This is a genomic window from Pseudonocardia sp. ICBG601 (assembly GCF_020496245.1).
This window is the reverse complement of record NZ_JAHLJA010000163.1, coordinates 1-57,107: the sequence shown is the minus strand read 5'-3', so window position 1 is coordinate 57,107 and position 57,107 is coordinate 1. Positions and strand designations below refer to the sequence as shown.

General features: G+C 67.9%; 53 protein-coding genes, 11 pseudogenes and 1 riboswitch (1 of these 65 running past the window's edge). Of the genes and pseudogenes, 32 read left to right on the top strand and 32 right to left on the bottom strand.

The window, feature by feature from the left end; translation table 11 throughout:
• Positions 1-65: the beginning of an XRE family transcriptional regulator gene (locus KPL57_RS55210; RefSeq protein ID WP_226353658.1), read on the bottom strand. It extends 427 nt beyond the left edge of the window; 65 of the gene's 492 nt are visible here — the first part of the coding sequence; it begins with the start codon at positions 63-65; its stop codon lies beyond the left edge, outside the window.
• Between the two features lie 340 nt (positions 66-405).
• Between KPL57_RS55210 and KPL57_RS55205 the strand changes: the two genes are divergently transcribed.
• From KPL57_RS55205 to KPL57_RS55195, 3 genes are all read left to right on the top strand, one after another.
• Positions 406-645, top strand: coding sequence for a hypothetical protein (locus KPL57_RS55205; RefSeq protein WP_226353665.1), 240 nt, complete (start codon positions 406-408; stop codon positions 643-645).
• Positions 646-1,333: 688 nt separating this feature from the next.
• Positions 1,334-2,632, top strand: coding sequence for a hypothetical protein (locus KPL57_RS55200; protein WP_226353664.1), 1,299 nt, complete (start codon positions 1,334-1,336; stop codon positions 2,630-2,632).
• Positions 2,633-4,803: 2,171 nt separating this feature from the next.
• Positions 4,804-5,829, top strand: a complete 1,026-nt coding sequence (locus tag KPL57_RS55195; protein ID WP_226353663.1) for a hypothetical protein — start codon at positions 4,804-4,806, stop codon at positions 5,827-5,829.
• Here the strand turns inward: KPL57_RS55195 and KPL57_RS55190 are convergent.
• The 5 genes and pseudogenes from KPL57_RS55190 to KPL57_RS55170 all read right to left on the bottom strand — a co-directional run.
• Positions 5,743-6,652: pseudogene (locus KPL57_RS55190) on the bottom strand (IS5 family transposase); the annotation flags it as partial. The gene KPL57_RS55195 and the pseudogene KPL57_RS55190 sit on opposite strands and share 87 nt — an antisense overlap.
• Positions 6,653-7,208: 556 nt before the next feature.
• Positions 7,209-7,655, bottom strand: coding sequence for a hypothetical protein (locus KPL57_RS55185; protein ID WP_226358257.1), 447 nt, complete (start codon positions 7,653-7,655; stop codon positions 7,209-7,211).
• Positions 7,652-8,188 (bottom strand): hypothetical protein, encoded by a 537-nt coding sequence (locus KPL57_RS55180; protein ID WP_226358256.1) that lies wholly within the window; start codon positions 8,186-8,188, stop codon positions 7,652-7,654. Before KPL57_RS55180 ends, KPL57_RS55185 begins: the two co-directional genes overlap by 4 nt.
• Positions 8,185-8,352, bottom strand: a complete 168-nt coding sequence (locus KPL57_RS55175) for a hypothetical protein (RefSeq protein ID WP_226358255.1) — start codon at positions 8,350-8,352, stop codon at positions 8,185-8,187. Before KPL57_RS55175 ends, KPL57_RS55180 begins: the two co-directional genes overlap by 4 nt.
• Positions 8,353-8,486: 134 nt before the next feature.
• Positions 8,487-8,759 carry a hypothetical protein gene (locus tag KPL57_RS55170; protein WP_226358254.1) on the bottom strand — a complete coding sequence of 91 codons (273 nt, stop codon included), beginning with the start codon at positions 8,757-8,759 and terminating at the stop codon, positions 8,487-8,489.
• Between the two features lie 532 nt (positions 8,760-9,291).
• Here KPL57_RS55170 and KPL57_RS55165 point away from each other — a divergent pair.
• Entirely contained in the window at positions 9,292-10,065 is a 774-nt protein-coding gene (locus KPL57_RS55165; RefSeq protein WP_226358253.1) for an IS5 family transposase, read from the top strand.
• Here KPL57_RS55165 and KPL57_RS55160 read toward each other — a convergent pair.
• Entirely contained in the window at positions 10,062-11,738 is a 1,677-nt protein-coding gene (locus KPL57_RS55160; protein ID WP_226350710.1) for an IS1634 family transposase, read from the bottom strand. The genes KPL57_RS55165 and KPL57_RS55160 overlap by 4 nt on opposite strands.
• Before the next feature lie 341 nt (positions 11,739-12,079).
• Here KPL57_RS55160 and KPL57_RS55155 point away from each other — a divergent pair, with 341 nt between their 5' ends.
• Positions 12,080-12,415: a hypothetical protein gene (locus tag KPL57_RS55155; protein WP_226358252.1), complete on the top strand. Its 336-nt coding sequence runs from the start codon at positions 12,080-12,082 to the stop codon at positions 12,413-12,415.
• 100 nt (positions 12,416-12,515) lie between these two features.
• Here KPL57_RS55155 and KPL57_RS55150 read toward each other — a convergent pair whose 3' ends face one another.
• Both KPL57_RS55150 and KPL57_RS55145 read right to left on the bottom strand, forming a co-directional pair.
• Positions 12,516-13,388 carry a hypothetical protein gene (locus KPL57_RS55150; RefSeq protein WP_226358251.1) on the bottom strand — a complete coding sequence of 291 codons (873 nt, stop codon included), beginning with the start codon at positions 13,386-13,388 and terminating at the stop codon, positions 12,516-12,518.
• Positions 13,385-13,822 (bottom strand): hypothetical protein, encoded by a 438-nt coding sequence (locus KPL57_RS55145; RefSeq protein ID WP_226358250.1) that lies wholly within the window; start codon positions 13,820-13,822, stop codon positions 13,385-13,387. The genes KPL57_RS55150 and KPL57_RS55145 overlap by 4 nt, the downstream gene beginning before the upstream one ends.
• A gap of 322 nt (positions 13,823-14,144) precedes the next feature.
• Between KPL57_RS55145 and KPL57_RS55140 the strand changes: the two genes are divergently transcribed.
• Positions 14,145-14,456 (top strand): transposase, encoded by a 312-nt coding sequence (locus KPL57_RS55140; RefSeq protein WP_226358249.1) that lies wholly within the window; start codon positions 14,145-14,147, stop codon positions 14,454-14,456.
• Positions 14,457-14,650: 194 nt separating this feature from the next.
• Positions 14,651-14,971 (top strand): annotated as a pseudogene (locus KPL57_RS73110) (DDE-type integrase/transposase/recombinase); the annotation flags it as partial.
• Between the two features lie 64 nt (positions 14,972-15,035).
• On the opposite strand, the pseudogene KPL57_RS55130 reads toward KPL57_RS73110, so the two are convergent.
• Together KPL57_RS55130 and KPL57_RS55125 are read right to left on the bottom strand one after the other, a co-directional pair.
• Positions 15,036-16,084, bottom strand: a pseudogene (locus tag KPL57_RS55130) (IS3 family transposase); the annotation flags it as partial.
• Positions 16,085-16,144: 60 nt separating this feature from the next.
• Positions 16,145-16,297: a hypothetical protein gene (locus tag KPL57_RS55125; RefSeq protein WP_226358248.1), complete on the bottom strand. Its 153-nt coding sequence runs from the start codon at positions 16,295-16,297 to the stop codon at positions 16,145-16,147.
• Positions 16,298-16,959: 662 nt separating this feature from the next.
• Here KPL57_RS55125 and KPL57_RS55120 point away from each other — a divergent pair.
• Positions 16,960-18,183: an ISAs1 family transposase gene (locus KPL57_RS55120; protein WP_226351754.1), complete on the top strand. Its 1,224-nt coding sequence runs from the start codon at positions 16,960-16,962 to the stop codon at positions 18,181-18,183.
• Between the two features lie 31 nt (positions 18,184-18,214).
• Positions 18,215-18,739, top strand: coding sequence for a transposase family protein (locus KPL57_RS55115; protein ID WP_226358247.1), 525 nt, complete (start codon positions 18,215-18,217; stop codon positions 18,737-18,739).
• 122 nt (positions 18,740-18,861) lie between these two features.
• On the opposite strand, the gene KPL57_RS55110 is transcribed toward KPL57_RS55115, so the two are convergent.
• The 3 genes from KPL57_RS55110 to KPL57_RS55100 all read right to left on the bottom strand — a co-directional run bounded on the left by KPL57_RS55110 (position 18,862) and on the right by KPL57_RS55100 (position 21,837).
• The gene (locus KPL57_RS55110) at positions 18,862-19,872 is read right to left on the bottom strand and encodes an IS30 family transposase (RefSeq protein ID WP_226351167.1); all 1,011 of its coding nucleotides are present in this window, start codon (positions 19,870-19,872) and stop codon (positions 18,862-18,864) included.
• Between the two features lie 54 nt (positions 19,873-19,926).
• Positions 19,927-20,928, bottom strand: coding sequence for a tripartite tricarboxylate transporter substrate binding protein (locus tag KPL57_RS55105; protein WP_226358246.1), 1,002 nt, complete (start codon positions 20,926-20,928; stop codon positions 19,927-19,929).
• A 324-nt stretch (positions 20,929-21,252) separates the two neighbouring features.
• Positions 21,253-21,837, bottom strand: a complete 585-nt coding sequence (locus tag KPL57_RS55100) for an IS5 family transposase (protein ID WP_226358245.1) — start codon at positions 21,835-21,837, stop codon at positions 21,253-21,255.
• Positions 21,838-22,159: 322 nt separating this feature from the next.
• Here KPL57_RS55100 and KPL57_RS55095 point away from each other — a divergent pair.
• A pseudogene (locus KPL57_RS55095) lies at positions 22,160-22,639 on the top strand (transposase); the annotation flags it as partial.
• Positions 22,640-22,654: 15 nt separating this feature from the next.
• Here KPL57_RS55095 and KPL57_RS55090 read toward each other — a convergent pair.
• Both KPL57_RS55090 and KPL57_RS55085 read right to left on the bottom strand, forming a co-directional pair.
• Positions 22,655-22,900, bottom strand: a complete 246-nt coding sequence (locus KPL57_RS55090; protein WP_226358271.1) for a transposase family protein — start codon at positions 22,898-22,900, stop codon at positions 22,655-22,657.
• 34 nt (positions 22,901-22,934) lie between these two features.
• On the bottom strand, positions 22,935-24,158 hold the full coding sequence (locus tag KPL57_RS55085; protein WP_226350739.1) for an ISAs1 family transposase: 1,224 nt from the start codon (positions 24,156-24,158) through the stop codon (positions 22,935-22,937).
• A gap of 334 nt (positions 24,159-24,492) precedes the next feature.
• Between KPL57_RS55085 and KPL57_RS55080 the strand changes: the two are divergent.
• Together KPL57_RS55080 and KPL57_RS55075 are read left to right on the top strand one after the other, a co-directional pair.
• Positions 24,493-26,171, top strand: a pseudogene (locus KPL57_RS55080) (IS1634 family transposase).
• A gap of 70 nt (positions 26,172-26,241) precedes the next feature.
• Positions 26,242-27,006: pseudogene (locus KPL57_RS55075) on the top strand (IS3 family transposase); the annotation flags it as partial.
• Between the two features lie 10 nt (positions 27,007-27,016).
• On the opposite strand, the gene KPL57_RS55070 reads toward KPL57_RS55075, so the two are convergent.
• The 6 genes from KPL57_RS55070 to KPL57_RS55040 all read right to left on the bottom strand — a co-directional run bounded on the left by KPL57_RS55070 (position 27,017) and on the right by KPL57_RS55040 (position 33,884).
• A complete protein-coding gene (locus tag KPL57_RS55070) occupies positions 27,017-28,693 on the bottom strand; it encodes an IS1634 family transposase (RefSeq protein ID WP_226350710.1) in 1,677 nt (558 codons plus the stop codon).
• Between the two features lie 327 nt (positions 28,694-29,020).
• A complete protein-coding gene (locus KPL57_RS71025) occupies positions 29,021-29,800 on the bottom strand; it encodes a DDE-type integrase/transposase/recombinase (RefSeq protein WP_226358244.1) in 780 nt (259 codons plus the stop codon).
• A 94-nt stretch (positions 29,801-29,894) separates the two neighbouring features.
• Entirely contained in the window at positions 29,895-30,074 is a 180-nt protein-coding gene (locus tag KPL57_RS55055; protein WP_308187997.1) for a transposase, read from the bottom strand.
• A 115-nt stretch (positions 30,075-30,189) separates the two neighbouring features.
• On the bottom strand, positions 30,190-31,452 hold the full coding sequence (locus KPL57_RS55050) for a GNAT family N-acetyltransferase (protein WP_226358242.1): 1,263 nt from the start codon (positions 31,450-31,452) through the stop codon (positions 30,190-30,192).
• A gap of 289 nt (positions 31,453-31,741) precedes the next feature.
• Positions 31,742-32,212: a hypothetical protein gene (locus KPL57_RS55045; protein ID WP_226358241.1), complete on the bottom strand. Its 471-nt coding sequence runs from the start codon at positions 32,210-32,212 to the stop codon at positions 31,742-31,744.
• Entirely contained in the window at positions 32,199-33,884 is a 1,686-nt protein-coding gene (locus KPL57_RS55040; RefSeq protein WP_226358240.1) for a cytochrome bc complex cytochrome b subunit, read from the bottom strand. The genes KPL57_RS55045 and KPL57_RS55040 overlap by 14 nt, the downstream gene beginning before the upstream one ends.
• A 415-nt stretch (positions 33,885-34,299) precedes the next feature.
• Positions 34,300-34,400, bottom strand: a riboswitch (guanidine-I (ykkC/yxkD leader).
• Between the two features lie 325 nt (positions 34,401-34,725).
• Here KPL57_RS55040 and KPL57_RS55035 point away from each other — a divergent pair.
• The 10 genes and pseudogenes from KPL57_RS55035 (at position 34,726) to KPL57_RS54990 (ending at position 42,074) form a co-directional block, all read left to right on the top strand.
• Positions 34,726-35,040 (top strand): multidrug efflux SMR transporter, encoded by a 315-nt coding sequence (locus KPL57_RS55035; RefSeq protein ID WP_226358239.1) that lies wholly within the window; start codon positions 34,726-34,728, stop codon positions 35,038-35,040.
• Complete coding sequence (locus KPL57_RS55030; RefSeq protein WP_226358238.1) at positions 35,040-35,417, top strand: multidrug efflux SMR transporter; 378 nt, start codon at positions 35,040-35,042, stop codon at positions 35,415-35,417. Before KPL57_RS55035 ends, KPL57_RS55030 begins: the two co-directional genes overlap by 1 nt.
• A 404-nt stretch (positions 35,418-35,821) precedes the next feature.
• Positions 35,822-36,731: pseudogene (locus tag KPL57_RS55025) on the top strand (IS5 family transposase); the annotation flags it as partial.
• A complete protein-coding gene (locus tag KPL57_RS73105) occupies positions 36,625-37,083 on the top strand; it encodes a transposase family protein (protein WP_374203931.1) in 459 nt (152 codons plus the stop codon). The pseudogene KPL57_RS55025 and the gene KPL57_RS73105, both read left to right, overlap by 107 nt.
• Before the next feature lie 425 nt (positions 37,084-37,508).
• Positions 37,509-37,799 carry a hypothetical protein gene (locus tag KPL57_RS55015; RefSeq protein WP_226358237.1) on the top strand — a complete coding sequence of 97 codons (291 nt, stop codon included), beginning with the start codon at positions 37,509-37,511 and terminating at the stop codon, positions 37,797-37,799.
• 141 nt (positions 37,800-37,940) lie between these two features.
• The gene (locus KPL57_RS55010; RefSeq protein WP_226358236.1) at positions 37,941-39,668 is read left to right on the top strand and encodes a ParB/RepB/Spo0J family partition protein; all 1,728 of its coding nucleotides are present in this window, start codon (positions 37,941-37,943) and stop codon (positions 39,666-39,668) included.
• Entirely contained in the window at positions 39,665-40,480 is an 816-nt protein-coding gene (locus KPL57_RS55005; RefSeq protein WP_226358235.1) for a ParA family protein, read from the top strand. Before KPL57_RS55010 ends, KPL57_RS55005 begins: the two co-directional genes overlap by 4 nt.
• A gap of 18 nt (positions 40,481-40,498) precedes the next feature.
• Positions 40,499-40,705, top strand: a pseudogene (locus tag KPL57_RS55000) (IS3 family transposase); the annotation flags it as partial.
• A gap of 337 nt (positions 40,706-41,042) precedes the next feature.
• The gene (locus KPL57_RS54995; protein WP_226358234.1) at positions 41,043-41,411 is read left to right on the top strand and encodes a hypothetical protein; all 369 of its coding nucleotides are present in this window, start codon (positions 41,043-41,045) and stop codon (positions 41,409-41,411) included.
• A gap of 219 nt (positions 41,412-41,630) precedes the next feature.
• Positions 41,631-42,074 carry a hypothetical protein gene (locus KPL57_RS54990; protein WP_226358233.1) on the top strand — a complete coding sequence of 148 codons (444 nt, stop codon included), beginning with the start codon at positions 41,631-41,633 and terminating at the stop codon, positions 42,072-42,074.
• A 264-nt stretch (positions 42,075-42,338) separates the two neighbouring features.
• Here KPL57_RS54990 and KPL57_RS54985 read toward each other — a convergent pair.
• Positions 42,339-42,665, bottom strand: a pseudogene (locus KPL57_RS54985) (transposase); the annotation flags it as partial.
• Positions 42,662-42,907, bottom strand: a pseudogene (locus KPL57_RS54980) (integrase core domain-containing protein); the annotation flags it as partial. The pseudogenes KPL57_RS54985 and KPL57_RS54980, both read right to left, overlap by 4 nt.
• Positions 42,908-43,016: 109 nt before the next feature.
• On the opposite strand from KPL57_RS54980, the gene KPL57_RS54975 reads away from it, so the two are divergent.
• Positions 43,017-44,297 (top strand): IS256 family transposase, encoded by a 1,281-nt coding sequence (locus KPL57_RS54975; protein ID WP_226358232.1) that lies wholly within the window; start codon positions 43,017-43,019, stop codon positions 44,295-44,297.
• 52 nt (positions 44,298-44,349) lie between these two features.
• Here KPL57_RS54975 and KPL57_RS54970 read toward each other — a convergent pair whose 3' ends face one another.
• Positions 44,350-45,036, bottom strand: a complete 687-nt coding sequence (locus KPL57_RS54970; RefSeq protein WP_226358231.1) for a hypothetical protein — start codon at positions 45,034-45,036, stop codon at positions 44,350-44,352.
• A 364-nt stretch (positions 45,037-45,400) separates the two neighbouring features.
• On the opposite strand from KPL57_RS54970, the gene KPL57_RS54965 reads away from it, so the two are divergent.
• The 3 genes from KPL57_RS54965 (at position 45,401) to KPL57_RS54955 (ending at position 47,774) form a co-directional block, all read left to right on the top strand.
• Positions 45,401-45,550: a hypothetical protein gene (locus tag KPL57_RS54965; protein WP_226358227.1), complete on the top strand. Its 150-nt coding sequence runs from the start codon at positions 45,401-45,403 to the stop codon at positions 45,548-45,550.
• A 366-nt stretch (positions 45,551-45,916) separates the two neighbouring features.
• Positions 45,917-46,129, top strand: coding sequence for a MarR family transcriptional regulator (locus KPL57_RS54960; protein ID WP_226358226.1), 213 nt, complete (start codon positions 45,917-45,919; stop codon positions 46,127-46,129).
• Between the two features lie 169 nt (positions 46,130-46,298).
• Positions 46,299-47,774: a CitMHS family transporter gene (locus KPL57_RS54955; RefSeq protein ID WP_226358225.1), complete on the top strand. Its 1,476-nt coding sequence runs from the start codon at positions 46,299-46,301 to the stop codon at positions 47,772-47,774.
• 102 nt (positions 47,775-47,876) lie between these two features.
• Here KPL57_RS54955 and KPL57_RS54950 read toward each other — a convergent pair whose 3' ends face one another.
• Both KPL57_RS54950 and KPL57_RS54945 read right to left on the bottom strand, forming a co-directional pair.
• Entirely contained in the window at positions 47,877-48,329 is a 453-nt protein-coding gene (locus tag KPL57_RS54950) for a hypothetical protein (protein ID WP_226358224.1), read from the bottom strand.
• 132 nt (positions 48,330-48,461) lie between these two features.
• A complete protein-coding gene (locus KPL57_RS54945) occupies positions 48,462-48,983 on the bottom strand; it encodes a hypothetical protein (protein WP_226358223.1) in 522 nt (173 codons plus the stop codon).
• A 138-nt stretch (positions 48,984-49,121) separates the two neighbouring features.
• On the opposite strand from KPL57_RS54945, the gene KPL57_RS73100 reads away from it, so the two are divergent.
• Both KPL57_RS73100 and KPL57_RS68265 read left to right on the top strand, forming a co-directional pair.
• Positions 49,122-50,516: a histone-like nucleoid-structuring protein Lsr2 gene (locus KPL57_RS73100; protein WP_374203927.1), complete on the top strand. Its 1,395-nt coding sequence runs from the start codon at positions 49,122-49,124 to the stop codon at positions 50,514-50,516.
• Between the two features lie 10 nt (positions 50,517-50,526).
• Entirely contained in the window at positions 50,527-51,441 is a 915-nt protein-coding gene (locus KPL57_RS68265) for an Lsr2 family protein (protein ID WP_264199793.1), read from the top strand.
• Between the two features lie 6 nt (positions 51,442-51,447).
• Here KPL57_RS68265 and KPL57_RS54930 read toward each other — a convergent pair whose 3' ends face one another.
• The 4 genes from KPL57_RS54930 to KPL57_RS68260 all read right to left on the bottom strand — a co-directional run bounded on the left by KPL57_RS54930 (position 51,448) and on the right by KPL57_RS68260 (position 53,906).
• The gene (locus KPL57_RS54930) at positions 51,448-51,891 is read right to left on the bottom strand and encodes a hypothetical protein (RefSeq protein WP_226358222.1); all 444 of its coding nucleotides are present in this window, start codon (positions 51,889-51,891) and stop codon (positions 51,448-51,450) included.
• A gap of 178 nt (positions 51,892-52,069) precedes the next feature.
• The gene (locus KPL57_RS54925; RefSeq protein WP_226358221.1) at positions 52,070-52,447 is read right to left on the bottom strand and encodes a hypothetical protein; all 378 of its coding nucleotides are present in this window, start codon (positions 52,445-52,447) and stop codon (positions 52,070-52,072) included.
• A 301-nt stretch (positions 52,448-52,748) separates the two neighbouring features.
• Positions 52,749-53,246, bottom strand: a complete 498-nt coding sequence (locus tag KPL57_RS54920) for a DUF1440 domain-containing protein (protein WP_226358230.1) — start codon at positions 53,244-53,246, stop codon at positions 52,749-52,751.
• A 33-nt stretch (positions 53,247-53,279) separates the two neighbouring features.
• Entirely contained in the window at positions 53,280-53,906 is a 627-nt protein-coding gene (locus tag KPL57_RS68260; protein WP_264199794.1) for an META domain-containing protein, read from the bottom strand.
• Between the two features lie 330 nt (positions 53,907-54,236).
• Here KPL57_RS68260 and KPL57_RS54910 point away from each other — a divergent pair, with 330 nt between their 5' ends.
• Positions 54,237-54,656 carry a transposase family protein gene (locus KPL57_RS54910; RefSeq protein WP_226358213.1) on the top strand — a complete coding sequence of 140 codons (420 nt, stop codon included), beginning with the start codon at positions 54,237-54,239 and terminating at the stop codon, positions 54,654-54,656.
• Between the two features lie 183 nt (positions 54,657-54,839).
• Here KPL57_RS54910 and KPL57_RS54905 read toward each other — a convergent pair.
• A pseudogene (locus KPL57_RS54905) lies at positions 54,840-55,088 on the bottom strand (transposase family protein); the annotation flags it as partial.
• Between the two features lie 493 nt (positions 55,089-55,581).
• On the opposite strand from KPL57_RS54905, the gene KPL57_RS54900 reads away from it, so the two are divergent.
• The 3 genes from KPL57_RS54900 to KPL57_RS73095 all read left to right on the top strand — a co-directional run.
• Positions 55,582-55,866, top strand: coding sequence for a transposase family protein (locus KPL57_RS54900; protein ID WP_226358211.1), 285 nt, complete (start codon positions 55,582-55,584; stop codon positions 55,864-55,866).
• 39 nt (positions 55,867-55,905) lie between these two features.
• Positions 55,906-56,703: a transposase family protein gene (locus tag KPL57_RS54895; protein WP_226350737.1), complete on the top strand. Its 798-nt coding sequence runs from the start codon at positions 55,906-55,908 to the stop codon at positions 56,701-56,703.
• 168 nt (positions 56,704-56,871) lie between these two features.
• A partial coding sequence (locus KPL57_RS73095; protein WP_374203930.1) for a transposase family protein occupies positions 56,872-57,107 on the top strand: 236 nt, incomplete at its 3' end.

Here is a 57,107-nt window from a genome sequence, read left to right as displayed (position 1 = left end):
AATGCTTGATTGAGCCTCTCCGCAAGAGTCGGTCGCGGACCCCGCTCGCCCAATTCATTACTCACAGGCACAACAACTCCTTACGCCGACGCCGACGCCGACGCCGACGCCGACGCCGACGACTTTACCCCCATAGCGTGCTGACCGAAACCATCAGCGCAGGCCGGTTGACGAACCGCGAGCTGCGTGCCAGTCTCCTGGACACGTCCTGTGACGACACGATCACTTGCTACCGCCGGGCGGGTTGCCCGACGGCGTGGTCGGCAATGCGTCGCGTGCTGGTGCTTCGTCTCCCCCGGAGGTCTCCATGCTCGACTCGCCCCCGACGAGCCTGATCCCGGGCGGCAGTGGATGCCGCCGGGGCTCGTCCCGCCGCGACCGGTCCGTCGTTCGGGGCGTGACGGGGTGGACCAGGAGAACTGGTTGCGGGACAGGATCCTCACCGCCACCCGGGAGCTGACGCTCGCCGCAGAAAAGGTCCGCAACCCCTACGGGGCGACCCTGGAGGACCAGGCGCCGGCGGCGTGGCATGTCCGGACCACCCAGGCGATCCTCGATGACTGCGTCGAGCACCTGGATGACCTCGATGACTGCGACAGACACCACGGGCCCGGCGGGCCGCCCCCGCAGCCGACACGCCCGTAAGAGCAGCCGCCGACCGGGCCGGTGGCTGGGTCTGGCAGGATCGGATAGTGAGCTGGGCTCTTCTGGCTCTTCTGGCTCTTCTGGCTCTTCTGGCTCTTCTGGCTCTTCTGGCTCTTCTGGCTCTTCTGGCTCTTCTGGCTCTTCTGGCTCTTCTGGCTCTTCTGGCTACCGGGACCCCGGACAGCCGCCCCCCCGACTCGGATGAAGGATCGCCGACGATGACCACCTAGACCCCCTGGGGCGGCCGCCACATGCTGGTCGTCCTTGGATCCCAATTCGATATGGCGGGCTGAAGCAGCATCAGCAGCAGTATGTGCTTCAGAACGAAGTAGGGCCCGACCTCTCGGCCGGGCCCTACAACGGAAGTACAACGGAGTATCCAGCTCCGCTCCTTCAGCCCCCCACTCTCACCTGAAGGGGCGAACACGCCTTGCCAGCGCAGAACAACAATAGCTCGACCCGTCAAGACCCGGCAACGCCCCCGGTCGAGGGCGCCCGGGATGTCTGTGGATGTCCGGTCCGGGCCGGGCTCGACACCGGACTCTGGCCCCTGACCGCGGGCGACCCGGGCGAGCTAGCCGCGACCGCAGCGGCGATGATCACTGCGGGCTGGTCGCCCGCCGCTGAGCTGTCCGCCGGGCCGCCGCCTGCGGCGCGGATGTGTACGCACTGCCTCCGCCGATCCGGTGTGGAGCGGGACACCGTCCTCGGTACGGTCCTGTGCGACCCGTGCTGGGTCGAGCTGGGCGAGGACACGACCCCTGATCCCGGTGCGGGTTTCCCCCGGGGGCTGCCGCGCACGGCTCGGGACTGGTACGAGGCGATCCGTGCGTCGACCTGGTACCGGCGGCTGCGCCGCGACGCCCGACGACGCCTCGACGCACTGCTCACCGAGCTCGCCCGCCGCGCGGACTGGACCGATCACCTGACCTGGCCGACCTGGAAACGTCTGCAGGAGGCTACCGGGTGGGCGCGGTCCTCGGTCGCGTCCTGGCTGGCGAAGCTCCAAGAGTCCGACTGGCTCGTCCTGATCGAGCCCGGCTCGACCCCGCAGTACCGAGGCCCGCTCCAGGCCATGATCCACGGCCGCCGCGGCAACCGGGCGGCGGTCTATCAACTCCACCTGCCCGACCACGCGATCACCGACACGAACACCGCCGAACACCGCGACACCGCACGGCCGCTCACCGAGACCGGCACCATCCCCTCCCCAACCCCAGTCGGAGGCTCCCTCGGTTCGTTGCGTGGTGAAAGTTGGACCCCAACGGGGTTTACTCTTACCGAAGGTAAGAGTTCTGTTCACACGCGCGCGAGAACGATCATCCACAACCGGGTCAGGGCCGGGGCCGAGCCGCCCCGCCAGGGCCGCCGGTGGGGGGACTGGTTCGATGACCGAGTGCCCACCAGCCGCGGGGAGAAGCTCGCCGCAGCACGACAGCTCCGCGACGACCCCCTGCTCTCCCGGCTCTCACCCCGAGCGATCCGCGCTCAGGTGAAGGCGTTCTGGCGGGCCGGGTGGACCAACAACGACCTGCGCCACGCCCTGGCACACCAGCCCACCCCCGACGGCCCTGCCCGGCCTGTCGAGCGCTGCCCGGCCGGGCAGGTGCGCTTCCCGACGGCGTGGCTACGCCACCGCCTGGCCCCCTGGCAGGGCCCTCACGGGCCCCTTGTCGCCCCGCACGTCGACGACCAGGCCCGGGCCGAGATCGCGGTCCGGCACGGCCGCGCAGCCGCGCAGCGGCTGCCCTACGGCCACACCCAGCTCGATGTCGACGCCCTACAGGTCGATGACCGGCAGCGGGCTAACGCCCGCGCAGTCATAGCCCGCAACCAGGCCCGCGACCGCCACGCACTACGCACCGGGCTCGTCCCCGACCACCACACCGCCGATGTCGCCACCCGGGAGGCCGCCCGCGACCAGATCACCGCTCTGCTCCAAGCCCGGCGCTCCCGACACCTCGCCTCTGCCCGAACCTCATCCTGAACACCAGCAACCACTCCGGCCGCCCGTTGTCGAGGCGCACGAACGGTGCTGCCGCGCCGCTTCCGGTCCTCGCCCGCTAGCGCGGGCTGCGGTCCGGGTCGACTTGCCCACGACCACCGACCTCGCCTGAAGCCGTCACAGACGCCCTCAGCGTCCGCTACAGGCCTATCTGTCGCCATCGTGAACGTCCCCGACCCGACCCCAGCCAGGACAAGACCGCCACGACGACCACCAGCAGCAGCACAGTCAGCACCGGAACGCCCGACGCAACACCTCCGCCGAGGCCTCCCGCTGACCCGCCACGACACCCCGCACCACCGAAGACTCGACCACACCAGGATGCGCCGACCGGAAACGATCCGCACCTGACCCGCCAGCAACACATCGCCTTCCTCACGGGCGACCTGGTCGTCCGCTCTCGGCGCGCTCCTGCGAGTGGGTATCGACAAGTATCCGGACCAGCGGAAACGGCCTTGTTCATGATCTCCTTGTAGGCCGCTGCGCAACGGCGGCCATGCCTCTGCCTCGCCCGGATCATGTCCCTGACCTGGGAATACGTTCGCTCACATGCCTCGAACGCCGTGATCCTCGCTCGGCCATCCTCCCTTGCGCATCTAGGCGAGTAGATGTCGGCAAGTATCGGGACCAGCGGAAACACCGCAATGAAACGATCTTGAGCGGTAGCCGTCGGCGGACACGGGTCGCGCCGGACGAGCCGCAGTGCTCTGACCAGGGGATTCTTTCTGACGGCGTGGCTGTCGCCGGTGCCGCCCGGGCCGCTCCACGCCGCTGCGGGGCGAACGTTGCGCACAGCAAAGGTGCTGGTCCCGATACCTGTAGGGCGATCTTGACGCGGGATCGTCACGGTGGACTCTGGGCGGTCGGGGCCCGGCCGAGGGGACGGCTCGCCGGCCCGTGCGCCGCCGCCACCCTGGTGCCGCCGCGGTCACGGAGGTGCGCGCGGAGCGCCGTTGCGAGCCGATCCCGACCGCGCCGGACCCGAGTGCCCGGCCGAGCCGCCCTCGGACACCTCGGACACCTCGCCACGCGCCGCCAGAGCGGGACACCGCGCCGCCCGAGGCCCATTGACAGCCCGTCCCCGCGGTGGTCGGTGTCGGCGAGCAGTCTCGACGCCCCGTTCAGGCGCTCGCCGAGCTGCTCTGACCGGATCACCGCGCCGCCGGTGCCGCTGGGCCTGGCGGTCGTCGTGCACGGCCGCGCCCGGAAAAGTTGGGTGGAAATCCCCGGGGCTCTCGCGTGCGCGCGCGACGCGCGCCTACGCGCACATCGCGTTGAGACCCGCTCGGCGGGGAAGTCCGGCGAGAAAATTTCCTCGACGGAAAATCGGCCAGTGCCTCGGCCAGCGCCGCCCGGCGTCAGCGAGGGGCAGCGGGCGGCGATCCTGGGCTGTGCCGGCGCCGCACCCCGACCATCGACCGGAAGAGTCGCCGCCGCCGCCGACGCCGGGCGCGCCGTCGTCGCCGTCGCTGGCGACGGCGGCCCGTGGTCGCGTTCGGGCCGCGCGCCCGGAGCGCAGGGCCGATCGCTGGCTCATGGTTCGGCTGGTCCGGTTCGGCCGAGCTGGCCGGGGCGTGGTGTGGCGTTCTCGGTCCGTCGCTGACCGCCGCGCGGCCGGGGTTTTTCCCGGGTGGAAATTTCCCGGCGCGGCGGCCGGAGTGAGCGGGTCTCAACGCGATGTGCGCGTAGGCGCGCGTCGCGCGCGCACGCGAGGCGCCCCGGGAATTTCCTTCGCCCGCGACCGTCACGGCGGCTGCCCCGGCCGCATCCCAGCCCGGTCGCTGGGTGCGGTGCGTACCTGCCCGGTGACAGTGGGTCGCGGCCCGGTCTTGTCACGGCGGTGGGCGGGGTGCTAGACATGAAAAAGCTCGTCTGGCGTCTCGCTAGGTGGGCGACCGACACCCCGGATTGAAGTCCGGGGCGCCGGTCTGACCAACCAACCTGCACGAAATCAGGTGATCGGCTATGTGGCATCGTGCCTGCACGACGCATGTTGTTCCACCCCAGGGTGGGGCGATTCCCCCGGATGTTGACCCCGGCTGTGAGCAGCCCAGGTGGTTCCCGGATGGTCTGACCGAGAAGCTCATCGATCGCCTGTGGGCGACCGTTGCGACGATGCCGCTGCCGCGGACGTCGGCGCCGGGGTGGGCCCGATGAACGGCTCGTCGCGGAGCGGTGCACGCTCGCACGGTGTCCGGTCGGAGTCGTGGCTGGAGGACCTGGTCCTCGCCCCGGACTCCGACCGCGATGACTCCGGTGGGGCCGGGCCGCGTCTGATCGGCGAGGCCCGGCTGCTCGCCAAAGAGGTGGAGCAGGCCCGCGCTGTCGTCGCGCTCCAAGACGATCCCGCGCTTCTCGACGCCCGGTCGCCACGGGAGCGGCGCGCCGACCGGAAGGTCACCGAGAAGCTGCGTGGCGCCGAGCGTGCGGAGCGGCGCCGGACTCGGATGGCTGAGATCGCCGCCGCTCGTGGTGAGCGCCGCGAGGCGGGCTGGGCGCATCGTGCGGTCGCGAACCGCGACCGTCTACTCAACCCGGACCGTCGGCTCACCTCGACCTACCGGCGTTATGTCGGGTTGTCGATGGTGCCGCCGCTGCTGATCGCCGCCGGTGTGTTGTTCATGGCGGTGACCGTGCACGACGGCGTCGTCGGTGTCGACGGCCCGTGGTACGGCTACCTGATCGAACCTCTCGCGTCGGTGCTGCTGGTCGTGAGCTTGTTCGTGGGTTTCACCGCGGTGCAGCACGGCCGCCGCATCCCCCGCGGCCTGTATGCGCTGGATGCGGGCCTCGCCGCGGCGTCCCTCGCGCTCACGGTCGTGCCGTGGGGTGTGCGCTACGGATTCGACCCGGGCTCGACCCTGGCGCATGTCCTGCCGCCGCTCCTGGTCGCCGCAGCGGTGATCGTGCAGCATGTGCTGCATTCGGTGTTCCGGCCGATCTTCGCTGACCTGTATGACGAACTCGCCCCTGCCCGCCTGGACGAGACGTCGGCGGACACGGTCGTGCTCTATGAGCGCACCCGTCAGGCGGTCGCTGACGGCCAGATCGCGGCTCCGTCGGGGGCGGTGTCGCGGGAGGCGATCCGTAAGAGCGTGTTTGGAAATTCTAGTGGGTTGAGGGTGTCGTGTGTTTCTGCTGGCGGGTGGCGGGGTATCCACGGGCGATGCGGCGGGTGATGGTGTTGATCGCGGCCCAGCGGATCATGGCTTCGGATGTGGTGGGGTGGCGTTCGTAGTCTCGGGCCAGGCGTCGGTGTGCGGTGAGCCAGGCCAGGGTCCGTTCGACCACCCACCTTCGTGGGAGGACGGTGAATCCGCGCTGCTCGGGTGGCTTGCGGATGATCTCGATCGTTGTCTGCAGGATCGTGGCGGCCCAGTCGAGCAGTCGCCCGGCGAAGCCGGCGTCGGCGTAGACGAACCGCACCCTGGTGCGCAGGTAGAGGTTGAGCAGGATCGGCTTGGCGCCGTCGCGGTCCTGTACCGAGGCCGAGCACACCATCGTGGTCAGCAGCAGACCGAGGGTGTCGGTCACGATGAACCGTTTCCGTCCGCCTGTCTTCTTCCCGGCGTCGTAGCCGCGGGAGTCCTGGCCGACGGTGTCGGCGCCCTTGACCGACTGGGAATCGATGATCCCCGCACTCGGCTCCGGATCACGGCCCTCGGCGATACGTAACTGCCCCCGCACGACCGGGAGGATCTTCTCGGTGACCTTCTGCTGTTCCCACTGGTTGAAGTACCAGTAGACGGTCTGCCAGGGCGGGAAGTCCACCGGCAACGCCCGCCAGGCACACCCGGTCCGCACGACATACAAGATCGCGTCCAGCACGTCCCGACGAGCATGAGCAACAGGCCGCCCCCGCCGCGCGAGCGGCGGTAACAACGGCTCGATCACCACCCACTGGGCATCACTGGTGTCCGAGGGGTACCGGCGCGGTCGTTCCTGCATGCCGACCACGATGGAGCACCCCAGCCGTGTCGACCATCCCGACACACCCACCATTTCCAAACACGCTCTCAGGGACGGCCGGGTCGACGGTGATCACCATCGGCCCCGCCGGCCGGTCGGTGTCGCGTTCCGATGCCGCCTGCGGGGCCCGCGGCGGGCCCGGGCGGGTCGTCCACTCGCCACGACCACCCACACCCGCCCGACCGCGAGACGCCTGCCGGACGCGGTCGCGCAGAGCCCGCGCCCACCGCTGCCGACGCAACTCCCCGGCCGCGGCCCGCTCATGACGCTGCCGACGCCGGTCGGTGGCGTAGCCCCAGCCATCGGCCCACCACGCACCCAAAGCCCGCCGCGCCGGCCCCGGGGCGCGGCGCGAGCGCGGGTGCGCGATCCGCTCCGCCACCCGCCCGGCCAGCGCCTCAGCGACCGTCGGGCCCGACCGGCGGGCATCTTTCGCCATCCGGCGTTCATGGGCGCGTTCCGCCCTGCGGCGCCGATCTCGCAGCCGGGGCGGCTCGGTGCCTCGCGCGGTCGCGATCACCTCGGTCCCCGCGTATCTCGCGAGGCCCCACACCAGCAGGGACACCAGCAGGATCGTCTCCACCGTCGGTCACCCGGTGATCCAGGTCGAGGCCACCGCACCAGCGCCCCCGACCCCGCGGGCCAGGACGCTGTAAAAACCGGCCAGCAACGGCGCACCGGAGGCCACCGCCAGGGTCGGCGCGGTCAACGCCAGCCACGGATGCCACGACTTCGGCTTCGCCGTGCGCGGCACGATGCCCTTCACCACGACCTCAAGCGTGGCGATCACACAGACCGCGGCCAGGACCGTGCCCCCGGCCACACCCAACAGCTGGGTGACCGTGGAAGTCGCACCCGACAGCGTCGTGAACACCCGCCCCAACAGCGTCCCCAGCACACCGCCGATCCCGGTCCCCGCGACCAGGAACAGCGCGTTCGTGGTCTTCGCGCAGTTGCCGTTGTACTTCAACCACCCGCCCAGGACCAGCGCCAACGCCGCCACCACACCCGTCGACGCCCACCCCGCCGCGTTCACGACGCACCTCCAGCAGAAGCCCCGGACAGCCACACCGACAGCCAGGTCGGCGTCCAGTAGGACCAGGTCACACACTCCGGCACCAGGACTCCGACCAGCGGAATCTCGTTCAGCACCGACGCCACGGTGACCAGCAGCGGCCCGAGCGTCCACAGCCGGCCCGGGGTCCGCGCCGACCACCCCACCACCCCCGCAACCAGCAGGGCAGGGGCCTGCACCAGCCAAAAGTGCGCGACCGCGACCTGGCGCACCATCGGATGCTCACTGGTCGTCCAGTCCCCGCGCCGGGCCAGCTCCAGGCCTTCGGCCAGGGTGACCGGCCGTTCGACAGCGGCCCGGCAGCCCGTCACCGCAGCCGTGGCGGCGCTCGCCAACCCACGGGCGAGTCGCGTCCACCACGGCGGCCCCGCCTCCGGGACCGGGCCCCACCCGACCTTCTCCGCCACAGCCGACACCGCCGCACCCGGGGCCGCCGCACTCGGAGTCGACTCGCTCGACGTCGTACTCGTCGCCGTACTCGTCGTCGCACTCACCGCGGGCTCCTTCCCACACTCAACGGCTCCCCGGCCTGCAGCTCCAGGAGCCGATCCCCCGCCGTGACCAGGGCCGACACCGCCGACTCGACCACCCGCGACGCCTCGGCCGGGTCCGGATGCCGCCTACTCGCCGCCCCGCGGGCGTAATCGAACGCCACCACCAACCGCTCCACATCCGACGAAGCCGCGGCGAAACGCACCACGAACCGCGACCGGCGCCGATCCGGACGGCCCCGCCGCACCGCGACCTCAACTTCTGCGCCAGCAGCCGCGGCGGCCCGGCGGCGGTAGCCGCTCACCGCCGACCCCCCAGCCCGACAGCACGCCGGTGCTCAAGAGCCCGGGTCACCAGGCCGGCGACACTGCACCACACCGCCACCGCGGCGAGGCCCATCACGATCCGCGGCACCGACCAGTCCGCAGCCATCGGGAACAGGGCCTCCACCAGAACGAACACACTGAACCCGACACCACCCAGCCCGATCAGCAGCGGAACCGACGACACCACCGACACCAGCCGCGACAGCGCCGCCCGCACCGGGTGCGGCGCGAACTTCGGACGCCGCACCCGCACCCGCTCCGGCGGGAACAACGACAACTGACCCGACCGGTCTGGCGAGTGATCCAACGCCCGGTCCAGCGGCCGGTCCGACACTCGACGCGACGATCGACGCGGCACCAGCCGGGACACTCCAGATGACGACACAGCAACAGACACGCAAACCTCACCCCAAAAAGGAAGAAGCAGAACAAACAGGAGATAACGGACACCATCGGGCCCGCGGCAGCCCCACAGCAGCTACAGCACGCCGCTACAACCAGCCGAAGACGACCCGAGAAAAACCTAGACAGACCTGCACGGCAGAGCGAACGGCAGAGCCGAACTGAACGCCTCTGCGCCAGGACTATGCGAGGGCGGCGACCCGGGCGCCGTTCACACGCCCCGCCACCGACGACACCGGCGCCGACACAGCAGACGACGCGGCAGACGACGCGGCAGACCCGGTGCGGTGCAGGAACGCGGTGACATGGTCATAAGCGTCCCCGGCGAGCTGGGCGCGGGACTTCCCGACCCCGAAGGTCTTAGAGCGTGTTTGGAAATGGTGGGTGTGTCGGGATGGTCGACACGGCTGGGGTGCTCCATCGTGGTCGGCATGCAGGAACGACCGCGCCGGTACCCCTCGGACACCAGTGATGCCCAGTGGGTGGTGATCGAGCCGTTGTTACCGCCGCTCGCGCGGCGGGGGCGGCCTGTTGCTCATGCTCGTCGGGACGTGCTGGGGGCGATCTTGTATGTCGTGCGGACCGGGTGTGCCTGGCGGGCGTTGCCGGTGGACTTCCCGCCCTGGCAGACCGTCTACTGGTACTTCAACCAGTGGGAACAGCAGAAGGTCACCGAGAAGATCCTCCCGGTCGTGCGGGGGCAGTTACGTATCGCCGAGGGCCGTGATCCGGAGCCGAGTGCGGGGATCATCGATTCCCAGTCGGTCAAGGGCGCCGACACCGTCGGCCAGGACTCCCGCGGCTACGACGCCGGGAAGAAGACAGGCGGACGGAAACGGTTCATCGTGACCGACACCCTCGGTCTGCTGCTGACCACGATGGTGTGCTCGGCCTCGGTACAGGACCGCGACGGCGCCAAGCCGATCCTGCTCAACCTCTACCTGCGCACCAGGGTGCGGTTCGTCTACGCCGACGCCGGCTTCGCCGGGCGACTGCTCGACTGGGCCGCCACGATCCTGCAGACAACGATCGAGATCATCCGCAAGCCACCCGAGCAGCGCGGATTCACCGTCCTCCCACGAAGGTGGGTGGTCGAACGGACCCTGGCCTGGCTCACCGCACACCGACCTGACTTCGGTCACTTGTCTTAGTGCTTCGCCGCGGGCTGACGGAGCGCGTCGAGGAGGGCCTGTTTGTCGGCGGGGACGGCGGGCGGGAAGGTCTGCTGGGTGCCGTTGATGGCGATGGTGGCCGAGCGCAGTGGTCGGAGCTGGCGGACGACGTTGCGGATGGTGAGCCCGGTGCGGTTCTGGATCTCGCGGGCGACTGCGAGGGCGGTGAACACGATGGTCAGGTGCGCTTCGATGGACTGGCGTTGGTGGTGGAACATCGGGCGGGCGCGTAGGTCGGTTTTGCTCATCCGGAAGGACTGCTCGACGTGCCAGAGGTCGTGGTAGTCGCCGATGATCTCCCCGGCCGCTGCGCCGCCGGCCGGGATGTTGGTCACGTAGCCCTTCAACCCGACCAACCGGTATGCCCGAGCCAAGGAGGCCTCGTCCAGGGCGCGGGAGCCGTTGGTGACCTTGACGAACCGCGGTGTGCGCGCGGGCTTCTCGCCGGCGATGACCTCGCGGGCCCGGTTCTCCTGCAGGGTCAACGTGCGCCGGTCCCGGACGGCCCGCTTCGTGGAGTAGGCCCAGACCGCCCGCCAGGATCCCGGATGCTGGTTGGGGTTCCAGACGGGCTCGGCCTTGACCTTCGGGCTGTTCTCGCTGCGCCCGGTGCGGCGGTCGCGTGGTGTGAGGGTGTCGATGATCTGCCCGTCGACGAAGGCGTCGCCGTGCCAGTGGAAGTGCGACTCCAGGTCAACCGGGGCCTTGGTGAGTCGGGAGCCGACGATGAACCGCAGGCCGGCCTCGTCGAGGTCGCGCAGGTTCGCGGCCGAGAGCATCCCTGCGTCGGCGACCACGACCATCCCGCCCGGCTCGACCGGCAGCTGGTGTCGGGCCCGGAAGGCCTCGATGATCGGCAGGATCGTCGCGGTCTCGGTCTTGTTGCCCTCGAAACAGCCGATCTCGAGGGGGAACCCTGCGCGATCGACCAGCAGCCCGACGACGACCTGCGGGTCGACCCGGCGTTCCTTGGAGAACCCGACCTTGCGCAGGTCGTCCTCCTTCTCCGCCTCGAAGTAGAGGGTGGTGACGTCGTAGAGACACAACGACACATCCCCACTGCCACGGGCGTGGGTGAAGCAGGCCCTCGCGATCTCGTCGCGGTAGCTGCGCCCGGTGCAGCGCAGCAGGGTGCGGCGCATCGTCTTTTCGCTCGCCGCGGTGACGCCCAGACCGGCCAGCACCCGACCGGTGTCCAGGATGGACGTGGGCTCGACGATCCGGGCGATCACCAGGTCGCGGAACGTGTCATCAGCGACCTCTGCGAACCCGAGGCCCGCGTAGACCTCGGCGAGGATGTCGAACAGCACCCGCGACCCGGTCGTGATCACCTGCGGCGCACCCACCCGCCGGGTTGTGGTGCTCGGGGCGCGCCGCGGCATCTGGCCGAACAGCCCCTCCTGCGTGGCACCGCCGGCCGCGGTGGGCGCGATCAGCTCGGCCCGCCGGGGTGACGGCGCGACGCCCAGATCCAGGGCCTGCTGTGCAGCGTCGTCGATCAGCCCACGGGCCTGCTCGACCAGCAGGCCCAGCTCGGCCTCGGTGTGCGCTGACCCGACATGGGCCACGATCCGTCGATGGCCCTGCACGGACTCGGCGATCTGGACCGCGGTCGCCCCGGAGGCCGTCCGTACCCGCCTCACCCACGCCACCTGACCGAGCGTAGAGCACCGAATTAGTGCCTCACACCGCTCCCGCGCAAACACATCACCGCAGCTCAGCGCAGTACAAGCTGCGAAACCAGGCTCGGGTGACCAAAGTCAGGCCAGAGGTTCGAGGGATCGGTGTCCGTGATGGCGTTCAGCGCTGGGCGGGGGTTCCGGGTGGCTCGGTGACGGTGTCAGGGTCTCGGCAGGTGCTGGTGGGACATGACTCGTCGACGTTGGTTGCTGTCGGGGGCCGTAGTACTGCGGTCGACGTCGGGTCGGGAAAGTCGGTGGCTTCGCCGTTGAGCGGGGAGGCGGGGTGGGAGTGCCACGATGATGAGCGTTCGGTGACCGTGTGCGAGCTGATGAAGGGGCTTGACCCTTACGCGCTGGTGGGTCTCGATCGTGACTCGGGTGCAGAGCTGTGGCGGATCGTCGCTGATGCCGGTCGGGTGCCGCCGCGGGTGACGGCGACGTGGCACGGCGCGGTGTACGGGTTTACCGATTCTGGTCCGGTAGTGCTCGATGGTCGGACGGGTATGGATCGGACTGCTACTGCGGCGGCGGCCCCGTTCTTGGTCAACGAGTATTTTGGTGTCTCTGCTGCGCCCGGTTCTCGCCCGGAGGGCAAGCCGAATTACACCGGTCGGTCGAGGCAGGTCGTGGTGCCGGCGATAAGTTGACGGGCGATCGGTGATCGCCGCTCCCTCGGGAGTCCTGGTGGTATCTCAGGGTCGGACCTGGGGCGTGTCTCTCAAATGGGAGGGATAACACGACCCAGTTTCAATAGCGCATGAACTCATTATTGTTTGGTGGGTGCGCCGCCGCGTGTGGTGGCGTGTTTGATGCGGAGTCCGACGAGGAGTTTCGGGTTCCAGTGTCCGTGTGTGAGTAGTTGGTGTTGGGTGAGCCAGGCGACTGCTGTGTGGAGTTGTTTCCGGAGTCGGTCTCGGTCGTCTTTCCTAGTCCTGCTGGTCCGGCTTTCCCTTTTTCGAGTAGTGCTCCGATGACGGGTGCTAGTGCTCGGCGTTCTTGTAGTGTTGGTGTGCGTCGGGCGAGTACGGCTGCGATTCGTTGTTGGAGTTCGGGTGTGTCTTGTGGGTGCACCATGGTCAGTGGTGTCAGTTTCACTGGCCCGGTGCCCTGGATCTGCATCCAACCGTTTTTCACGGCTTTGAGTGGTTCCGGGGCGGGTTTCGGCTTGGGGGGCGTCGGGGGTTGGCGCTTGCGTTTAGGGGTGGGGCGCTTCTTCGGTGGGAATTCCCCTTCTAGCTCCCCGACCGTGGTGAGGACCAGTATGTGCGCGGGGGTTGTGATGGTTCCGGTTGTGGTCACGTTGTCGAGGTATGCCGACCATGAGCGGCATTTTGTGAAGGCGGATAGTTCGAGTCCGGCTTGGGTGGCGAGCTGGGGTAGTGCGGTGAGTTCGTCGACGGGGTAGCGGTGGGTGATCTGGAGGGGCAGGCGTGGTGTCCCGGCGGGGAGTGTTGCTGTCACGGTGTCGCCGGGTGCTGCGTCGGGGATTTCGCTGCTGATGGTTGCTGTTTTACGGCCGTCGGCGAGTCGGGTCAGCGCTCCCCGCCCGAAGATCAAGACCGGTTGAGAGTCGTCGGTGGTGCCGTCGGCAGTGGTGTCGGCAGTGGTGTCGGTGGTCATCGGGGTCCTGCTTCGTGTGCGCTGTGTCCAGCGGTGGCGTTGTCGGTGGTGTCGGTGTTGTCGGTGGGTCGCGGTTCCGGGTCGGTGGTCACCGGAGGTGCGGGCGTCGGAGTGGTGCTGTCGTTGTCGGGGCGTGTGGTGCGTAGTGCTGTTCCGGCGGGTGCGGTGCCGCAGCCGATGTCGTGGAGTTCGGTGGGGCTCCAGCCGGCTGCGCGGGCGGCGCGGTAGGCGTGGGCGTAGGCGGTTTGTGCGTCGCGCCATCGTTGTCGGGCGTCGTCGAGGTGGGCGCGGGCGGTGTCGACGGCGGTTCCGAGTTCGGCGAGTTCGGTGATGGGTTGCATGCGGGTGCGGAGGAGTTCGCGTGCTGCTGCGCGGGCGTGGGTCTTGGCCTGTGTTGTCGCGGTTGTCGCTGTTGTCGCCGCGCGCGCGTTCATGCGCGGAGTGTATCGGGTGCGGCCCGATCTCGTTCCGTGTGACTTGGTCGGGGTTGTGACCGGGTAGGTGCTGTCTGCGTTCCTCGCCTGCTGCGCTGTGGGTGTGCTGTCGGGTGCGTTACTGCGCGGCGCGGCTTGCGTGCGCCTGCGGCGCGGCTTGCGTGCGCCTGCGGCGCGGCTTGCGTGCGCCTGCGGCGCAGCAAGTTGTGTGTTTTCTTTAAGAAAACACGCGGCGGGTCGTCGGTCGTGAGATGCTCGCCCCGGAGTCTGAAGCGTCCACGGTGTGATGCCGCTTCCTTTCGAGTCTGGAAGGAAGATGATCGTGCCGAAGCAGATCCCGGAGGAGACCAAGCAGCGAGCGGTCCGGCTCGTGCTGGGTCATCTCGATGAGTACCCGAGCTTGACCGCTGCCTGTCAGACCGTCGCTGCCCGTCTGGGTTGTGGCGCGGAGTCGTTGCGTCGGTGGGTGCGTCAAGCCCAGATCGATGCCGGGGACCGTGACGGTGTCACCTCGAGTGAGTCCGAGCGTGTCCGGTTGTTGGAACGGGAGAACCGTCAGCTTCGTGAGGCCAACGCGATCCTGCGGGACGCAGCGGTTTTCTTCGCGGGGGAGCTCGACCCCCGCAGGCGTTGATCGTCGCTTTCATCGACGCGCAACGCCGACAGGGCCGCACGGTCGAGTCGGTCTGCCAGGTCCTGTGCGAGCAGGGCTGTCAGATCGCCGCGCGGACCTACCGACAGTTCAGCCGCCGCCGGGCCAGCGCCCGGGACCGGACCGACGCGGTGATCATCGACGTGTTGCTGTCGCTGCGGGGGACCCCGGAAGGTATGTACGGGCGCCGCAAGATGCTCACCTGGTTACACCGCCACGGCCACCCCGCCTCGTTCCGGCAGGTGGACCGGTTGATGCGCGAGCTCGGCATGAACGGGCGCCGCCGCGGCCGCAGCGTGCGTACCACCATCGCTGACACCGACCCGGCCGCTGGGCGGGCTCGGGACCTGCTGGAGCGGGACTTCACCGCGTCGGCGCCGAACCACCGCTGGGTCGCTGATTTCACCTACGTCCGTAGCTGGGCCGGGTTCGTCTACGTCGCGTTCGTCATCGACTGCTACTCCCGGGCGATCGTGGGTTGGCATGCCGCCACGACCAAGACCACCAGTCTGGTCACCACCGCGCTGCGGATCGCGTTGTGGCGCCGTGACCAGACCGAGGGGACGACCCGACCGCGCCCATGGAACGGGTCACCCCGAGCCGGTCGCAGAGCTCGGCGTAGGCACTCGAGGTGTAGACCGCTCCGTGGTCGCTGTGGAAGACCGCCCCGCGCAGCGACCCACGAGCCCGTTCCGCGGCGTGGAGCGCGTCGTTGACCAGGTCGGTGCGCATGTGATCAGCCAGGGCCCAGCCGGCGAGTTTGCGGGAGCAGCAGTCGATCACCGTGGCCAGATACAGGTTCGTCCCGCCTGCGAGGGGCAGGTAGGTGATGTCACCGACGTAGACCTGGTTCGGTGCTGGGGCGGTGAAATCCCGCCTGAGCAGGTCGGGCACCGTCTGCCGGGGCTGCTCGACGATCGTGGTGTGCACGCGGCGTCGGCGGCGGTAGCCGGCGATCCCGGCCGCGCGCATGACCCGCGCGACGCGTTTGTGGTTGACCCGATCGGCGGCGGCGACACCGTCGTTGAGCTCTGTGGTGGCCCGCGGCGCACCGATGGTGTTGTCGCCGTCATGGATCGTCTGGATCCGCGCCACCAACACCGCATCACCAGCGGCCCGCCGCGCCCGGACCGGGGCCGCAGCCAACCAGGCGTAGAACGACGACCTCGAGACGTGCACGAGCTCGCACAACCGCTTCACCTCGAAGGTGTGCCGGTGGTCAGCGACGAACTGGAAGCGGGTCACCAGCGCGTCTCCCCCGCGAAATACTTGGCCGCCCGCTGCAGGATCTCCCGCTCGGCGGTCAGCTTCTTCTCGCTGATCTCGAGTTCACGGACCCGGGCCTCGAGACGGGCGATCTTCTGCCCCGGTGGTTCCTCCCCACCCAGGCCCGACCCCGGCGTGGTACGCATGGGCTGTACCGGGCTGGGGCAGCTACTGCCATCAGCTGCGGTCTTGTTCCCCGTGCCGTGGATCGTGAGCCAGTCCCGCAACGTGCCCCGCGCGATGCCCAGGTCGTCGGCGATACCACGGACGGTGGCACCCGGGGTGGACTCATACAGATCAACAGCCTGCCGACGGAACTCGTCGGTGAAACTCTTCCTGGCCATGATCGCTGGATCATCTCGCTTCCCCAGCAGTGCTGGAATCAGCGTGTCCAAGATCTGGGGTCAAGCCCCACCATCGGCAAGAACGGCACCGTCCAACTCCGCGGTATCAAGTTCCTCATCACCAGCCGGAGAGCAGGACAGACCATCGGTGCCGTCTGGGATCGGCTCGGCGTCGTCTTTGCCGACCAGCACGGCGAAGTCATCACCGAACACCCCTGGCCACCCAAGGGCACCACCTACGTCTCCAACGGCGTCCCCCGCGGCGGCGCCCCCACGCCCAGCACCGCCACCGCCACCGTCACCGAAGTCCTGACACATCACGTGTCACCGAAGTCCTGATGCAGAACCGTCACCCATGTCCTGAGACATCACAGTCGGAGGCTTATTCAGGGCCCGTGAAATAACGATCTAGCCCGGCGTGTCGGGTTGGGCGACAGCCCGTCCATCGCGAAGATTGGTTTGTCGAATCAATCCGAGATGAATGGGCTGTCGCAGTATGTACTATACCACTGGCTTTCGGCGTGATGAGATTCAGGATCTTGCCGCTCTGGTGCATGAGCAGGATCAGCGGAACGCGACTGGCCTGCGACGGCCTTGGCCGCCGATTCTGGGATTGTTCTGGTCGGTGGTGATCACGTTGGCGTATCTGCGCGGGAATCGTGTGCAGTGGGAGTTGGCGGAAACCTACGGGGTGTCGCAGTCGACGGTCAGTCGAGCGATCGCGGGGGTGACACCAGGGCCCCGGCAAAGTCGTGATGGGTGGGTCCTGAGCTGCGGTGATGTGGGGGGTGGGGGTGGGTGCGGACACAGGCTTGGCGTGATCATGAGGGTGTCGAATCCTTGCTCACGTCAGGAAGCCTGTGTCCGCAGTGTCAGTGTCTCCGATCGTTGCTGCTCTGGAAGGCCTGGAGGTCGGTCCTGACGCGGGGAGAGCCGCGCCGGTCGGTGAGGCGGCGGGGTTGTCGCTGGTGGAGGCCCTGTCGCGAGTGCCGGACCCGCGGAAACCACGCGGTGTCCGCCACGGTGTCCTCGCGGTGTTGCTACTGGGGGCGTGCGCGGTGTTGGCGGGGGCCCGGTCGTTCACCGCGATCGCCGAGTACGCCCATGACGTCGGCCGCGCCGTGCTGGACGTGCTCGGGGTGGGCGCGGTCGCTCCGCACGAGTCGACCATCCGCCGGGTCCTGCAACGGGTCGACGCCTCGGCGCTGGAGGCGGCGTTGCAGTCCTGGGTGTTGCCCCAGCTCAGCGCCCAGCCGGCGGCGGAGGGCACACCCCGGCGAGAACAGCGTCGCGTGCTGGCCTTGGACGGCAAGACCCTGCGCGGCGCCCGCGTCCGTGCCGCCGACGGCAGGGTCTGGCTCCCGCATCTGGTGTCGGTGCTCGACCAGACCAGCGGTGGCGTGCTCGGCCAGGTTCAGGTCGCAGAGAAAGGCAGCGAGATCACCGCGTTCACCGCGCTGCTCGACCCCCTCGACCTCGACGATGTACTGGTCACCGCGGACGCTCTGCACACCCAGCGAGCCCACGCCGACTACCTACACCGCCGCGGCGGGCACTACCTGATGACGATCAAAGCGAACCAGCCCACGCTGCTGGCACGGGTACGGGCGCTGCCCTGGACCCAGATCGGCGTCGCTGATCGTCAACGCGGGCGTGGGCACGGCCGCGTCGAGACCCGCACGATCAGCGTGGTCAGCCTGCACCCCTGTCCCGACCTGGGCGCAGAGTTCTTCCCCCACGCATCCCAGGCGATCAAGCTGGTGCGCCGGCGTCGCCCACTGCGGCCTGGCGGGAAGTGGAGAACCGAGACCGCCTACGCGATCACCAGCCTGACCAGCACCGACGCCGATCCAGGACTGCTCGCCCGCTGGATCCGTGGGCACTGGTCGATCGAGAATCGCCTGCACTGGGTCCGTGATGTCTGCTTCGACGAAGACCGCGCCACCGCCCACACCGGTCACGCCCCGCAGGTCATGTCGGCGTTGCGGAACCTCGCGATCACCGCGCTACGCCTGCACGGCGTCAGCAACATCGCCGCAGCACTCCGCCACCACGCCCGCGACCCCCATCGACCACTGACCACCTACAAGATCATCTAGCGACTTTGCCGGGGCCCTGGGGGTGACACCGTTGCTGGCGCAGGCGCTGCGGAGTGTAGTTCCGACTGCGGAGGAGCTTCGTGCCGATCGGCAGTACATCATCGACGGAACCCTGCTGCCCTGCTGGTCATGGACCGCCGTACCAGGTCTGTGGTCGGGCAAGCATCGCACCACCGGCGTCGTCGTCCAGGTCGCAGCCACCCTGGAAGGGCAGCTGTCGTGGATCTCCGACCCGACCCCGGGCTCCCGACACGACCTACATTGCCTCGACCAATCCGGCGCCCTCGACCACCTCGCCACATACCCACCGATCGGCGATAAAGGCTACATCGGGCGCGGCATGCTCACCCCGTTCAAAAAACAACCCGGCCGGGAACTTCTCGACTGGCAGAAAACATTCAACAAGAGCCTCAACCGCACACGCGCCACCATCGAGCGAGTCATCGCCCATATCAAGTCGTGGAAAGTTCTCCACACAGACTACCGCCGACCCTACGCCACATTTAAAACGACGATCTCGGCAGTCATCGGACTCATCTTCTACGCACTTACCTGACGGAGCCTGAATAAGCCTCTCGGACTACTAATATATAACAAGTAGCTTACCTTTACCGAGCCGATCGGTGGGTATGTGGCGAGGCTGCCGAAGGCCCCGGATCGGTCGAGAGGGCGGCGCGCTCAGGCGGTGGAAGCACTTGCCTCGATGAGTTCGCTGAATACCTCGGAGGGTTTCTTCCAGTCGAAGATTTTACGTGGTCGGTCGTTGATGTCGGCGGCGATCATGGACAGGTAGGTGGGGTCGGAGGGGATCTCCACGCCTTTGGGGAGGTACTCGCGCACGATGCGGTTGAGGTTCTCGTTGCTGCCGCGCTGCCAGGGAGAGCGCGGGCGAGCGAAGTAGACCGGCATCGAGCCCTTGGACACCACGTGGTGGGCGGCCATCTCGGCCCCGCAGTCCCAGGTCAGCGAGCGGCGCATCACCTCGGGGAGCCCAGCGGTCGCAGCGACCACCGCCCGGGTCACAGTGTGGGAGTCACGCCCGTGCAGCGGGACCAGGACCAGGAACCGCGAAGTGCGCTCCACCAGCGTCGCTACCGCGGTCTTACCTGCTTTACCGATGACCAGGTCGCCCTCCCAGTGCCCGGGCACCGCCCGCCCCTCAGCCTCAGTAGGTCGTTCATCGATGTAGGTCGGTTCGACGATCCGGGGAGCAGATGGAGGCCTACCGCCGCCACGACGGGCGGTCCGGCGGGTCCGTAACGCGATCAACTCGCGAGCCAGGGTGGACACCGGGGTGGCATAGACCCACTGGTAGATCGCCTCGTGAGACACCCGGTAAGTCTCGTCGGTCGGATAGAGCCGGGGCAGACGGCCCGCGATCGAGGCCGGGGACCAGCCGATCTGCAACAACCCGGTCACTACTTCCCGCAGCCGCGGTGACCGGTCCACCGCGAACATCTTCGGCCGGGACCGCCCGACCCGCGCCGCTTCCTCAGCCGGCCCCGCCCGGTAGCCGGCCCGGCCGCCGTGACGGGCGACCTCACGAGAGATCACCGACCGATCCCGCCCCACCACCGCAGCGATGTCGCACAACCGCCGGCCAGCGGCCAACCCCCGGGAGATCTCCTCCCGATCAGCCAAAGTCAACAGTTTCCGCACGTCATGATCCTGTTCCTCGCCGAACAACAAGATCAAGTGCTACGACCGCCTGAGCGCGCCGGCTCGTCGACTCGACGACGTTCGTCAGGCGACTCCGAGTCCACCGAGGACCCGACGAACGCGCGCAGTTTCTGTATTCAGGAAGGCGTGAAACCGTGCTGCAGATAGATACGCGTCCTGCCAATTATTCTCGGCGAGGTGCTGCTTCCACTGCGGCGTGGCGACCAGGGATGCGATCACTCTCTCCAGGGTAGCGCGCTGGGTCAGAGACAGGCCAGGTGGGGCTACCAGGCCGCGCCAGTTGAACAGCTCGATATTGATCCCGAACTCACGCGTGGTAGGAATATTCAAGCCAGCTGCTCGCTCATAGGCCGCGACTGCGAGTGCCCGGAACTCTCCCGTTCGGAGCTGGTGGGCGAACTCGCCGACACCAGCGACGGCGAACGTGACCTTGTTGTTGAGTAGCGACCCCATTAAACGTCCCCGACCGTCGTGAGCGATGTAGTTGACCGACTTCGGAATCAGTCCGACGTACTCGGCAATCAGCATCGGCGCCAAATGATCAGGGCCCCCCACCGCTGAACCGCCACCCACGAGAACCGTGGAGGGGTGGGCTTTCCAGTCTCTGATCAGATCCCCAAGATTGCGATATACAGAATTCGCAGGTACGAGAATGGCCTCGGGCTCGCTCACAAGCCGAGCGATCGAAGCAGTCTCCCCCAGCAACGAATCAGCTTGGTTGGCGATCACCCCGCCGAGGAGTCCGAGTCCCATACTCGCCAACAGGCGCTCGTTACCGCCCTCGGTGATGAGGTGATGAAGACCCGTCACACCGGCATCGCCGACGACGTTGAAGACCTCGACACCACGAGTCAGCCCAGTAGCATCGAGCACCTCGCCTACGACATGAGCCGTCATATCATAGCCGCTGCCCGGCGAGTTGGGGACAAGTAACCGCAGATCCCGCATCCGGCCATCAGCCAGCTCCATCAGCGGCCGCGCCCCGAGCGCCGCACCGCCGGTCGCAGCAATCCCGAGCCCGACAACCCCCCCGAGGCGACGCCGCGTCAGGGGCGTTCCCCACACGTCCGAAGTAGACCGAGAAGACATCTACGCACACATTCCCGCACAGGCCGAAGGACGGCTTCGGTCAGTTTTTTCACCCATCTCGGCGAGCCTGATCACTACCGCAGCCTACCTATCCGGGATATATGTGGGCAACTGGGTGAGCCTGTCCGAAGCCAAGGACCTCAGGCGGGGATGCTCACAACCCTAAGTAACGCTCCGGTGTCCAGTGTCCCCGTGGCCGAGACGGCCGCGACGGCACCGCGTGCTGCCCGGCACGGGACGCGCAGGCGTCGGTGCCATGTCTGACGTGAAGCCAGTTGAGCACCGCTCGAGTCTTCGGCTCTAGGGTGTGTCTCCCAAAGCCCGTAGCCAGGTGACGATCATCTTCAGCATTATTCCGCCGCGGTAGGTCAGAGCGAGCTTGTCGTAACGGGTAGCGAGGCCACGCCACTGCTTGACCTCGCAGAATCCGCGTTCGACGACGTTGCGGCTGCGGTAGTCGACCCGATCGAACACCGGTGGTCGCCCGCCGAGGGAGCCGCGTCGCTTCTGGTGTCCTTGTTGGTCAGCCGGTTCGGGGATGACCGCGGCGATCCCGCGTTCACGTAGATGCCGGCGGATGGTGCGGGAGGAGTAGGCCTTGTCGCCGCGGACCCGATCCGGGCGGGGCCGCGGCCAGCCCGGTCCGACCCGGTCGATGCACAGATGACTCATCAGATGCCCGAACATCGGGGCGTCGCCGGCCTGGCCGGGGCCGACGAGCACGACCAGCGGGCGGCCGTGGCCGTCAACGAGCTGGTGGATCTTCGTGGACAGTCCGCCGCGGGAGCGGCCCAAGGCGTGATCGGGCGGCTCGGCGTGCAGATTGTTGTAGTTCGATCCGGCCCCCTGTGTCACGAGTGAGGGTCGCGGCGTGTTGGTGGGCACGGATGATCGTCGAGTCGACCGACACCGCCCAGTGTGTGTCGGGTTTGCTGTCGGGTTGTTTGACACTCTGTCTGCGGGGCATGGGTCAGATCCAGACGACGCGCAACCCGCACGACATCACTTGTGAACTCAGACGGGTACTTCCTCGGCACAGCGACATCCTCTCAGCGGGACCCACGCCCCGCAGACAGAGTGTCAAACAACCCGACAGCAGAGCAATGCTTGAGACCTGTGGATGACCTGGAGGGGCCGTACCCTCCCGGTGATCTTGAGGCTCTGAAGCAAGGCCGGCGGGTCAACGCCGGCCGGAAGGGTACGACCCGTGCTCACCGTAGTTCCTGGAGCTGCTGACACCGATGAACCCCGCCGGGGCGGCGGCTCGCTGATCGACGACCTGGTCCGCGAAGGCGCCCGCCGGATGCTGGCCGAGGCGTTGCAGGCCGAGGTCGATGACTACATCGCCCGCCACGCTGAGGAGCGCGACGAGCACGGCCGGCGGCTCGTGGTCCGCAACGGCACCCACCAGCCCCGCGAGGTCCTCACCTCGACCGGCGCGGTCGAGGTTGTCGCCCCGCGGGTCGACGACCGCCGCATCGATCCCGAGACCGGGCACCGCTGCAGGTTCTCCTCGGCGATCCTGCCGCGATGGTGCCGCCGCACTCCGAAGATCACCGAGGTGTTACCGCTGCTGTATCTGCACGGACTCTCGACCGGGGACTTCGTGCCCGCGCTCGGGCAGTTCCTCGGCTCCACCGCGGGCCTGTCGGCGTCGATGGTCACCAGACTGACCGAGACCTGGAGGCTTATTCAGGCTCCGTCAGGTAAGTGCGTAGAAGATGAGTCCGATGACTGCCGAGATCGTCGTTTTAAATGTGGCGTAGGGTCGGCGGTAGTCTGTGTGGAGAACTTTCCACGACTTGATATGGGCGATGACTCGCTCGATGGTGGCGCGTGTGCGGTTGAGGCTCTTGTTGAATGTTTTCTGCCAGTCGAGAAGTTCCCGGCCGGGTTGTTTTTTGAACGGGGTGAGCATGCCGCGCCCGATGTAGCCTTTATCGCCGATCGGTGGGTATGTGGCCAGGGCCCCGGCAAAGTCGCTAGATGATCTTGTAGGTGGTCAGTGGTCGATGGGGGTCGCGGGCGTGGTGGCGGAGTGCTGCGGCGATGTTGCTGACGCCGTGCAGGCGTAGCGCGGTGATCGCGAGGTTCCGCAACGCCGACATGACCTGCGGGGCGTGACCGGTGTGGGCGGTGGCGCGGTCTTCGTCGAAGCAGACATCACGGACCCAGTGCAGGCGATTCTCGATCGACCAGTGCCCACGGATCCAGCGGGCGAGCAGTCCTGGATCGGCGTCGGTGCTGGTCAGGCTGGTGATCGCGTAGGCGGTCTCGGTTCTCCACTTCCCGCCAGGCCGCAGTGGGCGACGCCGGCGCACCAGCTTGATCGCCTGGGATGCGTGGGGGAAGAACTCTGCGCCCAGGTCGGGACAGGGGTGCAGGCTGACCACGCTGATCGTGCGGGTCTCGACGCGGCCGTGCCCACGCCCGCGTTGACGATCAGCGACGCCGATCTGGGTCCAGGGCAGCGCCCGTACCCGTGCCAGCAGCGTGGGCTGGTTCGCTTTGATCGTCATCAGGTAGTGCCCGCCGCGGCGGTGCAGGTAGTCGGCGTGGGCTCGCTGGGTGTGCAGAGCGTCCGCGGTGACCAGTACATCGTCGAGGTCGAGGGGGTCGAGCAGCGCGGTGAACGCGGTGATCTCGCTGCCTTTCTCTGCGACCTGAACCTGGCCGAGCACGCCACCGCTGGTCTGGTCGAGCACCGACACCAGATGCGGGAGCCAGACCCTGCCGTCGGCGGCACGGACGCGGGCGCCGCGCAGGGTCTTGCCGTCCAAGGCCAGCACGCGGCGCTGTTCTCGCCGGGGTGTGCCCTCCGGGGCCGGCTGGGCGCTGAGCTGGGGCAACACCCAGGACTGCAACGCCGCCTCCAGCGCCGAGGCGTCGACCCGTTGCAGGACCCGGCGGATGGTCGACTCGTGCGGAGCGACCGCGCCCACCCCGAGCACGTCCAGCACGGCGCGGCCGACGTCATGGGCGTACTCGGCGATCGCGGTGAACGACCGGGCCCCCGCCAACACCGCGCACGCCCCCAGTAGCAACACCGCGAGGACACCGTGGCGGACACCGCGTGGTTTCCGCGGGTCCGGCACTCGCGACAGGGCCTCCACCAGCGACAACCCCGCCGCCTCACCGACCGGCGCGGCTCTCCCCGCGTCAGGACCGACCTCCAGGCCTTCCAGAGCAGCAACGATCGGAGACACTGACACTGCGGACACAGGCTTCCTGACGTGAGCAAGGATTCGACACCCTCATGATCACGCCAAGCCTGTGTCCGCACCCACCCCCACCCCCCACATCACCGCAGCTCAGGACCCACCCATCACGACTTTGCCGGGGCCCTGGTTCTACGCCTGGTTGGCTGCGGCCCCGGTCCGGGCGCGGCGGGCCGCTGGTGATGCGGTGTTGGTGGCGCGGATCCAGACCTGACTTTGGTCACCCGAGCCTGGTTTCGCAGCTTGTACTGCGCTGAGCTGCGGTGATGTGTTTGCGCGGGAGCGGTGTGAGGCACTAATTCGGTGCTCTACGCTCGGTCAGGTGGCGTGGGTGAGGCGGGTACGGACGGCCTCCGGGGCGACCGCGGTCCAGATCGCCGAGTCCGTGCAGGGCCATCGACGGATCGTGGCCCATGTCGGGTCAGCGCACACCGAGGCCGAGCTGGGCCTGCTGGTCGAGCAGGCCCGTGGGCTGATCGACGACGCTGCACAGCAGGCCCTGGATCTGGGCGTCGCGCCGTCACCCCGGCGGGCCGAGCTGATCGCGCCCACCGCGGCCGGCGGTGCCACGCAGGAGGGGCTGTTCGGCCAGATGCCGCGGCGCGCCCCGAGCACCACAACCCGGCGGGTGGGTGCGCCGCAGGTGATCACGACCGGGTCGCGGGTGCTGTTCGACATCCTCGCCGAGGTCTACGCGGGCCTCGGGTTCGCAGAGGTCGCTGATGACACGTTCCGCGACCTGGTGATCGCCCGGATCGTCGAGCCCACGTCCATCCTGGACACCGGTCGGGTGCTGGCCGGTCTGGGCGTCACCGCGGCGAGCGAAAAGACGATGCGCCGCACCCTGCTGCGCTGCACCGGGCGCAGCTACCGCGACGAGATCGCGAGGGCCTGCTTCACCCACGCCCGTGGCAGTGGGGATGTGTCGTTGTGTCTCTACGACGTCACCACCCTCTACTTCGAGGCGGAGAAGGAGGACGACCTGCGCAAGGTCGGGTTCTCCAAGGAACGCCGGGTCGACCCGCAGGTCGTCGTCGGGCTGCTGGTCGATCGCGCAGGGTTCCCCCTCGAGATCGGCTGTTTCGAGGGCAACAAGACCGAGACCGCGACGATCCTGCCGATCATCGAGGCCTTCCGGGCCCGACACCAGCTGCCGGTCGAGCCGGGCGGGATGGTCGTGGTCGCCGACGCAGGGATGCTCTCGGCCGCGAACCTGCGCGACCTCGACGAGGCCGGCCTGCGGTTCATCGTCGGCTCCCGACTCACCAAGGCCCCGGTTGACCTGGAGTCGCACTTCCACTGGCACGGCGACGCCTTCGTCGACGGGCAGATCATCGACACCCTCACACCACGCGACCGCCGCACCGGGCGCAGCGAGAACAGCCCGAAGGTCAAGGCCGAGCCCGTCTGGAACCCCAACCAGCATCCGGGATCCTGGCGGGCGGTCTGGGCCTACTCCACGAAGCGGGCCGTCCGGGACCGGCGCACGTTGACCCTGCAGGAGAACCGGGCCCGCGAGGTCATCGCCGGCGAGAAGCCCGCGCGCACACCGCGGTTCGTCAAGGTCACCAACGGCTCCCGCGCCCTGGACGAGGCCTCCTTGGCTCGGGCATACCGGTTGGTCGGGTTGAAGGGCTACGTGACCAACATCCCGGCCGGCGGCGCAGCGGCCGGGGAGATCATCGGCGACTACCACGACCTCTGGCACGTCGAGCAGTCCTTCCGGATGAGCAAAACCGACCTACGCGCCCGCCCGATGTTCCACCACCAACGCCAGTCCATCGAAGCGCACCTGACCATCGTGTTCACCGCCCTCGCAGTCGCCCGCGAGATCCAGAACCGCACCGGGCTCACCATCCGCAACGTCGTCCGCCAGCTCCGACCACTGCGCTCGGCCACCATCGCCATCAACGGCACCCAGCAGACCCCTTCCCGCCCGCCGTCCCCGCCGACAAACAGGCCCTCCTCGACGCGCTCCGTCAGCCCGCGGCGAAGCACTAAGACAAGTGACCGAAGTCAGGACATCACCGCAGCTCAGGACCCACCCATCACGACTTTGCCGGGGCCCTGGTTCTACGCCTGGTTGGCTGCGGCCCCGGTCCGGGCGCGGCGGGCCGCTGGTGATGCGGTGTTGGTGGCGCGGATCCAGACGATCCATGACGGCGACAACACCATCGGTGCGCCGCGGGCCACCACAGAGCTCAACGACGGTGTCGCCGCCGCCGATCGGGTCAACCACAAACGCGTCGCGCGGGTCATGCGCGCGGCCGGGATCGCCGGCTACCGCCGCCGACGCCGCGTGCACACCACGATCGTCGAGCAGCCCCGGCAGACGGTGCCCGACCTGCTCAGGCGGGATTTCACCGCCCCAGCACCGAACCAGGTCTACGTCGGTGACATCACCTACCTGCCCCTCGCAGGCGGGACGAACCTGTATCTGGCCACGGTGATCGACTGCTGCTCCCGCAAACTCGCCGGCTGGGCCCTGGCTGATCACATGCGCACCGACCTGGTCAACGACGCGCTCCACGCCGCGGAACGGGCTCGTGGGTCGCTGCGCGGGGCGGTCTTCCACAGCGACCACGGAGCGGTCTACACCTCGAGTGCCTACGCCGAGCTCTGCGACCGGCTCGGGGTGACCCGTTCCATGGGCGCGGTCGGGTCGTCGGCGGACAACGCCCTGGCCGAGTCGTTCAACGCCACCGTCAAACGCGAGGTCCTCCAGGACAGCACCTGCTGGCCCGACGCGGCCACCTGCCGACGGCAGGTCTTCAGATGGCTGACCCGCTACAACACCCGCCGACGACACTCCTACTGCCAGCACCTCCTGACTTCGGTCACTTGTCTTAGTGCTTCGCCGCGGGCTGACGGAGCGCGTCGAGGAGGGCCTGTTTGTCGGCGGGGACGGCGGGCGGGAAGGTCTGCTGGGTGCCGTTGATGGCGATGGTGGCCGAGCGCAGTGGTCGGAGCTGGCGGACGACGTTGCGGATGGTGAGCCCGGTGCGGTTCTGGATCTCGCGGGCGACTGCGAGGGCGGTGAACACGATGGTCAGGTGCGCTTCGATGGACTGGCGTTGGTGGTGGAACATCGGGCGGGCGCGTAGGTCGGTTTTGCTCATCCGGAAGGACTGCTCGACGTGCCAGAGGTCGTGGTAGTCGCCGATGATCTCCCCGGCCGCTGCGCCGCCGGCCGGGATGTTGGTCACGTAGCCCTTCAACCCGACCAACCGGTATGCCCGAGCCAAGGAGGCCTCGTCCAGGGCGCGGGAGCCGTTGGTGACCTTGACGAACCGCGGTGTGCGCGCGGGCTTCTCGCCGGCGATGACCTCGCGGGCCCGGTTCTCCTGCAGGGTCAACGTGCGCCGGTCCCGGACGGCCCGCTTCGTGGAGTAGGCCCAGACCGCCCGCCAGGATCCCGGATGCTGGTTGGGGTTCCAGACGGGCTCGGCCTTGACCTTCGGGCTGTTCTCGCTGCGCCCGGTGCGGCGGTCGCGTGGTGTGAGGGTGTCGATGATCTGCCCGTCGACGAAGGCGTCGCCGTGCCAGTGGAAGTGCGACTCCAGGTCAACCGGGGCCTTGGTGAGTCGGGAGCCGACGATGAACCGCAGGCCGGCCTCGTCGAGGTCGCGCAGGTTCGCGGCCGAGAGCATCCCTGCGTCGGCGACCACGACCATCCCGCCCGGCTCGACCGGCAGCTGGTGTCGGGCCCGGAAGGCCTCGATGATCGGCAGGATCGTCGCGGTCTCGGTCTTGTTGCCCTCGAAACAGCCGATCTCGAGGGGGAACCCTGCGCGATCGACCAGCAGCCCGACGACGACCTGCGGGTCGACCCGGCGTTCCTTGGAGAACCCGACCTTGCGCAGGTCGTCCTCCTTCTCCGCCTCGAAGTAGAGGGTGGTGACGTCGTAGAGACACAACGACACATCCCCACTGCCACGGGCGTGGGTGAAGCAGGCCCTCGCGATCTCGTCGCGGTAGCTGCGCCCGGTGCAGCGCAGCAGGGTGCGGCGCATCGTCTTTTCGCTCGCCGCGGTGACGCCCAGACCGGCCAGCACCCGACCGGTGTCCAGGATGGACGTGGGCTCGACGATCCGGGCGATCACCAGGTCGCGGAACGTGTCATCAGCGACCTCTGCGAACCCGAGGCCCGCGTAGACCTCGGCGAGGATGTCGAACAGCACCCGCGACCCGGTCGTGATCACCTGCGGCGCACCCACCCGCCGGGTTGTGGTGCTCGGGGCGCGCCGCGGCATCTGGCCGAACAGCCCCTCCTGCGTGGCACCGCCGGCCGCGGTGGGCGCGATCAGCTCGGCCCGCCGGGGTGACGGCGCGACGCCCAGATCCAGGGCCTGCTGTGCAGCGTCGTCGATCAGCCCACGGGCCTGCTCGACCAGCAGGCCCAGCTCGGCCTCGGTGTGCGCTGACCCGACATGGGCCACGATCCGTCGATGGCCCTGCACGGACTCGGCGATCTGGACCGCGGTCGCCCCGGAGGCCGTCCGTACCCGCCTCACCCACGCCACCTGACCGAGCGTAGAGCACCGAATTAGTGCCTCACACCGCTCCCGCGCAAACACATCACCGCAGCTCAGCGCAGTACAAGCTGCGAAACCAGGCTCGGGTGACCAAAGTCAGGTCCTACTGCCAGCACCTGTCCCCGAACACCTACGAACAGGCCCTCCGGGCTACCGTCACAGCCACAGCCGCGTAATCAACCACCGTGTCCAAGATCCGGGGTCAAGGCCCCCCCGGCATCGATCTGGGCTTGACGCACCCACCGACGCAACGACTCCGCGCCACAACCCAGACGGGCAGCGACGGTCTGACAGGCAGCGGTCAAGCTCGGGTACTCATCGAGATGACCCAGCACGAGCCGGACCGCTCGCTGCTTGGTCTCCTCCGGGATCTGCTTCGGCACGATCATCTTCCTTCCAGACTCGAAAGGAAGCGGCATCACACCGTGGACGCTTCACAGGGCGGTGAACGCCTCCGCGGTGTAGGTGGAGCTTCTGTCCGGTGTGGAACACGACTCCGTCGACGTGGGCGTGTCCACCTCGGTCCGCGACTGCTGTCTTCAACGCTGCGCAGGCCAGCTCCGCGTTCGGGTGTGGTCCGGTCGCTGCGCCCAGCAGACGGCGGGCGTAGAGATCGATGACCGTGGCCAGGTACAACTTCCCCGACCCGGTGGGGACCTCGGTCATGTCCCCGACCCAGCGGGTGTTCGGATCGACAGCGGTGAAATCCCGGCGGAGCAGGTCCGGGAACACCGGGGCGGCCTTGTCCGGGCGGGTCAGCCCGCTACGGCGCCGGACCCGGCGCGCGACCAGGCCTTGTCGGCGCATCGACGCCGCGCCGGTCTTCTCGCTCACCACCCAGCCGGCATCACGAAGATCGCCCAGCAGCCGTGGGGACCCGTGCACACGACGAGCCCGGCCGAACGCCTCGGCCACGGCCCGGTCGAGCTGGGCCCGGCGACGGTCCCGATCGGTGTGCAGGCCGGTCCCGGCCTCGGGGCCGGCGTCGCGAGCGGCCCACTTGTAGAACCAGGGCACCGAGACTCCCAACAGGTCGCAGGACAGCACGTGCGGCACCCGGTACAAGGTCCTCTGGTCAGCGATGAAGCGTGCCACGCTCACCTCGTCGCCTCTTTCACCCACCCGACCACGGATCGCTTGAGGACATCACGCTCCATCCGGAGCTCGGCGTTCTCCGCGCGGAGGCGTTTCAGCTCCGCGACCGCGTCCGGGCCAGCCCGTCGCGGCCGGCAGCATCGTCACGTGCACGGGTCACCCACGTGCCCAACGTGCCCTCGTTGATCCCCAGATCGCGGGCGACCTGCGCGATCGGTTTCCCCGTCTCGGCAACGATCCGGACCGCCTCGTCACGGAACTCCCGGTCGTACACCCTGCGTGTCTCTGACATCGCCACTCCCTATAGCCGATGCCTCCACGATCCGGGGGGAAGCACACAGACTCCAGCCTGCACGGCGCAGACGCGCCGGCCCTTCTCAAACACGGTCTCAGAACCATGTACCTGCCCACGGGGCCGGGGCGGCGACGGCGAACAGCACGTCCGCTCGCGCGGCCGCTCCTGGGGTGTGCTCGACCCATAACCCGGCCGTGCACAATCTCGACGGCATCCGGTCACCGAGAAACGCTGGCATCAATGTGCTCGCACTACATTCCAGATCAGGCAGGACCCCCTTCGCCGGCTCGACACCACTCACCCCGATCCGCCAGGTACCGGCGCCATCACCCAGAGCGAGCGGTCCCGATTCACGCACCCGCAGCACCACCGGATCGCCCGACCCCCAGCTTCGAGCCGACAACGCGGCAGAAATATCGACGAGGCACGCCCACAGCTCATCACCCCGCCCGAGCACCTGCCGCTGACGTGAATCAGCAAGCATCAGATCAAGGTCCTCATCCAGCGGGCGCCCCCACCCCACCACCGAATCAACGAGATCCAGACCCGTCACAAACCGCCATAATCCAGCTGTAGCCGCCGCCGACGACGCCCATAATTGCTGGACCCCAACCTCGGCGGGCCAATCACGATCCGGACCGACCTTGCCGCTCACCCACACAACGAATCCGTCATCGCCCGCCGTTCCGGAATGCACAGCAATACCCTGATAACCCGAACCCGCGAACCCCGGCGTCGCCCCTGACGCCGGCTCCAGGGCATGCCGCCACCACTGCGGCGGACGAGTCAACCCACCGGGACGCCCACCAGCAAGGCGTTCCTGCAGAACAGGCAGCACGGCCGCCGCCTCGGCGCGATCCAGCATCCGGACCCGCCTCCCAGTCGCGGTGTCCGGGCCGCACTCGGGCCGCCACTCTGCCCGGACAGGGACGCGCACCGTCTCACTCCGGGACACAACGCCGTAACCATAACGCCCGTAGATCCCCGTCTGTGTCGCATGCAGAACCGCCGCGACATCACCGCGCTCCCGGGCCTGGCCGAGCTGAGTGCCCATCAACGCAGACAACCGGCCCTTCCGTGTGGAATCAGCCCGAACTCCCACACCCGTCACTGCTGACGCGGAAACCCGGGCCCCACCCGGCAACGTCCACTGAGTCGGAAAGGAATGTGCTGTCCCGACAATCTCGCCATTCGCACCCCGGACGCCCAGCCAACACTCATCATCGAAAAGGTCGTCGCCGACCCACCCTTCACGCCATTCTTCGATACCCACCGGAGCTTTATGCAGCGCACCTAGAAACACATTGAACGCAGCACGGCGATCGACCAGATCAACAAGAACCTCAACATCGGCCACACTCAGGACCTCGAATCTCTCTAGTCGCTCACCACTACATGAAATCCACAGAGAAACCTGCACTCAGGGCAGCTATCGCCACCATCTACTCCATCGCGCGCCGTCGACCGCCGCGCCTGTCGGTGAGCACAGCCCCCTCACCGAGCGGCGATCAGTATCCGGGCGGCGTCGGGCTCGTGGGCTTGGACGAACATGACCCGCGCCGCAGCAGCAGCAACCGTGTGGTGCAGGTGACTCCGTACCCCGCGTTCCCGCAGCTCATCGGGGTACGGAGAAGTCTTGATTCCTATTAAGCGGTCGCGATGAATGATGTCGGCCTGGCGTCTGCCTTGACGCGCACGGCATAGTGTGCTCCATCGTGGAGCTCGAAAGGTAGCTCGTGGCGCGGCAGCGTTGCCCCGATCGTGATTGATGCGGCATGACAAGTTCCGAACAACGCAAGACTCCAAGAGCGGCCTTCCGCGGTAGAAAGTGTAAGCGGCGTTCCTCCTTGTTTTTCTGACCGAGTCACGATTAGGTGCCATTCGGACGTCGTCTCGTCGATTCGGCGAATTGTTGTGGCGAAAGTCAGGACGTCTCTCTGGCGGTTTACTCGGGCGTAGGCAAGGTCGGTGCCGAGTTCATCAGGGTCTAGGGTGAATGCGTCGCGCAGATGGAGCACCACGCGCGGGAAGTCCCGCAGAATCGTTTCGACATGGTTATGTTCTGTGACGCGGCGCCGCTCTTCTCGCCAGGCCCACACCAGGTCAAGCGTGCGCATCGCGGGGGCCGCCGTCGTCGAAGGGACGGCCGGCCGTTTCATCGGTTCCATGAGGGTCGGCGCGGCGGTCCGCGGTGACGTCGGCGTGCCGTTCTGACACGGCACGTTCTTGTTCACGTGCCTGCTCGCGGGCCCGGTCCAGCGCTGCGGTCTCGGCGGCCGGGTCGGGAGTGAACAGGGTCCCGGGTGTGGAGCGGCCTGCAGCTCCGAGCTCGTTCATCCGCTTCGGAACGGGGGCCCCCTGATACTCCAGCTTGACGGGATGGCTGTGCTCGTCGACCCCGGTGAGCGGCTGGTGCACTTCGATGTATGCCCCGTGTGGGAGTCGTTTGATGATACCGGTCTCCAGACCGTGTTCCAGTACAGCGCGGTCGGACTTCTGTAGACCCAGGCACCACCGGTAGGCGACCCAGTACACGATCGGCGGCACGATCAGCAGACCGATACGCCCGGCCCAGGTCGTTGCGTTGAGCGAGATGTGGAAGAACAGCGAGATCCAGTCGTTGAACCCGCAGAGGACCAGCCACAGGTAGAACGCGATCCCCATCGCCCCCAGGGCTGTGCGGACCGGGACGTCACGCGGGCGCTGGAGCAGGTTGTGATGCGCATCGTCACCGGTGAACCGCCGCTCGATCTTCGGGTAGGCCGATGCAAGCATGAACAGCACCGGCAGGAACGCTGCGGTAGGCAGGAATGCCGACGGGATCGTGTAGGTGTCAAACAAGTAGAACTCCCAGGGCGGGAAGATCCGCCCCATGCCCTCGGAGAACAGCATGTAGAAGTCCGGCTGCGAGCCAGCGGAGACATGCGAGGGATCGAAGGGCCCGAAGAACCAGATCCGGTTGATCTCGAACAGCCCGGAGACGATGATGAGGATGCCAGCGACAATGAAAAAGAACGCACCACCCTTAGCCGCGAACTGCGGCATGATCCGGACACCGACCACGTTGTTCTCCGTCCGGCCCACTCCGGGGAACTGGGTGTGCTTCTGATACCAGACAAGACCGAGGTGGACTGCAATCAGGGCGAGCAAGATCCCAGGAAGAATTAGGACGTGGATGATGTAGAGCCGCGGGATGATCTCGGTGCCCATGAAATCCCCGCCGAACAGCGCCCAGTGCATCCAGGTCCCCACGACCGGGACCGACAGGGTGATACCGGAAGCGATCCGCAAGCCGATCCCAGAAAGCAACTCGTCGGGCAGCGAGTAGCCACTGAAACCCGCAAAGGTAGCGATCAGGATTAGATTAACCCCGATCGCCCAGTTAGCCTCTCGAGGCTTACGGAACGCTCCAGTAAAGAACACCCGGAACATGTGACACATCATCGACGCCACAAACAACAGAGCGGACCAGTGGTGCAGCTGACGCATGAACAGCCCACCGCGCACCTCGAAGGTCAGCGCGAGTGCTGACTCGTAAGCCCGAGACATATGCACGCCGCGGAGCGGATTGTAGGGGCCGTTGTAGACGACCTCTTCCATCGAGGGATCGAAGAACAACGCCAGATAGACCCCCGAGAGAATGACGATGATGAAGCTGTAGAGCGCGATCTCGCCCAGCATGAACGACCAGTGGGTCGGGAAGACCTTGTTGAGCTGTTGACGCAGCCCCGCGGCTGGGCGATACCGCTGGTCGGCTTGTTCCAGGGCCTCAACGACCCGCTTCTTCATCTGCAGCCCCCTGGACGAGGCCGTGAGGTTGGGCTCATGTCGCCGGGTTTCCTCCTCGGTGGTCCACCGGAAAAACGGACGGGCCGTGCGGTGTCGATGAGATGTCGTTCATGTCTGATGTCGATGACAGCTGGGCACTGCTCCTACTACATGAGTTTCTACTGTTCGACAGCCCTGGCGAAGCCGAGGGGGACAGCTCCCCGGTGCGGCGACGCTTCCAGCCGAGGTCCGGAAGGTCCGACAGGGTGGACGGCCCCTCTCGGGCCTGCTCAGGTGAGCAGCGGTCTCAGCGCCGCGCGGAGTAGGTCTGCTACCTCTATCGACGCTTCCTGTACCGGCGTCCGGCCCGGCGATCATCGCGTGACAGGGGAGTCCTCTCACCGAGCACCAGCGGAGCAACTGATGCCAACCAGTTGTCTCCCGGGCTTTTGTCCCGCCGTGAGGCGATTCGATAAACCGCCTACGTCTCTCAGACCAGACTCCTCCAAGGGGAACGGAACCCTAGACGCGCCCCCACCATAGCGGTGGATCGCCACAGACTATAGCCGGCTCGGTCGGAGCCCGTCGGGCGGGACCACCCGTGCGTGACCGCGGCTACAGCGACCCTCGCAGTAGTCGGGTCACGGCTCCGGCCGGAATCCAGCGCCTCGCATGGGCCAGGAGCCGGCAAACTCGGGCACCGCCAACAGTCACGGTCGCATGAATACGGTGGAGGCTTCGGTCACCACGGAGCGCTTACTCGACTCTGGCTTGCTATGTTGCAGCGTGAAGGTTGGAGAAGCCTTGCGGACGAGGTGAACCAGTACCCGCGCAGCGACAAGACTGGTTCAGGGAGTTCCTGGTGGCTTGGGGTATCTTGATCGCGTCCGGCGTCCTTGAGGCGGTATGGGCGACAGCACTGTCGTCCTCGGACGGATTTAAGCGTCGCAAACCGACGGTCGTCTTCGCCGTCGCGCTTGTGTTCAGCATGATCGGCCTTGCTGTGGCGATGCAGACCCTGCCCACCGGTACATCGTACGCGGTCTGGGTCGGCGTTGGCGCCGTGCTGACCGCCGGGTGGGCGATCTTCCGCGGCAAAGAGAAGGCCACACCGATGAAGGTGCTCCTGCTCGCCGGGCTGGTCGGCAGCGTCGTCGCGCTCAAGGTGGTGTCGTGATGAGCTGGATTGTCCTGGTCGTCAGCGCAGTGTTCGAGGCAGTCTGGGCGACCGCACTCGGACAGTCCGATGGATTCAGCAAGCCAGCCCCAACAGTAGTCTTCGTGATCTTCCTGACCCTGAGTATGATCGGGTTGGCGCTCGCGATGCGCCACATCCCGGTCAGCGTCGCGTACTCAGTCTGGATCGGGATCGGCGCCGTGCTCACCGTCGCCTACGCCATGTTGACTGGCGGCGAGCAGTTCACCACAGCCAAAGCCGTCGTGCTGACCATCCTGATCAGCTGCATCGTCGGTCTGAAATTCACCAAGGCCCCAACTCCGACGACGGAAGCGACGGCTGAGGCACCGTCGGCCGCCACCGAGCAACCGAAGTGACGACTTGGAGCTCGCGCGGATTGGTTACAGCTTGGCCGCGGCCGAGTGTCTGGGGCGAGGGCGGGCACGGGCCTGCCGATCATGAAGTTGTCTACGCTTCGTGATCGTCTGGAGGCCGCGTGCCCGTCCTGCCATCATGGCTGACCGAGCCGCTGTGGGACCAATTCGCCGCGCTGCTGCCCGCACGGGCCGAGTTCGATCGGTGAGGTCCGGCCGCTGCTGGCCGGGCGTGGTCACGCGGTGCCTGACCGGCCTGGAGTACGGCTGCGCACGCTGGCTGACGTGGTTGCCTACGCCGAGCATGAGGGAGTCGTCCTGCGGCTGGATGCGACCGAGACCCAGGTCAACCGACCCGCCGCGCACCGACCAGGCCGGCGGGCCTTCATCTCAGAGCGTGTTTGGAAATGGTGGGTGTGTCGGGATGGTCGACACGGCTGGGGTGCTCCATCGTGGTCGGCATGCAGGAACGACCGCGCCGGTACCCCTCGGACACCAGTGATGCCCAGTGGGTGGTGATCGAGCCGTTGTTACCGCCGCTCGCGCGGCGGGGGCGGCCTGTTGCTCATGCTCGTCGGGACGTGCTGGACGCGATCTTGTATGTCGTGCGGACCGGGTGTGCCTGGCGGGCGTTGCCGGTGGACTTCCCGCCCTGGCAGACCGTCTACTGGTACTTCAACCAGTGGGAACAGCAGAAGGTCACCGAGAAGATCCTCCCGGTCGTGCGGGGGCAGTTACGTATCGCCGAGGGCCGTGATCCGGAGCCGAGTGCGGGGATCATCGATTCCCAGTCGGTCAAGGGCGCCGACACCGTCGGCCAGGACTCCCGCGGCTACGACGCCGGGAAGAAGACAGGCGGACGGAAACGGTTCATCGTGACCGACACCCTCGGTCTGCTGCTGACCACGATGGTGTGCTCGGCCTCGGTACAGGACCGCGACGGCGCCAAGCCGATCCTGCTCAACCTCTACCTGCGCACCAGGGTGCGGTTCGTCTACGCCGACGCCGGCTTCGCCGGGCGACTGCTCGACTGGGCCGCCACGATCCTGCAGACAACGATCGAGATCATCCGCAAGCCACCCGAGCAGCGCGGATTCACCGTCCTCCCACGAAGGTGGGTGGTCGAACGGACCCTGGCCTGGCTCACCGCACACCGACGCCTGGCCCGAGACTACGAACGCCACCCCACCACATCCGAAGCCATGATCCGCTGGGCCGCGATCAACACCATCACCCGCCGCATCGCCCGTGGATACCCCGCCACCCGCCAGCAGAAACACACGACACCCTCAACCCACTAGAATTTCCAAACACGCTCTCAGGGAAGAAGAACCTGAACACCATCAAGACCACGATCATCAGCGACGGTGCGGGACGCACCCTATGGACCGGGGCGCACCGGCCGGGACGCCAACACGACCAGACCGCGTTCGACACTGAGGGCATCGATGACCTCCTCGATCACTTCCCGCACGCCAGAGCGCTGGTCGACGCCGGTTATCGCGGACTCCGGAAGCGTCATCGGGGTCAGATCGTTGCTCCGCCCCCGAGTACTCGTTCCCGCAACACGGTCTCTGTCGTCACCGCCGATATCCGAGACCGGGCTCGGCAGCGTCACTCCTCCCAGCGGATCGCGGTCGAGCACGCGATCGCCGCACACAAGCAGTGACGCGGCCTGCGGCGCTGGACTCACCAGCGCGCACACCTGCCCGAGACCTACCGGGCGATCGCCGGTCTGGTCTCCGACCGCGACGCCATGCGATAGGCCCTCACCGAGCACCTCTGAGGCCAGCACATCCCAACCCCAATAGCTCATGAACTCGTAAGCCCTTGCGCGGCACACGGCTCGAACACCGTGGTCCTGTCCGGGCGCCCTGGCTGCTCTGCGGAGTGCCCCAGACCCCTCTGGAACGTACCGACGCCGCTGCCTGTGTCCTTCGCGGTCTCGGCATCGAGAACGAGCGGCTTCCCGGGGTGCCCCGGTTCTGCCTCCACGCACTGCTGCGCAGATAGTGGGATGCCGGCGCCTGCCCCGCCGCGGTACTGCACGCCATCGACCACCACCCCGACTGGCCCGACCACCACCGCGGAGACATGCTCCGCGGCGGCCGCGACCCGATCGCCATCCGCGGCGCACGACTGCGACCATGGACCGGGCGACTCGGCGAGCTGCCCGCCAGCCTCCTCGGACACCCGGGCAACTACGTCGCCGCCCGCTACGAACGCCAGCAGCGCCGCTCCCCCGTCGCCGTACAGCCCACCGACCGCACGCCGGTGGCGCCCGATCCCTCCAACCGCCGCAACGCCGCCCAGGCCGCAGCGCTCGCGTCCTTCGCCACCCACCAGGCCCGTACGAACCTGGGCAAGCCCAGTGCCGCGCACTGAACGCGACGCTGCTTCCAGCGGAAGCACCCATCAGACACGACAAATATATACAATCCATATATATTGGGATGACCGCGGCGCGTTGCAGTTCGAGCGCTCGCGGGAGGATGCACCCAACATCGAGGGGAAGCGGGACACCTCATGCCACCGAGGCGACAGCCAGGACTCACCGTCGGCGCAGCCGCACGGATCGGGCGCCGAGCATCCGGCGAGGGTGCTTCCAGCGGAAGCACCGCCACCGCCACCGCCACCGCGACCGCGGAGGCTCCGCAGGCCCGGGCGGGGATTCTCGGGGCCATCAGCGCAGCCGCCGAGCAGCCGCCGGCGCCGGGGGAGCGGATCGTCGACGTCGACGTCGCGCACCTCACTCCGCACCCCGACAACATCCGCGACAGCCTCGGCGACGTCACCGGCCTCGGTGAGTCCATCGCCGAGCGCGGCGTGCTGCAGCCCCTCGTCGTGGTGAGCCGGGCCGCCTTCACTGCCCAGCGGTCCGACGTCGAGCTGGACGTGGCCGTTCAGTACGTCATCGTTGCTGGGCACCGTCGCCACGCCGGCGCCGTCCACACCGGCGTTCCGACCGTGCCGGTCGTCGTGCGCGATGCGCTCGCCGGCGACGACGACGCCGTCCTGTCGATGATCGTCGAGAACGTGCAGCGCACCGACCTGAGTCCGATCGAGCAGGCCCGCGCCTTCGGGCGGCTGCGTGATCGCGGCTGGTCCGAGCGTCGCATCGCCAAGGAGACCGGGGTCAGTCCCGGCCAGGTGCACAAGCGGCTGCAGCTGTTGCGGCTGCCGGCCAAGCTCGCGGCCGCGCTCGTAGACGGAGAGCTGACCGTCACCGACGCGCTGCGGCTGCTGGAACTGCCCGACAGCGAGATCTCCTCGGCCTGGTCGCAGGCCAAGCGCGAGGAGTACCGCGGCATCAACGGCGTGGTCACGGCCCGCCTGGCCGCGCTCGCCGCCCGTGAACGCGGCGAGCAGCTGCGCACCGCACTCACTGCCGCCGGGCTTCGCCTCATCGACGACCCTGACGCCGAGTTCGGCAGCCGCCCCTGGAACCACCTGCTCCCGAGCGCGTACTCGGTGCCCGGCGCCGACCCGGCCGTGCGCGGCATCGCCAGCGGCGACGACGCCGTACCGCCGCCCGCCGACGTTCTCGCGCACGTCTACGCCCAGGGCGAGCGACTGCACCTGTCCTGGTACTCCACCCAGGCGCGGGAGGACGAGCCCCGCAGCGGTGGGGGGGGAACCGTCGCGCCCGCCGAGCCGAGTGCTTCCAGCGGAAGCGGTTCCGCGGGTGCTTTCAGCGGAAGCCCCGACGCACCGGCGACCACGGTCGACCCCGCCGAGGCGCAGGAGCGCGCCCCTCTGCTGCGTGAACGTCAGGAACGTGCCGAGGTCGCCCGCGCTGCCAGCGAGGCCCGCGCCGCGGCGTGCGCCCGCATCGTGACCGGGCGACTGGACCCCGAGCTCGCCGTGGAGATCCTCGCCGACGCCGTGCTTGTCGACGTCGTTCTCGAGCCCTATGAGTACGCCGCGGTCGCCGCCGAGTTCTGCGGACAGCTCGTCGACGAAGACGTCGACGCCGGCGACGACCCCGTCTCGACGTGGCTGCACCGCCAGGCCACCGCCGGGCCGCTGGCTGCGCGCCGAGCCGCCGTGGCCGTCGCGCTCGCCGAGGTCGAGAACAGCCTCGGCTGGGCCGGCGGCGACGGCCGCGACTGGACCTCCCACGAGGCCCGGCACGTGCGGCGCCTGGCCGCGCACGGCGGCTACGAACTCACCTCCGACGACGAGCAGCGGCTCGCCGTCCTCACCATGAGTGCTTCCGCCGGAAGCGCCCCCGCAGACGGAGCCACCTCATGACCGTGATTGCCGTTGGCAACCAGGCCGGCAGCGCCGGGAAGACTACCCTCGTGGTCAACGTCGGCGCGCGGCTGGCTCAGCTCGGCCACCGGGTGCGGGTCATCGACCTGGACGCGCAGGGCAACGCCTCCCACTGGCTCGGCCATCCCGAGCCCCTGCCCGACGACGCCGGCAACGTCGCCCCGGCCGGGCTCGGGACCTACGAGCTCCTCTTCGACGGCGCGGCGATCCTCGCCACGGAACGTCCCGTCGAGGAGCTCGACACGCTCACCGTGGTGCCCTCTCACCCGACACGGATGGAGGGCGCCGACGTCGAGCTGTCGAAAGTCCTCGGCGGCGAGCAGCGGCTGCGCATGGCGCTGCAGGCGGCCGTCGACGACGCCGACGTCGTGACCCTGCTCGACTGCCCGGGGTCGCTCGGCACGCTCACCGTGTCCGCGCTCGTCGCAGCCGACGTCGCGGTGACCGTGTTCGCGCCGGCCGAGAAGGAGGCTGGCGGCGTCGGGAAGTTCGAGGCCACCATCGAGACCGTCGCCAAGGCCTACAACCCTCAGCTGCGGCTCGTCGCGGCGGCACCGTCCATCGTGCCGTCGGCCGGCAGCTACTACCGCGACGTGCTCGACCAGGTTCGCAGCGCATGGGGCGGCATCGTCACCCCTGCCGTGCGCCGCTCCGTCCGGGTCCCTGAGGCCTACAGCGCGCAGATGCCGCTGTGCCTCTACGGCCCCGACGAGCCCGTCACCGCCGACGTGGCCGCCGTCGTCGAACACCTGCAGACCGCCGGCGTCGTCGGTCTCGGCGCCGCCCGGTGAACCAACCCCGCCCGCGCCGCCGCGGTGGAGTCCTGGCACGCCCTGCTGCAGAACAACGTCCTGGACCGGCACCGCTGGCACACCCGCGACCAGCTCCACGACGCGATCATCTTCTGGATCGAACGCACCTACAACCGCCGACGCCGACAACGCGGCCTCGGCAAACTCACCCCCGTCGAGTACGAACTCACCTTCACCACCCAGACCACCACCCCCGCACCATGATCACCACTTAACCACTGTCAACCAACACTGCAGCAAACCCCATCAGGTCGCTACTGCAATCCCGACAGAACCGGACCACCGCGCCGGCCGCGGCCTCCGCCACCGCGCGACCACCAGCTGGGACACACCGCGAGTGACACACCGACGCATCAAGCGACGTCCGCCACCCCCACCCGAGTGGGCATCCCCGACATCTCGACTGCGCTGCGCGACAACCGCACGTCGACCGGGTGGTGGTGTGTGGTCTGCAGTTTCCCAGCCTGGAGCCTCTCGTTACAGCTAGTACGGGCTCCCCCCTTCATATTCGAGTACCAGCACTATCTGGAGGACATGCGTGATGTGGAAGAAGACCGGGATCGTGGTGGCCGCCTCAGCGGCATCGCTGATGGCGCTCTCGCCGGTGGCGATGGCCCACGGCAGCGGTGACCACGGCGACCACGGAATCGACAAGAGCTCGAAGGGGCTGATCTCGGGCCTGAACGGCAACAACATCAACGTGCCGATCCAGGTCTGCAACAACAACATCCCCGTCAACCTCATCGGCGCCCAGGTCCCCATCGAAGACCTCGGCCTGGGCAACGGGCTCACCGGCGCGCTGGGGATCCTCGGCTCTGGCACCGCGAAGTCCGGACACTCGGTCACCGACCAGTCCGACACCTGCGCCCAGACCGGCGCCGCCGGCGACGCCGCCATCAGCGGCAAGTAACACCCCGCGCCGCTTCGCTGGCGGGAGCCTTCACTCACCACGCCAGCTGAGCACACGCCCCTGTTCGCTGCCAACGAGCAGAGACCAGGGCGCGTACACCGAGAGAGCCCCGGCCTCAAGGGACCACGGCACTGTCGCACAGGATGCCCACAACCCTCGGGGTGCGGGGCCTCTCCCGCATCCTGAGGCCTCTACACCGGGCGCCACTACACTGCCTTGGTGTCTGACATGTCCGACCCGATGGGCCCCGACGACATCCTGGTCATCACCACCCAGGACTTCACCATCCGCAGCGACAAAGACCTCTACCAGGCCTCCTACGCCCTGATGAGCTACTTCTCCGGGCTCTGCCGACAAGGCCGGATCGCCGACGCCTACGCCGGACCCACCCAACCGCCAGCCACCGACGGTCACGACCCCGACGACCTCGACGGCGAGCACCTCACCATCCGGATCGAAGTCATCGCCGACAGCATCGACCACGGCATCACCACCGCCCTCGAGACCATGCACCGCGGCTTCACCACCCTCGGACGAACACTGCCCGACCAATACAGCCCCGACGAAATCCAAGTGCTGACCATCGCCATCGGCGGCGACGACCTGACCATCACCCACCTCGACCGCACTGCGGCTTACTGCCGGGTCGGCCTCACCTCCTGAAACTGGAGTCATTCTAGAAAAATCCGGGTGGTTCCGGGGTGCTTTGCTGCGCTGTAGTGCGTTGCGGCAGTCCAGAATTTCTGGAGGCGTGTCGATGTCTGATCGGTTCGATGGGCTCGAGCAGATACGCGACACGGTCTTGGTGCAATGCGGGCCGAGTGAAGCCTGAGCGGCACTGGAACTCGCGGCCCGATCCGGAGCTGGTGTGGTAGTGACCACCCAGCAGCGACGGGGGATCTGGCAAGCTGGTACTCAGAGGTCGTTTCAGAATGACTTCGTGAGTCCCCGGTGGCAGATCAGGGCGCAGGCGAGGTGGAGCAGGCCGAGGTGGATGTCGGCTCGGCGTTCGTAGCGGGTCCGGAGTCGTTTGAAGGCGTGGAGCCAGGCGAAGCCGCGTTCGATGACCCAGCGGTGTTTCCCGAGGCCGGAGCCGTGGCCTCGTCGTCGTCGGGCCAAGTGTGGTCGGATGCTGAGTGCGCGGAGGCGGCGGCGGTGTGGCTGGGAGTCATAGCCCCGGTCTCCGTAGAGCGTCCCGGGGCGGTGGCGGGGCTGGCCACGACGACCCCGGATCGGCGGGATCGCCTTCACTAGCTGTACTGACCACAGACGTTGGTTAACCGGCTGATCGGTGGTCGTCGTCCGATGGCGGTGTGGGGCCGGTGATGGTTGTACTCGTGGAGCCAGTTTGGGAGGGCGTCGCGCCGCTGGGACTCGCCGGTGTAGTGCCGGGCGTAGGCCCACCGGTCGGCCAGGGTGCGGTGGAATCGTTCGATCTTGCCATTGGTCTGCGGCCGGTAGGGCCTTGTGTGTTTCGGGGTGATGCCCAGGTCGTGGAGCAATGCTTGAGACCTGTGGATGACCTGGAGGGGCCGTACCCTCCCGGTGATCTTGAGGCTCTGAAGCAAGGCCGGCGGGTCAACGCCGGCCGGAAGGGTACGACCCGTGCTCACCGTAGTTCCTGGAGCTGCTGACACCGATGAACCCCGCCGGGGCGGCGGCTCGCTGATCGACGACCTGGTCCGCGAAGGCGCCCGCCGGATGCTGGCCGAGGCGTTGCAGGCCGAGGTCGATGACTACATCGCCCGCCACGCTGAGGAGCGCGACGAGCACGGCCGGCGGCTCGTGGTCCGCAACGGCACCCACCAGCCCCGCGAGGTCCTCACCTCGGCCGGCGCGGTCGAGGTTGTCGCCCCGCGGGTCGACGACCGCCGCATCGATCCCGAGACCGGGCACCGCTGCAGGTTCTCCTCGGCGATCCTGCCGCGATGGTGCCGCCGCACTCCGAAGATCACCGAGGTGTTACCGCTGCTGTATCTGCACGGACTCTCGACCGGGGACTTCGTGCCCGCGCTCGGGCAGTTCCTCGGCTCCACCGCGGGCCTGTCGGCGTCGATGGTCACCAGACTGACCGAGACCTGGAAGACCGAACAGCAGACCTTCTCCCGCCGAGACCTGTCCGGTGTGGACTACGTCTACCTGTGGGCCGACGGGATCCACGTCAACATCCGCCTCGAGGAACACGAGCTGTGCCTACTCGTGCTCATCGGAGTCCGCGCGGACGGCGGCAAGGAACTCGTCGCCCTGACCGATGGCTACCGCGAGTCGAGCGAGTCCTGGGCCGATCTGCTGCGCGACTGCGCGCGGCGCGGCATGCGAGCACCCGTGCTCGCGGTCGCTGACGGCGCGCTCGGGTTCTGGGGCGCGCTGCGCGAGGTGTTCCCGCAGACCCGCGAGCAGCGCTGCTGGGTCCACAAGACCGCCAATGTCCTTGCCGCTCTGCCGAAGTCAGCGCATCCGGGGGCGAAGAAGGCGCTGACCGAGATCTGGAACGCCGAGGACAAGCGCAGAGCCCTCGACGCCGTGGCCCGCTTCGAGGCCGCCTACCGGGCGAAGTTCGGCAAGGCCGTCACGAAGATCGGTGACGACCTCGACGAACTGCTCGCCTTCTACGACTTCCCCGCCGAACACTGGCAACACCTACGCACCACGAACCCGATCGAGTCCACGTTCGCGACGGTCCGCCACCGCACCCGGGTCACCCGCGGGCCCGGGTCACGCGCGGCCGGACTGGCGATGGCGTTCAAGCTCATCGAGGCCGCCCAGAACCGATGGCGCGCCGTGAACGGACCGCACCTGGTCGCCCTCGTCCGAGCCGGAGCCCGATTCGACGCCGGCCGCCTCGTCGAACGACCCGATGCCCACACCCACACCGAAGCCGCCTAAAAGATCTTCATCCACAGGTCTTGACGATTGCTCGTCCAGATCGATTCCGGGGTCAAGCCCCGTGGGCGCTGTAGGGGCCGCCGGGCAGTCCGGCGCGGGTGGTGGCGCCCTGGATGAGGTTGTTGATCGACTCGGGGTGTAGGGGTTGGTCGTGGACGCGGTTGCCGGTGGAGACCTTGCGCAGGATCGGCCCGGTGGTGATCCCGGCGAGGTCGAGCCAGGTGTCGAGGGCGGTGAGCGGGCAGTGGTCGGGGTGTTCGGCGCGGGGTAGGCCGATGAGTTCTGCCTGGTCGCCGGTCTGGTTGGTCTTCGAGCGGTGCAGGGTCAGGACGCGGCCGCGGCGTCCGCTGCGCAGTTCGTGTTCGGGGCCGAGCTGTTCGACGGTGAGCGCGGCGAGCTCGGCGCGACGGAGGGCGCCCCAGAATCCGAGGAGCAGCAGGGCCCGGTCGCGGGCGCCGGCCAGTGACGGTTCGCCGGGGCGGTTCTTCCAGGTGCGGGTGGTCGGGCAGGCGGCGACGGCCTGGTCGAGCAGTGGCGGCATGAGGGGGGCGGCCTGACTGGGTGGGGCGCCGTGGCTGCGGCGGATGCCTTCCCAAACGGCGGTCACACGGGCGGTGACGGCGGGATCGGGCAGGTCCGCGGCGCGGTGCGCGGCGCGGATCCCGGACAAGTGCTTGGCGATGGTGCGGACCTTCGCCCCGGTCTGGGCGAGCGCGACCAGGTAGGCCGACACCGTCACCGGCGCAGCGGGCAGCGGCGTCAGGTCGTGGTCGGTGCAGAACGCGGTGAAGCCGGTCCAGACCCGAGCGGTAGCCGCGGCGGGTGTTGTGCGCGCGGGCCGCGGCGACGTAGGCGGCCTCGTCCGGCGACAGCGGAGCGTCGACCGCGGCCGAGGCGTCCGGGGCGGCGTCGAGCTCGGCGTGCGGCACCGCCGGAGCCTAGCTGCTGCTTGGCGGGATCTCATGGATGATCCCGCCAAGCACTAGCTGTTTCGTATCGTTTCGTTGCAACGAAACTAAAAACATAACGATTAACAGAACGATACGAAACGGCTAGTGAGCCTTTTTCAACCTGACGTTTGTGCTGGTCAGGTAGCTGTGATCATGAGGGTCTGGACCGCGGCGACGAGCTGGGTGGCCTGGTTGGGGCTGGAGCGGATCTTGCGGAGGATCTTCCAGTTCTTCAGCTCGGCGTTGACCCGTTCACCGGGTGCCCGTCGTCGGGCGTGGGCCAGGGCCCCGGCAAAGTCGTGATAGACGGTGGGAACCGTCCCCCGCGGCCTTCTGATTGCCGCACTGCACCTGTCTGTGACCAGCTATAGCGCCGCGCGGCGCCGCAACGGTGCCGCGTGTCACGGCCCACCACAAGATCATCTAGCGACTTTGCCGGGGCCCTGCACCACCAGCCCTGGTGGGGCTGCCGAGTCGTTCCCAGACGCCCCGGCTCCGGCCCCGGACTTGGCTGCGTCGGCGCCGGTGTCGGTGGTGGCGTTGCCGGCGGGGGGGGCGGGTGTCGCCGTGCCGGCGGCGTTGACCGCCGCCGACGTCGTGTCCCGACCGGCCTCGGTCGAGGGGCCCGATGCCGCGGCCGGGGCCGAGTGCAGCGCTGAGCCTGGCGCTGTGAGTGGGTTGTCGCCTGCGCAGCGGGAGGTCTACGCCGCCCTGGCCGCCGGGCACACCCGGACCGGGGACATCGCCGCAGCGACTGGCCGGAAGGCCCCGGCGGTGTCGAAAGCACTGACCGCGCTGGCCGGGGCCGGGCTTGCGGTCAAGACCGGGCGCTGCTGGAGCGTCTCGACCGCGTCGGGTGGCACGGCGCGGGTGGGGGCCTGAGCGCGTTCGGTGTCCGGGTGAGGCAGACCAGCGGGACCCCGGAATTTTCGTCACGCATCGTGGTCTTTAGTTTCTTTATGGTCAAATCTTGTGGACACTGGCCGGTGGCTGGTTACTGTCCGCAAGTCGGCCGATGGGGCGTGGCCCCGGCAATGATGCGAGGACCTGCATGCTTATCGCTCTGGGGTCCGCGATGATCGCGGTCTTCATGTACTTGATCTTGTCGAAGCGGCTCGCTCCGACGTTGGCGCTGGTGTTGGTGCCGTTGACCTTCGCTCTGGTCGCGGTTGGTACGGGGGTCGCGGAGTCGGGTGAGGACGGGGTCGTCAAGTCGATCACGTCGGCGATGAAGGATTTCGCTCCGACTGCGGTGTTGTTGTTCTTCGCGATCATCTTCTTCGGGACGATGATCGATGTCGGGTTGTTCGATCCGTTGATCCGGTTCGTGCTGCGCGCGGTGAACAACGACCCGGTCCGTCTGGTGGTGCTGACTGCGGTCCTGGCGGGGGCGGTGTCGCTGGATGGGGATGGGTCGACCACGTTCATCATCACGGTCTCGGCGTTGCTGCCGATCTATCTGCGCCTCGGGCTGAGTCCGGTGGTGTTGACTGTGGTGGCGAATCTGGCCAACGGGGTGCTCAACATCCTGCCGTGGGGTGGACCGACCGCGCGGGCGGCGACGGCGCTGAAGGTGTCTCCCTCGGAGCTGTTCAACCCGATGATCCCGAGCATGGTGCTGGGGATGGCCACGGTGCTGATCCTGGCCTGGTTCCTCGGCCGTTCGGAACGTCGTCGGCTTGCCAGGGCCGGGCGGCCGTTGCCGATCGTCGCCGATGAACTCGAGGGTGTCCTCGAGCCCGTCGGTGCCGCGCCTGACCCGGGCGGTGCTGGTGCTGACGGTGCTGGTCCTGCGGGACAGTCCGCGCCTGCCGCGGCTGTCACAGCTGGTGCTGGCGGGGATGCGGCAGGTCCGGGGGACGGGTTCATCGACGCAGGTGGGGTGCTGGATCCGAACAGGCCGACGCTGCGCCCGAAGTTGATCTGGTTCAACCTGGTGTTGACCGCGGCGCTGTTGGTGGTGTTGGGGCTGGATGTGTTGCCGTTGTCGCTGGTGTTCGTCGCCGCGTCAGCGATCGCGTTGGTCGTGAACTTCCCTCGCCCGGCCGATCAGGTCACCGCCGTGACCGCGCATGCCAGCTCGATCGTGGCGGTGGTCGCGATGGTGTTCGCCGCGTCGGTGTTGGTCGGGGTGCTGTCGGGTACCGGGATGGTCGCGGCGATGGCGAACGGGATCGTCACGGCGGTCCCGGCGGAGGTGGGCAGCTGGTTCGCGGTGATTGTCAGTGTGCTGAGTATGCCGTTGACGTTCTTCCTCACCAACGACGCGTTCTACTTCGGGATCCTGCCGATCTTGTCCGAGGCGGCCGGGCATTACGGCATCTCGCCGGTGGAGATGGCACGCGCCTCGATCATCGGGCAGCCGGTGCACATGACCAGCCCCCTGGTCCCGGCGATGCTGCTGCTGGTGTCGCTGGCCAAGGTCGACCTCGCTGATCATCACAAGAAGGTCATCTGGCGGGCCGCCGTGTGCTCGCTGGTGATGATGGCAACGGCGATCGCGCTGGGAGTCATCCCCCTCGGCTGACCAGCGCGACTGAATGGCGCCGCTGAACGGCGCTGTTGTTGCCACCCCCGGTGGGGCGGCCCCGACTCCCCGGGGGCCGCCCCACCGGCGTGCGTGGGTGCCCTACCAGCGGTAGCTGAACTTGTCGATCTTGAAGCCCATTTCGCGGAAGTAGGGGCTGACGACCTGGATGGTGACCGGTCCGCTGTGGCCGTCGTTGGTGACGGTGTGGCGGGTGGTGTATTCGCCGCGGTTGTCGGCGTCGCTCATGGTGAACTCGAACTCGTAGGTGCCGGGTTCGAAGAAGCGGATGGTGATGAACCCGCCATCGACCTCGCACCACAGGGGGTCACCTGGGCGGCATTCGGGGTTCCCGCCGGGGCGCACGGTGGACTGGCTGGACTGGCCCTGGCCGTAGGGCTGCCCGGGTGGTGGTGTGTCGGCGGCGCTGGCGGCGGGGGCCAGGAGCAGGGACGCGGCCAGCGCGGCCGCGGCGGTCAGTCCGGCCACGGCACGGCGGGCGATGCCGTGTCGGCGGGAACCTCGTGTAGCCCTGTCGGGAAGCATGATCGTCACGCAATGAGAGTAGGGCACGAACTGTGCGTGGCCGGTAGACGCCTGTTGGTCACACGGACGGTCGCCTGAACAAGGGAGGGGAGTCTGCGTCGCTGTTGACAGCTGTCGTCCCGTGGGGGTGTCGGCTTGTTGTCAGGTGGTGAGGCGGGCGCGGATGGCGTCGATGGGTTGGGTGTAGCCGGTGGGGCTGTTGATGGTGCGGCGTAGGTGGCGGTGGATGAGGTCGAGGGTGTCGGGGGCGGTGATGCCGGGTCGGTCGGGGTCGATGCCGATGCTGTGGTGGTCGAGGAGGTGTTCGACGGTGTAGAGGTGGTCGTTCATGACGCCTCGGACGCGTCGGTCGAGGGTTTTGGCCAGGGCGACGGTGTCGGGGTCGAGTTCGCCGAGGGCGTCGGTGGGGAGGTCCGCGGCGTCGAGGGCGGCGTGGATGCGTGCCACGAGCAGGGGGCCGGGTGGGCGCAGGTCGTGGACGCGGATGTCGGGGATGAACACCGAGAATAGGGTGTCGGCGTGGGTGAGTAGGAGGCATTTGCGTGCGCGGAGCCAGGCCAGGTGCAGGTACCAGTCGTCCCCGGTCGGGGGGAGGGTGGGGAGCTGGTCGGGGCGTTGCCGGATGGCGGTGAGTACTTTCGCGGTGGCGCGCACGATCATCATCGGGAGGGTACGGGACCGCTTCGTGTCCGGTCCGCTGTCTCATGACCTGGCGTGGGTGCCGTTCTGGTTACCGTTGCAGGGGTCGGGTTCGCGATATTTCTGATTGGCGGGGTCACGGTGCGGTACGAGCATTCCAGGATGTCGGGTGCGGGTAGGTCGTCGGGTTCGGGTGGGGCGCGGCGGGAGCCGGGTCGTCGGGTGCCGGATCGGCGGGCGACACCCTCTGCGGGGCCGTGGGGGCCGTCGCCGTCGGGGGGTGTGGAGCGGTCGTATTTTTGTCGGTCGTGCAAGTTGACGGCGGTGGGGATCAGTGTCCCGACCGGTTGGTATTTGTTGGAGCGGTCGCCGGGTGGTGGGGGTCGTCATCTGCGGTTGGGGATGTATTGCTCGTTGGCGTGTGTGTTGTCGGCTGCGGAGGATTTGAAGCTGGGGGAGCGTGAGCATGCTGTACGTCTGGGGACGTCGGTGGATGCGGAGCGGGATCGGGCTCGGGTGTTGGAGCGGGCGGAGACGATGATCCGTCGGGGGATGTCGGCGAAGGCTGCCGCGGATGTTCTTCAGGTGCCGCCGGCGGCGTTGCGGACGTGGTTGAAGGCTGCGGGGATCCCTGTGGTTCCTGATCCGGTGGAGGCGCCGACGGTGACGCCGGTGTTCGCTGCCCCGGGCAGCGTCCCGCCCTCGGCGGCCGGGGCGGGACGTGCGGGGCCCGGCGCGGTGCAGGCCGTGCCGGTGTCGCAGGTGGGTGCTGGGGCGGGGGCGCCCGACGCCGAGGCTGATGGTGAGGTCGGTGTCGGGTCCGGGGCTGTTCGGGGTGAGGGTAGCGCTGGGCAGGCCGGTTCGACAGGTCCGGGGTTGCAGAAGGCCACGCAGCAGAATGCCGTGCAGAAGGAGCCGTCCGGGGCGGCACCGTCCGGGTCGAGGGGTGCGGGGTCGAGGGGGGCCGGCCGGAAGGGTGTGGTGCCGGGTGGGGTGAAGCCGGGTCAGGATCCGGTGTTGGGGAAGTACACCTCGCCGCGGGCGTTGTTGCATCATTGGCGGCAGGTGGAGCGGATCGCGGATCTGGAGATCGGTGCGGTCCCGGCGGGGGTGGGGAAGTCGGGGCATCCGCAGGGGTTCGCCGCGACGGTGTCGGCGCGTCTGTTGGTGGGCGACACTGCGGGTGAGGTCGTGGTGTGTACGGCGACGGAGGGGGCGAAGATGAAGGCGTGTGACGTCGCGGCGTATGCGTTGGCGAAGATCCTGCGACCGATCATGGACACTGCCGCCGCCGCTGCGGCAGGTGCTGGCGCCGCTACGTCCGCCGCGGCGGCCGGGGCTGCCGCTACTGCGGCTCCCGCGCCGGTCTCTGCCCCTGCCCCTGCCCCTGGCTCGTCGGCGGTGTCGGTGTCGGCGGTGTCGGTGGTTCCGGATGCGCGGTTGGTGCGGGAGTGGGCTCGGGAGAACGGCTACACCGTCGGTGAGCGGGGGCGGCTCCCAGCCCATGTCCGGGACGCCTACCTCGCTGCGGTAGCGGGTCCAGGGTCGTCTGGGTGAGCATGGGCGGGTGAGCAGACCCGACCCGGACGCCGGGGTACTGGACGGCGCGGTTCCCGCTGCTGCGGTGCCCGATGCTGTGGGGTCGGGTGTGGCGGGGGAGATTGTGCGGGTTCGCCGGTTCGCGGAGGTGGTGCGGGCGGCGCGGCGGGCGGCGCGGGGTGTGGAGTCGCATCCGGTGTGGGGTGATCGGGAGGCTGAGGCGCTGACCGCGGTGCGGGTGGTGTCGGCGTTTCTGGATCATCACGCCCACACCGACGTCGCTCAGGTGTTCGTCAACACCCTGCTCCGCGACCTGGCCGACCTCACCGTTCTCGGAGAGGTCCACCGGGTCAGCGAGGTCGGGGCTCACGCCTCCGCGGCGGTTGTCACCGGGTCAGCCCAGGCCGGCGTCGTGGCTGCTGCTGGTGCTGATGGAGCTGGTGCTGGCGATTCGGTTCGTGATAGGTCGGAGCGGGTCCGGCGTCGGCGCTCGGCCACTCGCCGCGTTATCGCGCATGAGGGGGATGTGCCTCTGGCCTTGTGGCCGCTCGGCGACGTTCCCTCCGACATTGTTCACGACATTCCCTGCGCCACCGCCGGCGTCATCAGCGGTCCCGAGATCGGCCCTGAGGTCGGCACCAGCTCTGGTGTCAGGGCCGGTGCTGCTGAGGATGTGTCGGGCGAGGAGGCCGCGGGTGGCGCCGCGGTCGGTCGGGACCAGGGCGGTCCCGGGAAGGCTGCGCCGACCCCGACCCCGACTTCGACTTCGCCGCCGAGGTCGTCGGTGTCGGTGGGTGCGGTGCGGGTGTGGGCGCAGGCTCAGGGTTATCCGGTGGGTGCGCGGGGGCGGTTGTCGGGGCAGGTGCGGGATGCCTATCTACGGGCCCATCCGGAGTTGCTCGATCCCGGCGGGTCGGGCCTGGAGACTGGTGGTCACTGCTGATTCGGGTCAGGGGGTGAGGCCGACCCGTCGGTAGGCGGCGGTGCGGTCGAGGTGGGTGATGGTCAGGTCGTCGCCGCCGATGGCGATGGTCAGCACTTGGATCTCGTCGGGGCTGTACTGGTCGGGCAGTGTCCGGGCGAGGGTGGTGAAGCCGCGGTGCATGGTCTCGAGGGCGGTGGTGGTGCCGTGGTCGACGGTGTCGGCGATGACTTCGATCCGGACGGTGAGGTGCTCGCCGCCGAGGTCGTCGGGGTCGTAGCCGTGTTCGGCGGGAGGCTGGGTGGGTCCGGCGTAGGCGTCGGCGATGCGGCCGTGTCGGCAGAGCCCGGAGAAGTAGCTCATCAGGGCGTAGGAGGCCTGGTAGAGGTCTTTGTTGCCGCGGACGGTGAAGTCCTGGCTGGCGATGACCAGGATGTCGTCGGGGCCCATCGGGTCGGAGCGGTCAGACACGGGGACCAGTGTAGAAGCGCCCGGTGTGACCGTCGCCCGGCGTGGGGCGCCCGGGGGGTGTGGGAGAGCCCCGCACCCGGGGGTTGTCGGCACCCTGTGCTGTCGGTGCCGTGGCCGCTCGGAGTGCGGGGCTCTGTTCTGCACGCGCGGGGCAAATGACCGCGTTGTGCGGGGGGTGTTACTTGTGGCCCTTCACGGTGTCGCCGGTGTCGCTGGCCTGGGCGCAGTTATCGGACTGGTCGGTGACCGAGTCCCCAGACTTGGCCTTGGCCTCTCCGAGGATGCCGAGGGCGCCGGTGAGGCCGTTCGCAGCGGCGGCGTCCTCGATGGGGACCTGCAGGCCGACGAGGTTGACCGGGATGTTGTTGTTGCACACCTGCACGGGCACGTTGACGTTGTTGCCGTTCAGCCCGGCGATCAGGCCTTCGGCGCTCTTGTCGATCCCGTGGTCACCATGGTCACCCCGGTCGCTGCTGGTGTGGGCCATCGCCACCGGCGAGAGCGCCATCAGCGATGCCGCCGACGCAGCCACGACAATTCCGGCCTTCTTCCACATCACGCATGTCCTCCAGGTAGTGCTGGTACTCGAATACGAGGGGGAGCCCGTACCAGCTGCAACGACAGGCGCCCTGCGCGGGAAACTGCAGGCCACGCACCACCACTCGGTCGGTGTATGTCGGCTACGCACTGCGTTCGTCGCGGGGGAGAGTGTTCACGCGAATGGCTGCCCGTTGGGGGCCGTCACGTGGTTCGTCAGGTATCGGGGTTGCCGACCTTGACCGTCCTCTCTTCGTGAGCGAGTTCCGGTGTGCCGGTGGTGGTGCAGTAGCTGATCACCCATGCCCACAGCAAATGCCCTAGGAACTCTGAAAGGTTCTCGTCGAACGGGAGGTCCGCAGTTGCCGGGTCAATCCGAGGAGGGGTAAGGCGATCCAGTGGAAGCCCAGCCATGCGCCGGTCCCGAACAGGGTTACCAGCCAGATCCGGTTGAGGTGGATGCGCTGCGCGAGGAAGAGGAATGCGGCCGCCGCTACGGCGCAGAAGATGAAATGTGTTGTGATCCCTCCGAAGTTTATTGTGTGGGCAGAGAATGTGTAGGTCCATTCGTTTGCGGGGAGCCCGGCTTGTTCGAGTAGGACCACAGGCGGTGACGCTCTGTCTGGGGTGCGCGCGGGGAGGATGACTTCCCATCCCAGCTTGACGAGGCCGGACATTGCGGCCGCAATGATGACTCTGTACATAGTTGCTGACATGCGCGTGTTCATGTGAATTTCAGGGTGGTTTGAGCTTTTCGCGGCCTGATGGTGTTGGTCGGAGGCCGTGAAGAGCGCGAGGGTATGGGACGTGCTGAGCACGTGCCTACGGGTGCTCGGAGCGCGAGGACGGTGTCAGGGGTGATGGCGGGTCAGGGTGATGTTGCCGGCGGGGTCGGTGAGGTCGCTGTAGCCGTCGTGCAGGACGAGAGTCTCGCCGGTGGTTCGGTCGGTGGGGTGGGTGTGGGTGACTCGGGCGTGGATGGCTTGGGTGAGCCACTCTGCGATGGGCACGTTCTCGCAGGCCATGAGAGTGGTCGGGTCGGCGTCGGCGACGAATGCTCCGTCGGCGGAGACCGTCCAGGTGCCGTGGAGGGTGTTGCAGCCGTCGGAGCCGGTCCAGTGGCCGTTGTCGGTGAATTCGACGAATGCCCGCCCGCCGGCGCTGTCGTCGGTGGGGGTCCAGCGTCCGAGTAGGGCCTGCTGTAGGGGGTGTGTCGCCGGCTCGACGGTCGGGATCGGCTCGGTCACGGCTGCTCGTGCTGCGGTGTCGGCTGCTGCGGGGGTGGCGGGCAGTGGTCCGACGGCGTGGGGGCCGTCGGTGTCGGTGGTGGTGGTGTCAGGGCGAGGCACGTGGACTTCTCCGGGGTGGTGGGGGCGGTGCTGTCCGGGTTCCCAGACCTCGTAGTAGGGCCGCCCGTTGTCGGCGGCGTTGATGGCGGCGGTGTGGGGGGTGGCTGCGGTGGCAGTGCTGGTGGTCATGGCTGCGGCGGTGGTGAGTGCGGCGGCGGCGAGTAGTGCTGCGGCGCCGCGCGGCGTGCGCGGGAGATCGTGTGCATGGGCTTCAGGAGAACATGGTTACTCGCCGGTAGTGATGGTCCACGGTGGGTGCTTGCTCGTGGCGCTGCTGCGGGCCCGCAGGACGGGCTCGGTGCACCGCGCTGTCGCGTGTTGGTGCAGCCGGCCTGGCTGGCCGGCGGTCTCCATTCGCCGCCTGGGGCGTTCTCCAGTCGCGTCTCCCGTCCTCGGTCAGGCCTGGGCGGTGTCCGGCTCGTCCTCGCCGCCTCTGGTCGCTGTTGATCTGGCGTTGCCGTGTCGGTCTCCGGCCGCTGCGCGTCCGTCCTGACTTCGGTCACTTGTCTTACGAGTTCATGCGCTATTGGGGTCGGGACGTGCTGGATCTCCGACCCGACCCCAGGCTCCCGACACGACCTACATTGCCTCGACCAATCCGGCGCCCTCGACCACCTCGCCACATACCCACCGATCGGCGATAAAGGCTACATCGGGCGCGGCATGCTCACCCCGTTCAAAAAACAACCCGGCCGGGAACTTCTCGACTGGCAGAAAACATTCAACAAGAGCCTCAACCGCACACGCGCCACCATCGAGCGAGTCATCGCCCATATCAAAACGTGGAAAGTTCTCCACACAGACTACCGCCGACCCTACGCCACATTTAAAACGACAATCTCGGCAGTCATCGGACTCATCTTCTACACACTTACCTGACGGAGCCTGAATAAGCCTCAGGGTGGCTGCGACCTGGACGACGACGCCGGTGGTGCGATGCTTGCCCGACCACAGACCTGGTACGGCGGTCCATGACCAGCAGGGCAGTAGGGTTCCGTCGATGATGTACTGCCGATCGGCACGAAGCTCCTCCGCAGTCGGAACGACACTCCGCAGTGCCTGTGCCAGCAACGGTGTCACCCCCGCGATCGCTCGACTGACCGTCGACTGCGACACCCCGTAGGTTTCCGCCAACTCCCACTGCACACGATTCCCGCGCAGATACGCCAACGTGATCACCACCGACCAGAACAATCCCAGAATCGGCGGCCAAGGCCGTCGCAGGCCAGTCGCGTTCCGCTGATCCTGCTCATGCACCAGAGCGGCAAGATCCTGAATCTCATCACGCCGAAAGCCAGTGGTATAGTACATACTGCGACAACCCGTTCATCTTGGATTGATTCGGCAAATTAATCTTCGCGATGGACGGGCTGTCGCCCAACCCGACACGCCGGGCTAGATCGTTATTTCACGGGCCCTGAATAAGCCTCTCAGCCTCTCGCAGACCCAGGACGGTTCACCCTTCAACCCGACCAACCGGTATGCCCGAGCCAAGGAGGCCTCGTCCAGGGGGCTTATTCACAAGGGAGTAATTCTGTTGATCTGCGGAAGCCGTCACCGGCGATTTTGTCTCGATACCGGCACGGCGGTGTGTCGCGCTTGAAGTGCAACAGCCCTTGCCGGTTTGTTCGGTGTTCCCAGGCATCGAACGAGGATCGGCGAAGAGCTGTTGCGATTCAAAGCTATGACAGGGTTGGACGATAGACAACTCACCGATCTGGTGGTGAGAGTACACGCCCGATGCGGCGGCAAGTTCGTTTCTGCAGGTAGGCCTGTTGCGTTGGGCTTGTTCCGGTCAGTGGCCATGGTGGTGACGCTGATGCGCAAGAACGTGACCCAGGACTTCGCGGGCGCGATCTTCGGGGTCAGCCAGTCCACGGTCAGTCGCCGCTGGGACCTGCTGCGCCCGGTGATCGGCGAGGTCCTCGCCGACGTCGTGCCCGACCCGCGGGAGGTCCTCGGAGGCGGAACAGTGCTGGTCGATGGCACCGTGTGCCCGACGTGGGACTGGAACGCAGTGAGCCTTTTTCAACCTGACGTTTGTGCTGGTCAGGGGCGTGAAGGCCGGCCGGGGTGGGGCTCCTGGTAGACGGATGGGTGTCGAACCGTCGTCTGCCAGGAGCCCCGTGTGCTGTCCTACCCATCCGGGATGAACGTGTCCAGCCGTAGCGTCCGTGATCTTGCTGATCTTCTCCGGGGGCATCGGCGTCAGCGTGGAACACGCTGGCGCCGGCTCTCAGCCGGTCGGCAGGCCTTGCTGGTGCTCGCCTACCTGCGTAAGGGCGAGACCTACGCTGCCCTGGCCTGCGGGTTCGCGGTGAGCACCGCGACGGTGTACCGGTACCTGACCGAGGCGATCGGTCTGCTCGCCGCGCTCGCCCCGACCCTGGAACAGGCCATCACCGTCGCCGCTGGGAAGGCGTTCGTGATCCTGGACGGCACGCTGCTGCGTATCGACCGGGTCGGCATGACATCCGGCTACGACCGGGCGTTCTACTCCGGCAAACACAAGTGCCACGGCCTGAACGTGCAGGTCATCGCCGACCCCGTCGGCAGGCTGGTGTGGATCTCCCCACCGCTACCCGGAGCCCGGCACGACATGGGTGCCGCCCGCGCCCACGGGATCATCGACGCGGTCAACACCGCCGGGGTGCGGGCGATCGCTGACACCGCCTACCAAGGCGGCGGGCCCGCGATCACCGTCCCCCACCGACGCCGCCGCCGCGACCTCGACACCGGCCGGTACCGGCCCCTGTCAGCGAATCAGAAAGCGGTCAACGCCGCCCACGCCCGACGACGGGCACCCGGTGAACGGGTCAACGCCGAGCTGAAGAACTGGAAGATCCTCCGCAAGATCCGCTCCAGCCCCAACCAGGCCACCCAGCTCGTCGCCGCGGTCCAGACCCTCATGATCACAGCTACCTGACCAGCACAAACGTCAGGTTGAAAAAGGCTCAGTGTCCGACCTGTTCTCGGTCAAGGCCGGCTACTCGGGCATGAACCTGCAGATCGCCGCCACCCTCGACGGAGTCCTCGTCGCGGTCGGCGAAGTCCCGATTCACGGCGCCCGCCACGACGCACATGCCTACGCCGCATCCGGGCTGGCGGAGCGTCTGCGCGATCTCCCGTCCGTCGCCGACCTCGGCTACATCGGCGTCGAGGGCATCAACACGGTCCCGCACAAGCGATCCCCCGTATCGACCTCGACCCCAGCCAAGTCGAGTTCAACACCGCCCTCGGCAGAATCCGCGCAGCCGTCGAACACGCCATCGCGCACCTCAAAACATGGCGCATGCTCAGCGAAGAAGGTGGCCGATACCGCTACCCATC

Coding starts and splice junctions, on each gene's coding strand:
- KPL57_RS55195 (WP_226353663.1), top strand. CDS start 4,804: ATGAACGGCTCGTCGCGGAGCGGTGCACGCTCGCACGGTGTCCGGTCG.
- KPL57_RS55165 (WP_226358253.1), top strand. CDS start 9,292: ATGGTGGGTGTGTCGGGATGGTCGACACGGCTGGGGTGCTCCATCGTG.
- KPL57_RS55150 (WP_226358251.1), bottom strand. CDS start 13,388: ATGACCACCGACACCACTGCCGACACCACTGCCGACGGCACCACCGAC.
- KPL57_RS55145 (WP_226358250.1), bottom strand. CDS start 13,822: ATGAACGCGCGCGCGGCGACAACAGCGACAACCGCGACAACACAGGCC.
- KPL57_RS55045 (WP_226358241.1), bottom strand. CDS start 32,212: ATGCGCACGCTTGACCTGGTGTGGGCCTGGCGAGAAGAGCGGCGCCGC.
- KPL57_RS55040 (WP_226358240.1), bottom strand. CDS start 33,884: ATGAAGAAGCGGGTCGTTGAGGCCCTGGAACAAGCCGACCAGCGGTAT.
- KPL57_RS55030 (WP_226358238.1), top strand. CDS start 35,040: ATGAGCTGGATTGTCCTGGTCGTCAGCGCAGTGTTCGAGGCAGTCTGG.
- KPL57_RS55015 (WP_226358237.1), top strand. CDS start 37,509: ATGCTCCGCGGCGGCCGCGACCCGATCGCCATCCGCGGCGCACGACTG.
- KPL57_RS55010 (WP_226358236.1), top strand. CDS start 37,941: ATGCCACCGAGGCGACAGCCAGGACTCACCGTCGGCGCAGCCGCACGG.
- KPL57_RS55005 (WP_226358235.1), top strand. CDS start 39,665: ATGACCGTGATTGCCGTTGGCAACCAGGCCGGCAGCGCCGGGAAGACT.
- KPL57_RS54995 (WP_226358234.1), top strand. CDS start 41,043: ATGTGGAAGAAGACCGGGATCGTGGTGGCCGCCTCAGCGGCATCGCTG.
- KPL57_RS54965 (WP_226358227.1), top strand. CDS start 45,401: ATGAGGGTCTGGACCGCGGCGACGAGCTGGGTGGCCTGGTTGGGGCTG.
- KPL57_RS54955 (WP_226358225.1), top strand. CDS start 46,299: ATGCTTATCGCTCTGGGGTCCGCGATGATCGCGGTCTTCATGTACTTG.
- KPL57_RS54945 (WP_226358223.1), bottom strand. CDS start 48,983: ATGATGATCGTGCGCGCCACCGCGAAAGTACTCACCGCCATCCGGCAA.
- KPL57_RS73100 (WP_374203927.1), top strand. CDS start 49,122: ATGTCGGGTGCGGGTAGGTCGTCGGGTTCGGGTGGGGCGCGGCGGGAG.
- KPL57_RS54925 (WP_226358221.1), bottom strand. CDS start 52,447: ATGTGGAAGAAGGCCGGAATTGTCGTGGCTGCGTCGGCGGCATCGCTG.
- KPL57_RS68260 (WP_264199794.1), bottom strand. CDS start 53,906: ATGACCACCAGCACTGCCACCGCAGCCACCCCCCACACCGCCGCCATC.
- KPL57_RS54900 (WP_226358211.1), top strand. CDS start 55,582: ATGGTGGTGACGCTGATGCGCAAGAACGTGACCCAGGACTTCGCGGGC.